This window comes from Bacillus cereus (assembly GCF_025917685.1).
Classification (GTDB): domain Bacteria; phylum Bacillota; class Bacilli; order Bacillales; family Bacillaceae_G; genus Bacillus_A; species Bacillus_A cereus_AT.
In genome coordinates, this window is sequence record NZ_CP089518.1 from 155001 (window position 1) to 212671 (window position 57671).

The following is a 57671-nucleotide window of genomic DNA, read 5'->3' on the forward strand; positions in this document are numbered from 1 at the left end:
TGATCCGGTGGTTCCGCATGGAAGGGCCATCGCTCAACGGATAAAAGCTACCCCGGGGATAACAGGCTTATCTCCCCCAAGAGTCCACATCGACGGGGAGGTTTGGCACCTCGATGTCGGCTCATCGCATCCTGGGGCTGTAGTCGGTCCCAAGGGTTGGGCTGTTCGCCCATTAAAGCGGTACGCGAGCTGGGTTCAGAACGTCGTGAGACAGTTCGGTCCCTATCCGTCGTGGGCGTAGGAAATTTGAGAGGAGCTGTCCTTAGTACGAGAGGACCGGGATGGACGCACCGCTGGTGTACCAGTTGTTCTGCCAAGGGCATAGCTGGGTAGCTATGTGCGGAAGGGATAAGTGCTGAAAGCATCTAAGCATGAAGCCCCCCTCAAGATGAGATTTCCCATAGCGTAAGCTAGTAAGATCCCTGAAAGATGATCAGGTTGATAGGTTCGAGGTGGAAGCATGGTGACATGTGGAGCTGACGAATACTAATAGATCGAGGACTTAACCATATAATATGTAGCAATGTTATCTAGTTTTGAAGGAATATATGTTTAGATTTCTTCTTGACATTCTGAAAAGAATGTGTATAATGATAAAAGTCTGGTAATGATGGCAGAGAGGTCACACCCGTTCCCATACCGAACACGGAAGTTAAGCTCTCTAGCGCCGATGGTAGTTGGGACCTTGTCCCTGTGAGAGTAGGACGTTGCCAGGCTTGTATTATTCCGCAGTAGCTCAGCGGTAGAGCTATCGGCTGTTAACCGATCGGTCGTAGGTTCGATTCCTACCTGCGGAGCCATTATGCTTCCATAGCTCAGCTGGTAGAGTACTTCCATGGTAAGGAAGAGGTCACCGGTTCAAGCCCGGTTGGAAGCTTGAGAAAAGTTTTGGATTTTTTTGGCCCGTTGGTCAAGTGGTTAAGACACCGCCCTTTCACGGCGGTAACACGGGTTCGAATCCCGTACGGGTCACCACTTTTGGAGGATTAGCTCAGCTGGGAGAGCACCTGCCTTACAAGCAGGGGGTCGGCGGTTCGATCCCGTCATCCTCCACCATATATATTTAAATGTCGGAGGGGTAGCGAAGTGGCTAAACGCGGCGGACTGTAAATCCGCTCCTTCGGGTTCGGCAGTTCGAATCTGCCCCCCTCCACCATTTTCTTTAAAATAACCTGAAAGGGTTTATTTTTTTGAGAAGATAACCATACTAGTAAATATTAATGGGCTATAGCCAAGCGGTAAGGCAACGGACTTTGACTCCGTCATGCGCTGGTTCGAATCCAGCTAGCCCAGCCATTTACGAGCCATTAGCTCAGTTGGTAGAGCATCTGACTTTTAATCAGAGGGTCGAAGGTTCGAATCCTTCATGGCTCACCATTTTCGCGGAAGTAGTTCAGTGGTAGAATACAACCTTGCCAAGGTTGGGGTCGCGGGTTCGAATCCCGTCTTCCGCTTTATTACTACGGGGCCTTAGCTCAGCTGGGAGAGCGCCTGCCTTGCACGCAGGAGGTCAGCGGTTCGATCCCGCTAGGCTCCATATAAATAGGGAAAGCTTACATCAAATGATGTAAGCTTTTTTTGTGCTTAAATTTCACATAAAAAGACAACTTGTGTATATGTTGTTTAAAATGAAAGAAGAGCATAAATAAGGAGAGATAATTATGAAAGTTGTCATTGCATCTGATTCATATAAAGAAAGTTTGAAAGCTATGGAGGCATGTGAAGCTATTGAAAGAGGTTTTGCAGCAGTTTTTCCTAAAGCAGAGTACGTTAAAGTACCAATTGGAGATGGAGGTGAAGGAACGGTCGAATCTCTTGTTGGTGCTACAATGGGAGAAATTATATCACTTAATGTGACAGGGCCGCTTGGAGAGAGCGTGCAAGCCTTTTATGGTATGTCTAAGGATAAGGAGACAGCATTTATTGAAATGGCAGCAGCATCAGGATTACAACACGTTCCAATTGAAAAGAGAAACCCACTTATTACAACAACAAAAGGGACAGGTGAACTTATATTACATGCATTAGATCAAGGAGTGAAACACATTATTTTAGGACTTGGAGGAAGTGCTACAAATGATGGTGGGGCTGGTATGCTATCCGCTTTAGGTACAAGGTTTATAAACAGGAAAGGTGAAGTAATAGAACCCTCTGGAGGGACATTAAATTTGATTACTACTGTTGATCTTTCTAGGATTGATTCACGCCTAAAGGATTTAAAGTTAGAAGCAGCGTGTGATGTAGATAACCCTTTAGTTGGAGCTAGCGGGGCATCTTTTGTATTTGCGAGACAAAAGGGCGCAAATGTAGAGATGATGAAAGAGCTAGATGAGAATTTAAAACATTATGCTAATATACTTAAACAACATGTATCTTTAGATGTATCTGAAATACCGGGGGCGGGGGCAGCTGGAGGAATGGGAGCAGCTGTCGTTGCGGTGCTAAAGGGGCAGTTAAGAAAAGGAATTGAAATTGTATTAGATTATACAAATTTTGATAAGTGTATAGAGGGCGCCGATCTGATTGTAACTGGTGAGGGAAGAATAGATGAACAAACAGCGTATGGAAAAGCTCCTGTTGGTGTCGCGAAGCGGGCGAAATATCGTCATATTCCTGTAATTGCTATTGGTGGATCTGTATCCTCGAATTATACGACTGTTTACGAAAAGGGAATTGATGCAGTGTTTAGTATTACAGCGAGTCCAATGACATTAGAAGAAGCATATAAAAGGGCAGAAGAGAATATCGAAATGACAGCAAGAAATATTGCAACAGTGTGGAAATTAGCATCAGAAAAACGCTTCTAAATGTAGAAGTGTTTTTTAATCCATTTATTTGATGATATTTTGCATAATCCTGAGTGATGATGGAGAAAAGTGCGGATAAAAATATTAGCTGATAGAAAAGTCAGTTGTTTCACTAAGTTAACTTTATACATAGAATAGTCTTAAAATTTAGGTTTCAATGAGTGTACAAGTGAATATATTGTATATCCATGCAGAAAAATGTCGAGTTGAGTCAGACTATATAAAAGATTTAAAATATTTAGGAAGGCATAAAAGGGGGATACTATCTATGAAAAAAGAAATCTCAGTTATTGGAGTTCCAATGGATTTAGGACAGATGCGTCGCGGGGTTGATATGGGACCAAGCGCGATCCGTTATGCAGGGGTAATTGAAAGAATTGAACAAATTGGATATGACGTTAAAGATTTGGGAGATATATGTATTGAGAGAGAAAAAGAAGTAGATGAAAATACAAAATTAAGAAACCTTACACAAGTTGCAACTGTATGTAATGAATTAGCAAGTAAGGTTGATCATATTATAGAAGAAGGTCGTTTTCCACTTGTATTAGGCGGTGACCATAGTATTGCTATCGGTACGCTAGCTGGTGTAGCGAAACATTATAAAAATTTAGGTGTTATTTGGTATGATGCACATGGTGATTTAAATACAGAAGAGACTTCACCATCTGGAAATATTCACGGTATGTCACTTGCTGCAAGTTTAGGCTATGGACATCCGACGCTTGTAGACTTATATGAAGCATATCCAAAGGTGAAAAAAGAGAACGTTGTAATTATCGGTGCACGTGCATTGGATGAAGGAGAAAAAGACTTTATTCGCGATGAAGGCATTAAAGTATTCTCAATGCATGAAATCGATCGTATGGGTATGACGGCTGTTATGGAAGAAACAATTGCGTATTTATCTCATACGGATGGTGTCCATTTATCATTAGATCTAGATGGGCTTGATCCTCATGACGCACCAGGAGTTGGAACACCTGTAATTGGCGGTCTATCTTATCGTGAAAGCCACTTAGCGATGGAGATGTTAGCAGAAGCTGATATTGTTACATCTGCTGAGTTTGTTGAAGTAAATACAATTTTAGATGAGAGAAACAGAACAGCAACAACAGCGGTTGCTTTAATGGGTTCTTTATTCGGTGAAAAACTGAAATAAATGTAAGAAAAGCAACTGTGAAGTTGCTTTTTTTATTGGGAAATAGGCGTATAATTATGATTGATATTATACTGTAGGGTAAGAAAGGTTGACATCTTACCAATTTAAGCTAAAGGGGGCGTTTGTAATTGTCGTTTGTTTCATGTATGGTATAATTAACTAGTTGTTGGAAATACATACAGATAGAGCATAAAATAATATTTCAATATATGGATAGAATTGCTCGTAAGTAGGAGGAAGGGTTAGCATGCCTTTTGAAGATACGACCATTTTGAAATATCTTAGTACGGCATTAGATATTGCTGTTGTATGGTTTATTATATATAAGCTAATTCTTATAATCCGGGGCACGAAGGCTGTTCAACTTTTAAAAGGTATTACAGTTATTATTGTCGTCCGGATGATCAGTATTTTACTTGAATTGCATACGCTATATTGGCTAACGGAACAAGTATTAACGTGGGGATTCCTAGCTGTTATTATTATCTTCCAGCCAGAATTGCGAAGAGCACTTGAGCAGCTAGGACGAGGTAGTCTGTTTTCGCGTGTGGGAACTCACGAGGAAGATGAACCTGAAATTGTTGCAACAGCGATAGCGAAAGCTACGGAATATATGGGAAAACGTAGAATAGGTGCATTAATTACGTTGTCAAAAGAGACTGGGATGGGTGACTATGTGGAAACGGGTATTCCGCTGAACGCAAATGTGTCATCAGAACTACTCATTAATATTTTTATCCCTAATACCCCTCTTCATGATGGAGCAGTAATTATGCAGGGAAGTACAATTAAAGCAGCAGCATGTTATCTTCCGCTATCAGAAAGTCCGTTTATTTCTAAGGAGTTAGGAACAAGGCATCGCGCTGCAATGGGAGTTAGTGAAGTTACTGATAGTATTACAGTAGTTGTGTCGGAAGAAACGGGTCAAATTTCTTTAACGAAAAACGGTGAGTTACATCGTGATTTGAAGACAGAGCAGCTGAAGGATATGTTGTTAGCAGAATTTAGTGGGAACGAAAAAACGACTTCTTCGTCTTTATGGAATTGGAGGAGAAAGCGTCATGGATAAGCTAATGGAGAATCATTGGTTTTTAAAAGGAATCTCATTACTATTGGCGTGTATGCTTTTTATGTCAGCAACTTTAACCGAAAAAAATACGACAGCGAGTATATTACCTTTCGTAAATGAAACGAAAGAAACATTAACTGATTATCCCATTACTATTAAGTATGATGAAGAGAAGTATATTGTAAGTGGTATTCCACCAGGTGGAGTCAAGGTGAAGTTAGAAGGCCCAAAAGCATCGGTCGCTGCAACAAAAGCAAAAAGCCAATTTAATATACCAGTTGATTTGCGAGACAGTCGAGTAGGAACCTATGAAGTTTCTTTAAAAGCGAACGGGCTTCCAGATGATGTGAAAGGGACAGTTCAACCATCAACAATTAAAGTCACTCTTCATGAAAAAGCGAAAAAGTATGTTCATGTGGATTTGAAATTATCAAATGAAGATCAGATGCCAGCAGGTTCTACTATTGAGAAATCGAGTATTAAGCCCGACACTGTTGAAGTAGTTGGAACAAAAGAAGAAATAGAAAGTATTTCATCTGCTAAGGCATATATCGACTTAAAAGGCGTGAATAAAACTGTTACAAAAACAGCAGACGTTACATTGTACAATAAAGAAGGGAAACGTTTAAATGTAAAAACGAGTCCATCTAAAATAAGTGTAACCGTGAATGTAGTGACACAACCTACAGCAAATAACGTCGAAAAAACAGTACCTCTAACATATTCGAAAAAAGGGAATTTGCCAGAGGGTTTAGCTGTTACAAATATTAATGTTGAACCAAAAGAGGTAACGATAGCAGGTCCAAAAGACATTTTGGATAATATACAATCTATAGAGGGGGTCGAGGTAGATCTTAGTCAATTGACGGATTCTACAACATTCGATGCCTCTGTTTTATTGCCAAAAGGTGTGACAAGTGCAAAACCAAATCAAGTGAAGGTTTCTGTAGGGGTACAAAAGGTAAAACAAACGAAAAGTAAAACTATAGAGGGTATCCCGATTCAAAAAAATGGAATTCCGAATGATGTTACTGCTCAGCTACTTTCGCCACAGGATGGAAAGATAAGCGTTGATATTTCAGGAGAAGCAAGTATAGTAGATAAAATAACAGCTGCTCAAATAACAGCTGCGATTAATCTGCAAAATGTATCTCCGGGGACGAAGGATGTTTCTATTCAAGTGAGCGGTCCTGGTAATATTTCGATAGAACCAAAACAAAAAGGTGCTAAAGTCACAATTGTGAAGAAAGAAAAACCAGATAAAGAAGTACAGGGTAATATTGAACAACCAGATCCAGCAAACAATAAAGAAAATCAAACTGAAAAACCAAAAAATCCGGAACCGGATCCAGAAAAGGATCAGGGAAAAGATAAAGAAAAAGATAAAGAAAATGGCCAAGAAACGAGCCAAGAACCAACAGTAGATAATCACAAAGAGCATGAAAAAGGAGCGAATAATAATGGGTAAATATTTTGGTACAGACGGAGTACGCGGGGTTGCAAATAAGGAATTAACACCTGAATTAGCATTCAAAATTGGACGTTTTGGCGGCTATGTATTAACAAAAGATACAGATCGTCCAAAAGTAATTATTGGCCGTGATACACGTGTATCTGGACATATGTTAGAAGGAGCTTTAGTAGCAGGCCTATTATCAACTGGAGCAGAAGTAATGCGTCTTGGTGTTATTTCTACACCAGGTGTGGCTTATTTAACAAAAGCTTTAGATGCACAAGCGGGTGTTATGATTTCTGCATCTCATAATCCAGTACAAGATAATGGAATTAAGTTCTTCGGTTCAGATGGTTTTAAATTAACAGATGAGCAAGAAGCTGAAATTGAAGCATTATTAGACAAAGAAGTTGACGAGTTACCACGTCCAACAGGTACTAACCTTGGCCAAGTGAGTGATTATTTTGAAGGTGGACAAAAGTATTTACAATACATTAAACAAACTGTAGAGGAAGATTTCTCTGGTTTACATATTGCTTTAGATTGCGCACACGGTGCGACTTCTTCTTTAGCTCCATACTTATTTGCAGACTTAGAAGCTGATATTTCAACGATGGGAACTTCTCCAAACGGTATGAATATTAACGAAGGTGTAGGATCTACACATCCAGAAGTCTTAGCTGAATTAGTAAAAGAAAAAGGTGCTGATATCGGACTTGCTTTTGATGGTGATGGCGACCGTTTAATCGCGGTAGATGAAAAAGGAAACATCGTTGACGGCGATCAAATTATGTTTATTTGTGCGAAGTATATGAAAGAAACTGGTCAATTGAAACATAATACAGTTGTTTCAACAGTTATGAGTAACTTAGGCTTCTATAAAGCACTTGAAGCAAACAATATTACAAGTGATAAAACAGCAGTTGGTGACCGCTACGTAATGGAAGAAATGAAACGTGGTGGATATAATCTGGGCGGAGAACAATCAGGTCACATTATCTTACTTGATTACATTACAACTGGTGATGGAATGTTAAGTGCACTTCAACTTGTAAACATCATGAAAATGACGAAAAAGCCATTATCTGAGCTTGCAGGCGAGATGACAAAATTCCCACAATTACTAGTAAACGTTCGTGTAACAGATAAAAAACTAGCATTAGAAAATGAGAAAATTAAAGAAATTATTTGTGTTGTAGAGGAAGAAATGAACGGAGACGGTCGTATTCTTGTTCGTCCATCTGGAACAGAACCACTTATTCGTGTAATGGCAGAAGCACCGACACAAGAAATTTGTGATGGATATGTACATCGTATTGTAGAAGTTGTGAAAGCTGAAGTTGGCGTTGAATAATTCGCCGATTCTATGAAAAAGGAGCACAAAAAGTGCTCCTTTTTCATATGTTTTATAGACAATGAAAAAAATTTCATTGACGATTTATATTGTTTGTTATACGATGGTCTTGTTCTTTTTCTCAAAGGAAATATTGTAAATTATAAAAGCGCCAGAACTACAAGTAGTGTAGTTGACGAGGTGGAGTTTATCGAGATTTCGGCGGATGACTCCCGGTTGTTCATCACAACCGCAAACTTTTACTTAAAACATTAAGGTGACTTAGTGGACAAAGGTGAAAGTGTGATGAGAGAAAAGGAACGGATGAATACTAGCTGTATAAGTATATACGGACTTTAACCCAATCGAGAGGAAGGTGAAAGCCGTTACAAGCTTACAGGGCTAGCAATATGTAATCCGTTTTTTTAATATAAATAAATGGTATCGGACTATGTCGTTACATGTTCGCAAAGCAGTGTAAGCATTTGTAACGGCGACTAAACATGTGTGGAATTGTAGGATTTATTGGAGAGCAAGATGCAAAGGAAATTTTATTAAAAGGTTTAGAAAAACTAGAATATCGTGGATATGATTCAGCAGGTATTGCAGTACAAGCAGAGAACGGTGTTGTTGTATACAAAGAAAAAGGCCGTATTGCAAAGCTTCGCGAAATCGTAGATGAGAACGTAGCAGCAAGCGTAGGGATTGGACATACACGCTGGGCTACACATGGTGTTCCAAGTAAGTTAAACGCGCATCCGCATCAAAGTACATCAAAACGCTTTACACTAGTTCATAACGGTGTAATTGAAAACTATGAATTAGTGAAAAAGGAATATTTACAAGATGTAACGTTCGTAAGTGAAACAGATACAGAAATTATCGTACAGCTTATGGAACAACAAGTGAGCACAGGATTAAGTGTAGAAGAAGCGTTCCGTAATACGCTATCTCTTTTACATGGCTCTTATGCAATCGGATTACTTGATGCTGAAAATCCAAACATGATTTATGTTGCTAAAAACAAAAGCCCGCTATTAGTAGGTGTTGGTGACAACTTTAATGTTGTGGCGAGCGACGCTATGGCGATGTTACAAGTTACAGATCAATTTATCGAGTTAATGGATAAAGAAATCGTAATTGTAACGAAAGAAAGCATTACAATTAAAAACTTACAAGGTGAAACGATTGAACGTGCACCTTATACAGCGGAATTAGACGCAAGTGATATTGAAAAAGGAACGTATCCTCATTTCATGCTTAAAGAAATCGATGAGCAACCACTTGTAATCCGTAATATAATTCAAAAGTATCAAGATGAAAATGGCGAGATTGAACTGGATGCAGATATCCGTAACGCAATTTTAGATAGCGATCGCATTTACATCATTGCATGTGGAACAAGTTATCATGCAGGTCTTGTTGGAAAGCAATTCATCGAGAAATTTGCGAAAGTACCAGTTGAAGTACACGTAGCAAGTGAATTCTCTTACAATATGCCATTATTAACAGAAAGACCATTCTTCATTTACATTTCACAAAGTGGTGAAACAGCTGATAGCCGTGCAGTACTTGTGCAAACAAATGAAATGGGTCATAAAGCATTAACGATTACAAATGTACCTGGTTCTACGCTTTCTCGTGAAGCTGATTATACACTTCCGTTATATGCGGGACCAGAAATTGCAGTTGCATCAACGAAAGCTTACACAGCACAACTTGCAGTACTTTCAATCTTAGCAGCTGACATTGCAAAAGCTAAAGGTGAAATTCTTGATTTTGATTTAACTCACGAACTAGGACTTGTAGCAAATGCAATGGTAGTACTTTGTGATCAAAAAGAAGAGATGGACGCATTAGCAAAACAATTTTTAGCAACAACGCGTAACTGCTTCTTCATCGGACGTAGCGTAGACTTCTTCGTAGGTTTAGAAGGTGCGTTAAAACTAAAAGAAATCTCTTACATCCAAGCAGAAGGATTTGCTGGAGGAGAATTAAAACACGGTACAATTGCCTTAATCGAAAACGGTACACCAGTTATCGCACTTGCTACACAAGAGCACGTAAACCTTGGAATTCGTGGTAACGTGAAAGAAGTAGTAGCGCGCGGGGCTAACCCATGTATCATCTCAATGAAAGGCTTAGAAATGGAAGGTGACAGCTTCGTATTACCAGCTGTACACGAAGCACTAGCACCGCTAGTAGCAGTTATTCCATTACAACTTATCTCATACTACGCAGCACTTCACCGCGAATGTGACGTTGATAAGCCACGTAACTTAGCTAAGTCTGTTACTGTTGAGTAGAGGTTGGTAGATTTGAAATAAATTTGTGAAGCTTCACCCCTTTGGATATTTTTATCTAAAGGGGTGTTTTTGTGTCCAAAAGAAAAAGAACATCTAAAATTGATAAGTGGATTAAAGAGGGGCGAGGAACTAGCAGTGGGGATGGACAGAATCCCCACTGATTAAAGTTTCACTTTATCGGATTTTGAAAGGAACTACTTTTATTTATCAGAATTTTCCGTTATCATTTTAAGTATTCGTGAACAATTTCCTTTATTACACAGGAAGAGACGATAGATTATTAGACATTACGAGGGGGCTTATTAATGCAAATAAATGAAGAAACATATTTAAGTATAGAAGAGATTATTTCATTACCAGCTTTATCAAGTACAAACATAAGTGATGATGGAAAAAATGTAGCATTTGTTAAGAAGACAGCTAACTGGAAAGACAATACATATAGGAATCATATATGGATATATGAAAAAGATAAGGAGCAGAGTTACCCATTAACAACTGGGGATATAGATAGTATACACCCATTATGGTCCCCAGATTCTAGGGATATCGCCTACCTTAGCCCAGTTGGTGAGGGGGATAATAAGAAAAATCAAATCTTTGTTAAGTCAATAGATGGTTATGGTGAGTTACAAATTACTGATGAGAAAGAAGGGATCAGTAATTTTAAATGGGAGCCTAGTGGTAAAGGCTTTTATTATGTGGCACAGTCAAAAGAATCAGAGCTGATAAAGAAGCGGAAGGAACTATATGGGGATTTCCAACGTATAGGTAAGGAGTACAAGAATAATTGTTTATATTACATTGAAATAGAAAAAGTGATACAAAATGATAAAGAGGAACATGAAAATAGCGGTGTTTATCAACTAACTAATGGGAAGGATTTTCATATCCACGAATTTGATATTTCAAATGATGGGAAAAAGGTTGTATTTATGGCTACACCAAGCTCAAATATGGGAGATTATATGAATGGAGATCTATACATACTAGATATTAAAGCTGGAGAGCTACAAAAGATGAATATGGATAAGTTGTTGGGAGGGAGCGTTTGCTTTTCTCCTGAAGGCAGCAAAATATGCTACTCAGCAAGCATAAGGGAGAAGGAGTACTATAAGACTCATATACAAGACAGTACATTAGAGATATATGATATGAATACTGGAGAGGTAATTCGGCCTTTAACAAACTTTGATAGTACGGTTATGCCATTACAGTGGACGGCTAAGGGGATTTTAATTAGATGGCAGGATAAAACTAACTATCGTATTGGATTGCTATGTGAGGATGGCACTGTGGAAATGTTAAGTGACAAAGTAGATGGCTTTATAATGAATGCTTCTATAACAAGGGATGGAAATCATATATCCTATAATAAGGCTATTACAAATGAAACCTTTGAAATCTATTTAGACGATAAAAAAATAACGAATGAAAATAGCTTTTTCGAAGGAAAGCTTAAAAGTAATAGGGAAATAGTCTCATGGAAAAGTAGTGATGGTCTTGAAATAGAGGGTGTTTTATCGACTCCAGTAGAGTTTGACGCAAATGAAAAATATCCCTTATTAGTAGTAATCCATGGTGGTCCGGCTTGGGCATCCTTCCCGATATTTTCAGAGTGTTTTAATGAAAAATATCCTATTGAGCAATTTATCGAAAAAGGCTTTATAGTTTTAGAGCCGAACTATAGGGGAAGTTCTGGTTATGGTAATGAATTCTTAAAAGCAAACTATCGAAAACAGGGAATTGCTGACTACGATGATGTTATATCTGGAGTGGATAAACTAGTTGATCAAGGGATTGTAGATAAGGGTAGAGTAGGGGTTATGGGATGGAGCAACGGGGGATATATATCAGCTTTCTGTTCTACATATAGTAGTAGATTTAAAGCTATTTCAGTTGGAGGTGGAATCACTAACTGGAGTACCCATTATGTAAATACAGATATCCCTTACTTTATTAGAATGCATTTAGGAAATACTCCATGGAATGATCCAGATATATATACAAAAACATCGCCAATGACATATATTAAATCAGCCTGTACTCCCACCTTAATCCAACATGGCGAAAAGGATGCAAGAATTCCAACTCTAAACGCATATGAGCTATATCAAGGATTAAGGGATATGGAAGTGGATACAGAATTAATTATATTTAAAGGAATGGCATATAGTTCTGACCAGCCAGGAATTAATGTGGCTATTATGAAGCAGAATTTGATGTGGTTTTCACACTATATTCTTGGAGAAAGTATGAAAGATTTTAGGACTTTATAATGGATATCCTCACAGGATACATAAGGATGAAACAGTCTCATAAGGAGGGCTGTTTTCATATTTATCTTGTGATTGTAGCTCTTGCTTCTGGTTCATCTGCAAGTATACGTATTATTGGATTTTCAGATAGCCTAACGTTATAAGGTAGCTTATAACGTTTAAATTACTTCTATAGATAAATTTGTATTATATCGAATTGTGAATAGTTTAGGTGATTTATTGTATATCAAAAAACCGAAATCTGATTATAGATTTCGGTTTCACTTTATGTGAGAAAATGATCGTGTTTCTTATTAGCTTATATTTAAAAGATGAACTGTTCTTATGCAGTTTTACTTAATTTATATGCTGCACGGCTATTTTTTTTGAAAAGTTTTTGGAAAACATAACCATCTAATCCGATACGTCCAGCATTCTGTCCTGCAACTAAAATGAACATAGTTAAAATAAGTAGGTTTGGGTTTACACTAACAGTTCCGCTTAATAAAAATGAAAGGTTCATTATGATTCCGAAAAATGCAGCTGTTTTTGTTAATCCACCTAAAATTAAACCGAGACCTACTAAAATTTCTCCCCATTGAACTAGAAAGCTAAATAGGTCTGCGTTTGGAAGAACAAAATGTTGAAGGAAATCTGCCCACCAACCTTGTACTGCAGGGTGACTACCTGATGCTTGAGCGATAGCTCCTTTTAGAAAACCACTTGCATCAAAAGACTGTCCAACAACTTTTCCTATTCCAGCAGCAAGCCACGCATATCCTATGTAAAATCGTAAAAATAATAATATGAAAGCAGCACGTTTATCAGTTCTTAAAAAGTTGATAACCATTGAAATCCCTCCAATGTATTGTATTTACATGTTTATTATATATCCATTGTGAAAAGATTCACAATGGATAAAGTGTGAACAAAAATTATGATTTTTCATTTGTACATAAAGTATTTGGAAATTTATTTTTTAGAGGATGAACAATAAATGAGGGATGGGAGCTCTCCACTAAAATAGATAGCTCCCATAGTAAACAGATTAATGTACATTCTTTTAACTATCTACTATTAGTGTATCTTTTCTTTTCCTTATTATTTCTCCGGTTTTATATAAGGAACAATTTGTGCAGTAACCCCTACAGAAGCACCACGAATAAAGTCTTGGTTTTCTAATGCCTTAAAGTTTTCTGTTTTTCCTGTTAGCATAACACCTAAAATTTTCACTTGATCGAATGGTTTGTTTTTGTTTGATTTTAAAAACTTCTGGATGTCTTCGTCATGTCCATCGTCATCGTATTGGTTAAGTGAATCAACGAACTCTTTATACGCTTCTTCAGGGGACTTGTCTGGATTAAATCCGTAAACGGGCATACCAGCAGGTCCCTTGCTTTCGTCTCCAATTGGTGAGGTCATATATAACCATACAATGTTTAAGTTGTCTGGAATTTTTTCTTTAATTTCTTGTAGTGTGTAGGGCTGATTGAAAGAGATAGCAACTTCGGCAACATAGTTGTTCATTTGTGAAACTTCCCCTAATTCATTTTGGACACCATCAAAATATTCCTTAATAGCGGGATTATAAAATGTTGCAAACTTTTTCTTTGTTTGTTTATCGTACTCGTAGAACTCTGTATCGGACCAATAAAAACCAGGTGTTAATTCATTGGAATCGATATTGGTACGGAGCCAACCATAGGAACTTGTTAATGTGTTCCATGGGACTACATAACCATTAATATTTTTAGAACGATTTGATATAATATTGCCGCCAAACATGGATGAGTTACTCGTTACTTGAGAATCAATTTGCACATTCGGTTCTGCAATTGCATTATGTAAAAAGAGATGTTCGTGAAGTTTCGTAGAACTTTTCGCCGCGAAGAAATTACCGATCTTATAAATTATAGGGATAAGTATTATTACGACGATAATAGAAGTAATAATGGTTTTGAGTAATTGCTTACGTTTCGCTTTTTTTAACGCATCTTTTAAAGAAGTGTCCATTAAGTTTTTCCTCCTACTGTAGAATGAATTGTTTTACGTGCGCGATGTAATTTTTGTTTGACACTGTTCACTTGAATATCTAATATTAGAGCGATTTCTTCATATGAAAAGTTGTAATAGTACTTTAAAAAGAAGGCCTCTTTATATTCTAATTTTATATCTTTTAATAGATAGAAAATCTCATCTTTATTTAAAACAGCGTCTAATTCTTGGTCTGTATATTGTAGTTTTGAATAAATCTCTTCAGTTAAATAAATGTTTTGCTGTTCTTTTTTTCTCTTTAAGTCAATGTATTCGTTTAGTGCGACTCTGAAAAACCATGGACGTATGTTACTCTCGGTTAGATCATCTAGCAATGTGTATACTTTATAGAAAGTATTTTGGATGATGTCTTCTGCATCTTCTTTTATAGCTCCTTTCGCTAGTAATAGCTTGAACACTTCCTCTCCTAAATTGATAAGATAGGAGGTCAATATTTTTTCTTTTCCCATCATTTTTCCTCCTTACACTTATACAACGAATAGGTAATGGTAAATGTATACACTTAAATTCAAATTAGTTATTAACTACGGTTTATAGTACATGATACTTCATGAATAGGAGTAATTATTTCGTTTTTTGAAATATTAAATCTTTAATGTTAAAATAAAATTTGGAGATATATGGAGAGGGGACAAAGACTCAATATGTGGATGAACTTGTAATGATTAGAAATTAGATAGATGAATTTTTCTCTCATAAGCGAGGGGTTATTTAGCTATCTGTAAATCATTCAAGGACTGCATATTTAGCTTGTACATCCCTTTTGTAAGGATAGATGCCTATGTGGGGAAATTTATATCTCTTATATAAAATATGCGTCCTTTAAACTTGGAGGAGTATAGTGTGAATCAATTAAAAAATAAAGTAGCTGTTGTTACAGGAGTTAGTCGTCTAGATGGTATTGGAGCAGCTATTTGTAAAGAATTAGCTGAAGCAGGATACGATATATTTTTTACGTACTGGACGAATTACGATAAAGAGATGCCTTGGGGCGTTGATCAAAATGAACAAATACAATTAAAAGAAGAGCTGTTACAAAACGGTGTGAAAGTATCAAGTATGGAGTTAGATTTAACTCGGAATGATGCATCAAATCAGCTTATAAATAAAGTTACTGAACAACTAGGGTACCCTCATATATTAATTAACAATGCAGCGTATTCTACGAATAATGATTTCTCCAATTTGACTGCTGAAGATTTGGATAAACATTACATGGTAAATGTTCGCGGCACTACATTGTTAAGTAGTGAGTTTGCACGTGGATTTAATAAGAAATCAGGTGGTAGAATCGTTAATATTACTTCGGGACAGTTTAAAGGACCTATGGCTGGCGAGTTAGCCTATGCAACAACGAAGGGAGCTATTGATGCTCTCACTAGTACTTTGTCAGCAGAGGTAGCCCATTTAGGTATAACTGTTAATGCAATTAATCCAGGGCCAACTGATACGGGATGGATGACAGAAGAGATAAAAAGAGGATTAAAACCGATGTTTCCTTTCGGCAGAATTGGTGAACCGAAAGATGCAGCGAGGCTTATTAAGTTTTTAGTAAGTGAAGAAGCGGAGTGGATTACAGGACAAGTTATTCATTCAGAAGGTGGATTTAAGAGATAATTTTATAATTAAAAAGAAGGTATCTCATTTCAGTGAGATACCTTCTTTTTAATCTTTCTTCAATCTTCGCGCTATACCATTCCCTAATGACTGTAATCCTTGAACGAGAATGATTAAAATAAAGACTGTTGCATACATCACTTCAGGTTCGTAGCGTAAATGTCCGAATCGATATGCTAAATCACCGAGGCCTCCAGCACCTACAAGTCCAGCCATTGCTGTTGCACCGATTAAGCCAATTGTTGCGATTGTTAATCCAAGTACGAGAGACGGACGGGCTTCTTTAACCATAACGTGCCAAATGATTTTTATAGTAGAGACTCCCATTGCTTGATATGCTTCAATGACACCACGATCCACTTCTAATAAAGCAGTTTCCATTAAACGTGCAATATAAGGGGCTGTAAATACGACAAGTGGTACGATAACACCTTGTACGCCAATTGATGTTCCCATTAGAAACTTTGTGAAAGGTAAAATAAAGAATAATAGAATGATAAATGGAAGAGAGCGAATGACATTAATAACTGTATTAAGAATAGGATAGATAATTTTATTTTCTCGCTGTCCACCAGGTCTCGTTAAAACAAGTGTGACACCAAGTGGTAATGCAATAAGGATAGAGATAAGTAATGAAATAGATGTCATTTGAAATGTTTGAATTGTTGCTTCCCATATTACGTTACCCCACTCATCCAAAAAGGGCTTGTTTCCCATAATCTGTTCTACCTCCTTCTACGATAATTCCTTGTTCTTGTAAAAATGATAAAGCACGGTTTACTTCATTTTTGTCACCTTGCATATGAACGACCAGTTTCCCATATGCCTCATGTTTTAACTGCGTAATATTGCCTGATAAAATATTAGGATATACCTGAAAACGTTTTGTAGCGACAGCTAACGCTGGTTCTCCTGAAGCGGTTCCTATAAATGAAAGTGTTACGATTTCTCCAGTGCTTTGTAGCTCTTTCTGTACCTCTTCTGGAATTTTAGCTGCAAATGCGCTATTTACAAATTTCTTCGTTGTTACATGTTGTGGGTTTGTAAAAATATCTTTTACGGTTCCACTTTCGACTACCGCCCCATGTTCCATAACGGCAACGTGGTCACAAATACGCTGGATGACATTCATTTCGTGTGTAATTAGTAAAATCGTGATTCCAATTTCTTCATTGATTTTTAATAACAAATCAAGAATAGAATCGGTCGTTTCCGGATCTAATGCGCTCGTTGCTTCATCACTTAATAAAACTTCAGGCTCATGAGATAGTGCACGAGCGATCGCTACACGTTGTTTTTGGCCACCAGATAATTCACTTGGATAGGCGTCTTTTTTATTAAAGAGATCAACAATGCGTAAATACTTTTCTACCCTTTTTTCAATTTCATTTTTGGGAAGACCAGATAGACGTAAGGGTAGTGCGATGTTTTCATAAACGGTAACGGTTTTAAGTAAATTGAATCCTTGAAAAATCATGCCGATCTTTTGTCTCGCTTTTGCGAGTTCTTTTGTCGATAAGGTTGTTAAATCTTGTTCGTTTATAATGATATTTCCTGTCGTTGGTTTTTCTAATAAATTTACACAGCGAATTAATGTACTTTTACCAGCGCCGCTATATCCAATGATTCCAAATACCTCGCCCTTTTTTACTTTAAGGGAAGTTGATTTAAGGGCCTCAACATTCCCTTTTTTTGTTGTAAATACTTTGGAGACGTTTTTTAATTCAATCATTATAGTCAGCTCCTACCAAGACGGTAAAACAGAACCATCAAATTTTTTCTCAATGAAATCTTTTACTTCTTTAGATTGATAAGCTTTCTTCAATTTATTTACAACTGCATCATCTTTATTTTCAGTACGAACAACGACCCAATTCACATATGGTGAATCCTTTCCTTCGCGGAAAATAGAATCTTTCGCTGGGCTTAATTTTGCACCTAATGCAAAGTTTGTATTAATTGCAGCGGCTTTCACTTCACTTAGCTGCGTTGGTAATTGAGATGCCTCTAATTCAACAATCTTTAATTTTTTTGGATTTTCAATTACATCTTTTGCAGTTGCCTTTTCTGTAGCTTTTGGATCGACTTTTAAAACCCCTGCTTTTTCAAATAGTTTTAAAGCTCGAAGTTCATTTGTTGGATCGTTTGGTACAGCAATTGCGTCACCCTCTTTTAATTCTTTTACATCTTTTAAACTTTTAGAATATACGCCCATAGGGAATGTTACTGTTGAAAATACTTCAGTTAATTTCATGTTGCGTTCGGCTTTAAATACATCTAAATAAGATTTAGTTTGATAGCTATTTACATCGAGGCTTTTTTCATCTAAAGATACGTTTGGCGCTACATAATCATTAAATACCTTTACATCAATTTCGAGACCATCTTTTGCTGCAACTTCCTTCACCTTTTCAAAAATTTGTTCATGCGGTCCACCTGTTACACCAACGGTAATCTTTTTCTCATCTAATGCTTTTACCTCTTTATCAGAATTAGCACCACATGCACCTAACAATAATACAGCTCCACTTACAATACTTAATAATACCTTTTTCATCTATAATTCCCCCTTAATATACGTTCCAAAATAAAAAGCACCTCTCAAAAATAAGAGAGGTGCCGAATAGACGAAATAGGTTCCTCTCTTATCTTCCAAAACGAAAATCGTTCTGCAGGAATTAGCACCTTAGCTTATACGTTATAAGCTCGGTTGCCGGGCATCATCGGGCCAGTCCCTCCGCCACTCTTGATAAGAGTATGTGTATGTAGTTTTTAAATATGGTATTAATAGTAAATCTTACAAAAAGAATTGTCAATATTATTTTCTGAATATATTTTATTTTAAGGTAATGGAAACATTCCCTTTTTTATGTCCGGTCTCTACGTACGTATGAGCCTCTGAAATTTCTTCTAGCGGGTAAGTTTTATCAATAACTGGTTTTAATTTTTCTTCTTCCGTTAGCATTTTTAGTAGAAGCATATCTTCTTTGCTTACTTTTGCCATCGTTCCGTTGACTGACACGTATTTACCGTTAGCTGTTAATGCACTCTTGCAATGGGATTTTTTAATTTTTCCAACTGCATCGAATATAATATCGTAGCGTTCATCTCGCTTTGTAAAATCTTCTTTCGTATAATCAATTACGTGATTAGCTCCTAAAGATTGTACTAACTCAAAATTTGAATTGCTACAAACAGCTGTAACAGTCGCACCGAAATATTTAGCAAGTTGCACAGCAGCGGTACCTACTGATCCGGAAGCGCCATATATAAGTACTTGCTGTCCTTTTTTTATGTGTCCTTTTCTCAAAAAATGTAATGCTGAAGTGCCACCAAAAGGAATAACAGCAGCTTCTTCATATGTTAAATTGAGGGGCTTTAATGCTATCAATCCGCTTTCATGCACACATGTGTATTCAGCATAACCACCAACGTTCAGTCCTGTTAATGCAAAGACTGGGTCTCCTTTTTTAAATTGAGTTACATCCGTTCCTATTTCTTCAATTTCACCAGATAATTCTACACCGAGTATAGGCCTTCTCGGTGTTCTGAAACCTAATATAATTCGCATAGGAATCCAAAATAATAGGGGGCTAGAAAAGCTCCGCATTCTACAATCTCCAGTAGTTACACTTGTTGCGTGAATCTTAACTAATACTTCATTCTTTTTAGGAGTAGGTTTCTTTACGTCTTGAAGCTTGAGAACGTTAGGTGGCCCGTATTTTGTGCAAATAATTGCTTTCATAGCAACCTCCTGAATAAAGTTATTTTCCTCTACATCATATTTAAATTTTTTTAAAATCATGCTTATGGTTTCACTTCATAGTAAGTAAAAGAAGGATAGTTCTTTTTTACAGTGTAGTATTTTCCTTTTAAAAAAGTAGGTACAATAAAAATAGAGAGAAGTACTAGTGAGATTAGAATTTCAAACGAGGAGAGTGCCATTTGAAAAAAAGAAAGATAGCAGTTGTTATTGTAGCGTATACAGTGTTGCTCGCGACATCTATATATACATACAAAGAGCAACTGGATCATCCTATTATGAGTGATGTAGGAAAGTTACTTCCAACGAAAATTAAACGTGTTGAAAATGCTGAGGATGAAAATTCATTTAAAAAATTAGTGCAAGATGCAAATGCTTCTGGAGAGAAGATTTCTATTGCAGGTATGCAACATAGCCAAGGCGGACAGACGTATTATCCGAACGGCACGATGCTTGATATGAAGGGCTATAATGAAATATTAGAGTTTGATCCGGAGAAAAAGAGGATTAGGGTACAAAGCGGTGTCACATGGAATGACATTCAAAAGAAAATCAATCCATATGGTCTTGCAGTTCAAGTGATGCAATCTCAAAATATTTTTACTGTTGGTGGTTCATTAAGTGTAAATGTACATGGGCGTGATATTCGTCATGAAGCATTGATTGATACAGTAGAGTCGTTCAGATTGTTAATGGCAGATGGTACGGTACGTAATGTAAGTAGAGAAGAAAATGTGGACTTGCTTCCGTATGTAATTGGGGGATACGGATTGTTTGGTGTAATTTTAGATGTGACGCTAAAGTTAACTAATGATGAATTATATGAAACGCATACGAGGGTACTAGACTATAAGGAATATTCTTCGTATTTTAAGGAGAAGGTGAAGAAGGCTGAGAATATACGTATGCATTTAGCGCGTATTTCTGTTGCACCAAAGTCGTTCTTGAAAGAAATGTATGTGACGGATTATGTATTGGCAGAAGATCAGCAGAAGCTGGGAGAATACAGCGAATTAAAGGAAGAAAATATTATAGCCGCACCGAAGTTTTTGCTTGGATTATCGCGTTATAGTGATTGGGGAAAGAATGCATTTTGGGATATACAAAGAAGTTATTTTGAACGTACAGATGGTAAGTATGAAACTCGAAATAATGTAATGAGATCTGATAGTGCTTTTATGGAATATGATAATCCGAACTTGACCGAAGTTTTACAAGAGTACTTTGTACCAATAGATAGTTTTGCAGAGTATATAGATGATTTACGAAGTGTTTTAAATGAAGAGGAATTAAATCTTCTTAACATTACAATCCGCTATGTAGAAAAGAATGAGAATGCGGTGCTATCTTATGCGAAAGATGATATGTTTGCGCTTGTATTTTTAATTAATCAAGGGCGTTCTGAGGATGAAATAAAGAAAACAAAAGTGGTCATTCAGAAGATGATTGATGTTACTTTAAAGCATAATGGAAGTTATTATTTACCGTATTATTCTTATCCGGAAAAGGAGCAACTAAAGGAAGCATATCCTCGTATAGAAGAATTCCTTCAGAAGAAGAAGGAAGTAGACCCAGAGGAACGATTTGTGAATTTATTTTATAAGGAGTATAGCAAATGACATATAGAAGATTTGTAGCGTCACAAAGCATAATCATGATGGCGGGAAGTATGGTATTTCCTTTTTACATTCTATTGCTTCGAAATGTTGGGAATAGCTTCTCGCAATTTGGCTGGGCGTACGGTTTATTTGCCTTAACTTCAGCTCTAGTATATCCGTTAGTTGGAAGAATCTCTGATAGAGTAGGTGATAGAAAGTTATTAATTATATACGCTTGGTCCATGGCTATATTAATGCTTTGTTTTCCTATTGCAACAGAGGTTTGGCACGTATACATTCTCCAAATTTTAATGGGTATTTTAGGTGCTGTGCAGCGCAATACGGAGAAGACATCATTAGCACGAAAGGTAGCGCATAAGGAAGCTGGTTACGAAATTGGGAAATACCATGTATGGACATCGATTGGTGGCGGGGTAGCTATAATTGCAACTGGTTACTTAGTGGATTTCTTTACGATAGGGACTATCTTTTATATTGCTTCAGTTTTATATGTAGTGAGTGGATTTGTACTAAGTCGCAGTGATAAGTAATTAAAAGTATTTCTATTCCCATTTTTACCTGATTAACCTTTATTTGTTATACTGAAAGGGAAGACAAAAGAAAAGGGGACATTGCCTTTGATGAAATTTATAGTTTTAGCTATTCTCACTTTGTTTTTGATTCCATGGACTAGAAGCGGTAATAAAATTCGCGCGGTGGATAAAGGAGGAAATGAGAAAGTTGTAAAGGGTAAGAAATCATCTATTTTAGTTATTCCTGTTTTATTTTGGATAGGTATTGCAATCTATGAATATTTCTGGCTAATTGATGATCGAGCAGATTCTATTCTTACTCATTATTCTGTTGCAGTAGCGATTTTAATTGGGCTTGTTTTATTTTCACAAGAGCAGGTAGGGAAATTAGAAGGTATGTTAAAAGGACTTCTAATGTTTGTTTTACTCGCAAGTTACGGCTATTTTGGTTATTTGCACGATATAGTAATCTCGCAAAAGAAATATGATTCGGTCGTGAAGGTAGAGAAAGATATTTCAGAGCCATTTACTGAAAATGACCAACCGTTTACAGTTCCGCCTAAAACAGCGGAAAATAAAATGAAAAAGGTATTTGGTGATATTCCAAAAGTAGCTTATTTTGAGCTAGGGGAATTAACGCCACAAATGGTAAATGGTGAAGCCTTGTATGTAGCACCGATAGAAGTTTCGGGATTTTTTAAAGCACGTAAAGCGGAAACAATTCCAGGTTACGTAACAATGTCAGGTACAAATCCTGATGCGGAAGCGAAATTACATCTTGGATATAAAATGAAGTATGTACCAAGCATGTTTTTCGGTAATAAATTAGAACGTGTCGTTCGAAAAGCGGAGCCAAATTTAATTTTTAAAGGGAAACCAAAATTTGAAGTTGATGACAAAGGAAAACCGTATTATACAATGACATACGGTGAGTTTATTTCAGGAAGATCCGGGTTTGAAGTAGAAGGCGTTGTCGTTGTTGATGCACAATCAGGTGATGTGAAACGATATGATAAAGGGAATGCCCCTAAATTCGTTGATGGTGTATTAAATCATGAAACAGCATCTACGTTAAATACGTACTTCGGAAAATATATTCACGGATTTTGGAATACGAAATTCTCACAAACTGACATGAAGATTCCGACTGAGTGGGGGACGAAGGAAGGCGTTACGCCAATCTTCGGAAAGGATGGTAAACTGTATTACTTTACAGACTTTACCTCTCCGAAAGAAGGAGTAGATTCTGCTCTCGGTTACTCATTAGTTGATGCACGTACAGGAAAGTTGTATTACTATAACGGAAAAGAAGTGAAGGGAATTATGGACGGTTCGGCTGCTACAGAAGTAGTAGATAATTCCTTTAAGAGAGAGAAATGGCATGGAACAATGCCAGTTATTTATAACGTATACGGTAAACCTTCTTGGATTGTACCAGTTATTGATGACGGCGGATTAGTACGTGCTCATACTGTTATATATGCTTCTAATGCAAAAGTGTTTGCGTCAGGTTCGACGCAAAAAGAAGCACTTGAGAACTATAAAAATGCGCTAAGCGGAAGTGGTGATTCATTTAGACCGACTTCAAATGGGAAAGAAGCGCAAAAAGAAGGTACTGTACAACGTGTGTATAAAGAAAAATCAGGTGAAAATACGATTGTGTACGTACTATTAGAAAACGAGCAAAAAGTATTTATGGTACCGGCGAAGAAATTCCCATATGCAATGTTTACAGAAGTAGGAGATCCAATTCAAATCACATATTTAGACACAGGAGAAATGATGGCATCTGTATCTAAATTTACAAATAGTAATTTGAAAAAGTAAAGCGATAGAGATTCTATCGCTTTTTTTACATTATTAAACAGGAAAATACGGTATACTTGACGTATATTTATGTTGTAACTATAATTGTTACGATTCGATATTTATATGAAAGGGTGAATAGAAAAAGTGAATGGAGTTAATCACGAAGTATATAAACCTGTAAAGACAAACAGGTTATGGATGATTCTTGTATTAGGGACACTTACGGCAATTGGGCCATTATCGATTGATATGTATTTGCCTTCTTTACCAAAATTAACGGATGATTTACAAACTGGAGCATCCCTCGCACAGCTTACATTGACAGCTTGTTTACTTGGGCTTTCAGTGGGACAATTATTTGTTGGTTCAATTAGTGATATTTACGGAAGACGCAAACCTCTTATTATCGCTCTTATTATTTATGTTGCTTCTTCTTTACTTTGTGCTGTTGCACCATCGATTTGGAGTTTAGTGCTTTTACGTTTCTTACAAGGTGCTTCAGGATCTGCTGGTATCGTTATATCACGTGCAATGGTACGTGATATGTATTCTGGTTCTGAAATGACAAAGTTTTTCTCACTGCTTATGTTAGTAAACGGAGCAGCGCCTATTTTGGCACCGATTATCGGGGGACAATTATTACAGTTCACATCATGGCGCGGCGTTTTTATCGTTCTTGGAGCAATTAGTGTATTCATGCTAATATCAGCTACTTTCGTATTACGTGAAACATTGCCCCCTGAAGAAAGAGAGACGGGTGGATTATCAGGAACGCTTGCAACATACGGAAAGCTTCTGAAAGATCGTTTATTTATGGGGTATGCATTGTCGCAAGGATTAGTAACAGCTGCAATGTTTGCTTATATTTCTGGTTCACCGTTCGTGTTGCAAAATATATACGGGGCATCACCACAACAGTTTAGTTTGTTCTTTGCAATTAACGGTATCGGTATTATTATTGCTAGCCAAGTTACTGGCCGATTAGCGGGGAAAGTTAATGAGAAGACTTTATTTGTTTCCGGTATTATTATTGCGGCTGTTGGCGGCCTATCGTTACTACTTACAATTGTATTAGGAATAGGGTTAATCGGTGTTTTATGTTCGCTATTCCTTGTTGTATCAAGTGTTGGGGTTGTATCAACAACTGGCTTCTCATTAGCGATGAGAAATCAAAAACAGGCTGCAGGAACAGCATCAGCTTTACTAGGATTATTACAGTTCATCTCAGGAGCACTTGTAGCGCCGCTAGTAGGTATTGGTGGAAGCAATACCGCACTTCCTATGGGTGTTGTTATAGCTCTTTGTGAAATTGGTGCTGTGTTATGTTATTTATTCATGGCAAAAAGAAGTGAAAAGCAGTTTGAACTGCAACAAAAACAAAATTTAGAGGCTTAACAAAAAAGAGCTGATTCAAACATTTCTTTGAATCAGCTCTTTTTTTCATTTCTTTGAAATAACCCATGCAAAAGTTACTTGCATAAAGTGACGATACTGTGACAAAAATGTGGGTATATATATTAAGGAATCATCTTAAGTACAAAATTTAGGATGTTCTCGGTATAATAAAACAAGTGGAGATAAAAGAAACTATAATTAGAAGTAGCTGTAGATAAAAGGAGAATTAAAGATGAAGAAGGTTTTGGGTATTGCTGTAATGGGAGGTATGCTCCTTCTAGCAGGATGTAATGGGAATAAAGAAGCGAAAGAACCGAAAGAAAAGGTGGAGCAATCTACTGAACAGACAGAAGATATGAAAGTGTATCAAGAGGTACATGAAAAGTATGATGCAAAAATGAACAAAGAAATTAATAAAGCGTTACAGTTATTTGAAGTGGCAAAAGAAAAGGGCGGTAAGGAAATAACTAATGCTAAATATAAGGAAGACGTGAAACAGGTAACAACGGGCATGTTAGAAGATATTGATCATATGCGTAAAGAAATTCGTGTTCCGAAGTCGAAAGAACAGGAACATGAATTATATGTTGGTTTCTTAAATGAATCAGAACAATCAATGAAAAAATTGCAGAAGTTAGCAGAAGAAGAAGACTCCTCGTTGATTCGTGATATAGAAATTAATTTTGCAACAGCATCGACATACTATAAACGTTTTCAAACAGAGGCCCAAAAATAACCTTGCGCATGCGCAAGGTTATTTTTTCTTCTTACCATCTCCATCTTCATCCTCGGATACTAATACTTTCTGTTCTTCGTGAAATTCTGAAATTGTTTGTCCAGTAATATTATCGAATGGAGTATAAAAAGAAGTGATACGTTTTTTCTTAATGAAGAGTTTGTAGAAGCCGATGATGACGAGTATGACGATTGTTAATGGCAATCCTATGCTGGCTAGAAGTAAGGGATCCATCGTATAACTCCTTTAAAGTAATTAATTTTATTATAAGTTAAAATAGTGATTTTAAGAAATAACGCCATTAAAAACTGATTTTTCTAAATATATCCAATTTGATTGACTTTTCTTTTTTTCAGAATTATAATTCGAAATATACAATTTGAACCAAATAATAATATAGCAATTTACTTATCCAGAGAGGTAGAGGGACTGGCCCTATGACACCTCAGCAGCGGGTTCTGTAAGATGAACACCGTGCTAATTCCAGCAAGCAAGTCTTGAAAGATAAGTGATGGGCCTTTGTTTATTAAGCCTTGATCTTATTTTTTAAGATCAAGGCTTTTTGTATTTTAAGAAGAGAAAAGGGAGTAATGGGAAAGATACGTCAATAAAACAAAGTAAATTTATGAGTTTAGGGGGTTATCAGAGTGTATGTTGTTAAAAAACTATCAGTTATGGTTTTCACATTATGGGTTATTACGACAGTGACATTTTTAATTATGCATATTATTCCGGGAGATCCATTTTCATCAGATGCGAAAATCTTTCCTGAAGAAGTGATACAAAATATGAGGGCGAAGTATCATCTTGATGAACCGTTATGGAATCAATATGTTGCTTATTTAGACGGTGTAGTTCATTTTGACTTTGGTGAATCCGTTCAATCGACGGGGCAAGGCGTATCAGAGATTATAACGACAGGATTTGGTCCATCAGCAATTATTGGTCTACAAGCACTTGTTATTTCATTGTTAGTCGGGATTGCCGCAGGCACATTTGCCGCGCTATATCATGGGAAAGTGATTGATTATAGTGTGAGCTTGCTTGCGATTCTCGGTATTTCTATTCCTAGTTTTATTTTAGCGCCACTATTTATACAAGTATTCGCCATCCAATTTGAATTACTACCAGTGGCGTCCTGGGGAACCTTCGAGCATACTGTATTACCTTCCTTCGCATTAGCGCTCGGGCCAATCGCGGTTATTACAAGATTTGTTCGCTCTAATATGATTGAAGTGTTGCAGAGTGATTATATTAAGCTAGCGAGAGCGAAAGGTATACCAATTAAGAAAATCATTATAAGACATGCTCTTAGAAATGCAATTGTTCCGGTACTTACATTTGTTGGCCCATTAATGGCTGGACTTTTAACAGGAACTTTCGTGATTGAAAAAATCTTTTCAATTCCTGGTCTAGGAAAATATTTTGTAGATAGTATTTTTAACCGAGATTATCCGGTAATTATGGGAACAACCATCTTCTATAGTGCGCTATTAATTATGTGTATCTTTATTACAGATATCATTCATCGTATTGTTGATCCACGTATTCGTTCTATTACGTAAGGAGGGGAATATTTAAATGGGGGCTTATGAAATTAATGACCAGTTATTAACGAATGAAGAGAAAAAAGAATTAACGATAAATAAAGATCAGCAAACAATTAGCCGAAAAAAGGAAGTGTTTCGCAAGTTTATATCAAATCCTATAGCAGTTTTAGGGGCTGTGACGTTATTACTAATTATTATTTTCTCGCTTATTGGCGAAAGTTTAACGTCATTTACTGCAAGTGAACAAGTAAAAGAAGCAACTAATTTACCGCCTAGTAGCGAGCATTGGTTCGGAACGGACGATTTAGGGAGAGATATTTGGGCGCGTACTTGGGCTGGTGGGAAAATTTCACTAACAGTTGGATTGGTAGCAGCAGCTCTTGATATAGGGCTCGGTGTACTTATCGGAGGGTTTAGTGGATATGTGAGAGGGCGTAATCGTCTTGGAACGTTAATTGATGAGTGGATTATAAGAGGAATTGAAGTGTTATACGGTATCCCATACTTATTAATTGTTATTTTACTATTAATCGTTATGAAACCAGGACTTTTTACAATTATAATTGCCCTTGCGTTAACGGGATGGATTGGCATGGCACGTCTCATTAGAGCGCAAGTCTTGTCTTTAAAACAAAGAGAATTTGTTATCGCAGCAGAGCGATTAGGTACACCTCATATGAAAATTATATATGGGCATTTAATTCCAAACTTAACAGGGATTATTATCGTAAATTTATCATTTACCATTCCAGCAGCTATTTTCTCAGAATCATTTTTAAGCTTTATCGGACTTGGAGTACAATCACCAGCGGCAAGCTGGGGCACGATGACCAACGATGCACTTGGGACGTTACTAAGCGGAGAATGGTGGCAACTATTCTTCCCGGCAATCATGATTGCACTCATCATGTTCGCATTTAATGCAATTGGTGATGGTTTACAAGATGCGATTGATCCGAAAATCGTAAAACGTAATCGAAAGGAGAAAAAACATGGCGCAAATCTTATCTTTAGAAAACGTAACGTTGGCCGTTGAAAAAGAGAATAGTAGGCAAGCAATTGTGAAGCATGTTTCCTTTTCTATTAACGAAGGTGAAATAGTTGCACTTGTAGGAGAAAGTGGCTCAGGAAAAAGTGTTACAGCACAATCAATTATCGGGTTAAATCAAGAATCAATTCATATTGATGATGGAAATGTATCTTTCCAATCAAAGGAATTAACTAATTTACAGGAATCAGAATGGAATCAAATTCGCGGGAAAGATATTTCTTTTATCTTTCAAGATCCGCTTTCATCTTTAAATCCGACGATGAAGGTCGGAAGGCAAATTACAGAAGTAATTTTGCAGCATGAAAAGAAATCGAAGAAAGAAGCAAAAGAAATTGCAATTAACTTACTAAATGATTTAGGCATACATGAAGCAGAGAAACGCTTTGAACAATACCCGTATCAATTAAGTGGTGGTATGAGGCAACGTATTTGTTTGGCCATTGCGTTTGCTTGCCATCCGAAACTTGTAATTGCAGATGAACCTACAACAGCGTTAGATGTAACGATTCAGAAACAAATTATGGGGCTATTAAAAGAGCGAAAAGAAAAACAAAATACGAGCATTTTACTCATTACACATGACTTAGCACTTGTACGTGAAGTAGCTGATCGAGTAGTTGTGATGTACGGGGGACGTGTTGTTGAAAAAGGAATGATACAGGAGGTAATAGGTTCTCCTAAACATCCATATACGAAAAGCTTATTACAAGCAATTCCGAATATGGATGATTCCGAAAAAGTATTACGTGCTATAGAAGGAACGACACCTTCCATTGAAACATTAAATAGCTTTGGCTGTCCTTTTGTAAATCGTTGCCCAGTAGCGATAAAAGAATGTATTCATCGTTTCCCGGAGAGAACGACATATTCTGGGGAGCATAGTTCACATTGTTGGCAACACATTCTAGAGCACAATAAAGCGAAATCAAAAGAGAAGGTGAATGCCTCATGACGACAGATTTAATTACTGTAAAGCAAGTAATGAAAACGTATGGAAGTAAAAATAAAGAAATCGCAGCGTTAAAAGATATAACACTCTCTATCCCAAAAGGAACAACGCTTGGCATTATTGGAGAAAGTGGTTCTGGAAAGACGACACTTGGTAAGCTCATAGCTGGGATCGAGCGTCCAACGTCTGGTGAAATTGATTATAACGGTCAAGTTGTTCACAAGCTGAAGTCAGCTCATAAGCGGGATTTCTTGCAGAAAGTACAGTTCATTTTTCAAGATTCCACAGCTGCATTAAATCCGCGCTGGAAAGTACGCGATATTGTAACAGAAGGCTATATTTCATTCGGTTTAGGCGATAAAGGACTGAAAGATAAGGTCGCAGGTGATGCACTAGAGCGTGTTGGATTAGATAGACGATATATTGATCGCTATCCACACGAATTTAGCGGAGGACAACGTCAACGTATTGCTATTGCAAGAGCACTATTATGTGAGCCAGAAGTTTTAATCCTTGATGAACCAATTTCAGCATTAGATGTTTCACTGCAAATACAAATTGTACATCTGCTGCAAAAGATTCAAAAGGAGCAAGGCTATACATATTTATTTATCGCACATGATTTACCGATGGTTCACTATTTATGTGAAAAAGTGGCTGTCCTATATAAAGGAGAACTTGTTGAATTTGGAAATACGGATGAAGTATTCCGTGATCCACGACATTCTTATACAAAAACATTATTAGCATCAACACCAAAAATTTCAGGTTAAAGGAGAATGTAGGATGAAGAAGTTTTTACTGTTTGTCATTATGACTGTTTTAGCAATTACTTCTGTTGCTTGCGGTAAGAAAGAGACGCAAAAAGCGAGTGCTGGTAAAGGTGAAGGAGATCGATTAGTAACGAATATTAGTAGTGATCCGTATACGCTTGATTCCGCTATTGCGACAGATACTACTTCGAGATATGTAATTGGGAATTTATTTTCAAGTCTATATACTGAGGATAACAATGGGAAAATCCATAATGAGTTAGCGGATAAAGAAGAAGTAAATGCTGATGGGACTGAATATACAATTCATTTAAAGAAAGATATTAAATGGTCAGATGGTTCTCCTGTTACAGCAAATGATTTTGAGTTTGCATGGAAGCGATTATTAAATCCGAAAACGGGTTCTATGAATGCGACAGAAATGTATTTTATTAAAGGTGCAGAGGCATATAATACTGGAAAAGGTGAAGAGGGACAAGTTGGTATTCAAGTGGTTAATCCTCAAACATTAAAAGTAACACTTGAATACCCAGTTGCTTCTTTCAAACAAAAACTAGCAAGTTCATTATTTATTCCACTATCTAAAAAATCAATTGATGATAATAATAAATTAAAAACAGATCCAAAAGAGTTAATTACGAACGGACCATTCACGTTAAAAGAATGGAAGCATAACCAAGCAATTACAGTACAAAAAAATAAAGAATACTATGATAAAAAGGTAACATTAAAAGAAATTGAGTTTCGTATTATTCCAGACTCTAAAACAGCGTATCAATTATTTAAATCAAAAGAATTAGATTTACTAAGTGGTTTACCACAAGAGATGATTGAGAAAGAAAAAGAAAATAAAGAATATAAACGCGTTGCAGGATTTTCATCTTATATTTATTCCTTTAACGTAGAAAAAGAGCCATTTACAAATGCGAAAGTACGTAAAGCATTTTCATTAGCAGTTGATCGTAAATTTATCGTTGAAAAATTGTATAAAAATAATGCACAAGCAGCATATGCATTCGTTCCAGAAGGGGCAAAAACACAAGGTGGTCGTGATTTCCGTAAAGAAAAAGGCGATTATGTAAAATTTGATCCAGTGGAAGCGAAAAAACTATTAGAAGAAGGTATGAAAGAGCAAGGATGGTCTACATTACCTGAAGTAACATTAAAATTCACTACAGATACACAGCATAAAAAAGTAGCAGAAGCAATGCAAGAAATGTTTAAGAAAAACCTTGGTGTAGATATTAAATTAGAAAATAAAGAGTGGAAGAGTTACATCGACACATACAAGCAAAGTGATTTCCAATTAGCTTATATGGGATGGGGAGGTTCTAACTTAGACCCTAGTGCCCGTTTAGAATTATATGCAGGTGATGGTCCAAGTAACTATGCGAAATGGTACAATAAAGAATTTGATAATTTAATTAATCAAGCAAAAACAGAACAAGATGAAAATAAACGTTTTGATATATTGCATAAAGCAGAAGACATTATGTTTGATGAAACACCATTAATCCCAATTATTTTCCCAAGTGCTTCATATTTACAAAAACCATCAGTATCTGGCGTCCAATTCATTATCGGTTCTAGTCCAGAACTAAGATACGTAAAAATTAAAAAATAAAGAAGTAGGCATCTGCCTACTTCTTTATTTTATTTCTCTTTTATATTCTTTTTTCGTTCCATCAGAGAAGACAACTTCTAAAGCGAATTTTTGATAGTCTTTATCAAGCTTGAATACATTTACTACTTGATCAATTACTTCTTGATCTGGTGTGTTTTTATCAAATTTTAATTCTTGTAGAAGAGGGCTTAATTTTGTAATAGCCTCGTCGCCTGTGAACTTTACATCTGTTTTATGGTCTTCAAGTTTTGCTTCCATTTTCTTATCCGCGGCTACATTTTTATAATCAGCTTCGTAGTCTTTCTTCGTATCTTGATAGTCTGCTTTTAAATCAAATTCATTAAAGTTTAGTTTTAAATCTGCAGGAGCTTCATTTTTTGCTTCTTCAGTTGTCTTTTTATTAGAAGTTGTATCTTCTTTTGCAGGAGCTTTACATCCTGTTAATGCAGGTACTAGCATAAGAGCTAATAAAGCTGATAGTAAAATTCTCATTATAAATTCCTCCTTATGTAACTTCTTTCTATACAAGTTTTTCCCAAAATCATGTAATTATGTATAAGTACAATAAATTATTTCTTTGAGGGGATTATGTTTTCAGTTGTTTATTTTTGTATAAAAATGGTAATTTCGTTGTTGACAATTATTAAAAAAGTTATATAATCTAAATGTAAGTGATCACTTGCATGAGGAAGAGGGGATTTTATGGCGCGCTCAAAGACAGCAGAAAAAATCATTCAAGCAGCAATTGAATTAGTGAAAGAAAAAGGATATACAGCAGCAACAACGAAAGAAATTGCAATGCGTGCTGGCGTTAATGAAGTAACGATATTCCGCAATTTTAAAAGTAAGAAGGGTGTTATTGAAGCTGCAGTTGCTGAATTTTCATATATACCGCATTTAAAGCAATTTTTGCAAACAGAAATTGTGTGGGAATTAGAAACAGATTTGAAGAACTTAGCAAGGCATTATCATAAATTTTTAAATAGCATAAAAGATATTATTTCTATCGGTATACGTGAGGCGAGAGAATTTCCAGAATTAGATGAGGAAATCTCTAAAATTCCAAAAGGATTAAAAGAGGAATTAATAATTTATTTTGCCAAGATGCAGGAACAAAACAAGATTATTCATACAAATATTGAGGCACAAGTAATGAATTTTATATGGATTAATTTTGGTTACTTCCTGTCTAAATTGCGTTTTGAAAGTCGACTTATGGAAATCGATGATGAGAAATTTATTGAGAATAATATAGTTTTATATGCTAGGGCTTTAAGACCCTAGTATTTATTTAAAATAAAATGCAAGTAAGTACTTGCTTGCTAAATAGGAGAGCGGGAAGATGGATACATTAAAACAGTTTTTAAAGCGACCAGGTACGTATGTAGGAATGGTAGTAGCGCTATCGTTCCAACTTATTTTCTTTTGTGTTTGGTTAACGGCGTATGATGGAGTGAATGAAAGAGCAGATCAAATGCGTATCGCTATTGTGAATGAGGATGGAAATATAGGTAGTAAAATAGCAGAAGGCTTACAGAGAAATTTACCATTTCAGGTGAAAGTAGAACGGTCTGTGGAAAAAGCAAACAAAGAAATGAATGACCATGTGTACGATATGATTATTGAAATTCCTGCTTCTTTTTCAAAGAATATAAATGAAACAGGAAAATCAAATTTAAACTTCCACATTAATCAAGCGAATGCCATGATGGCAAAGCAAATGATGGAAGGAGCTGCAAAACAAATTCGAGACAATGTAAATAAAGAGATAACAAGTTATAAGAAACAAGCGATTGTTGGGAAATTACAAGCTGTAGGGTCTGAGAATGTAGAAGTGATAAAAGGTTTAACAGAAGATTCAATTGGTTTTACAGTTCATAAAGTAAATGATGCAAAAGGATTTTCGGCTAATATGGTACCACTAATGATGGTATTAGCTTCATTTGTAGGAGCAATGATCATGAGTATGGAACTATCAAAAGTTGCAAAGGAAATAAAGAACGATTGGAGTAATTTCGTATCAAGACAAATCATTAACGGTACAGTATCAATTTTACTTGCATGTATTACAATTGGCTTGATGAAAGGATTCCAAATTGAAATGCATGAAACAGTATGGAGTATATTGATGTTTCAAGCAATAGTCTTCTTCGCATTTCTTTCATTAACACAAATGTTCATAACTGTTTTCGGAAATGCAGGTATGATTTTTAATATTATCTCGCTATCGTTACAACTTGTAAGTTCAGGTGTAATCGTACCACATGCAATGCTTTCTAAAACATATCAAACGATCGGTGAATTATTTCCCGCAACATATGCAGCGAATGGTTATTATACAATAATATTTGGCGGAGTTAGTTTAGAGGGGAATATTATTTCATTATTACTTATTATACTAGTTACACAATTGGTAACAGGAATCACTATAGGTATAAAAGGAATGGCAAAGGGAAGAGGTTCTATAGTTAGAGAAGTATAAAATAAAAAAGGTATCCTTCATGGGATACCTTTTTTATTTTATTATTTTGCAACTTCTGTCCACTTGTAGTTAAACTCACCGCCGAAGTCAGTTGTTACAAGTCCTTTAATGAAAGAACGTTGTAAGTAAGAACGACCTTGTTGGTATAAAGGAGCGACAGCACCATCTTGTAATAAGATTTTTTCAGCTTGCTTCATTGCTTCAAAGCGAGCTTTTTCATCGCCAGCTAAATCGGTTTTCACTTTATGAATTAGCTCATCGTACTCTTTATTAGAGTATTTATCGAAGTTATAAGCACTATCTGTTGTAAATAAGTCTAAGAATGTAATTGGGTCAGCGAAGTCAGGGCCCCAGCCATCAATTCCGATTTCATAATCACCACTTAATAGTAGTTTCAACTGTTGTTTACGTGGTTGTGGTTTTAAATTCACTGTTAATCCATCTAGATTTTTTTCTAATTCACCTTTTAAATATTCACCAGTCTTTTTAGCTAAAGCATTATCACTTGTTAATAGTTCAATTGTTACTTTGTCAGTACCAAGTTCTTGCTTCGCCTTTTTCCAGTTTTCTTTCGCTGTTTTCACATCATCTTTGACTAGATTTCCATTCTCTTTACGGAAGTCATTACCGTCTGGACTTTTTGCGAATTTCGCAGGAACCATTCCTTCAGCTGGAATAGCACCGTTATTTAAAATTGTTTCTACGTACGCTTTTTTATTCATTGCTCCGTTAATAGCAAGGCGTGCATGTTGATTTTTTAATACTGCATTTTTCTGATTTAGTCGTAAGAATTGAATGCCGACTTCAGCGCGTTCCTTGAAGTTTGGATCGCCCTTATATTTATCAACAAACTCCGCAGTTAAAGCAACACGGTCAATTTGTCCTGAATCATATAAGTTAACTTCTGTAGACTTATCTTTAACGACATTGAAGTTGATTTCTTCTAATTTTACAGTTTTAGCATCCCAATAGTTAGGGTTCTTCTTCAATTGAAAGCTTTGTTCGTGTTTCCAGTTATCTAATGTGAAAGCACCATTGTAAATTAAATGATTTGTTTCTAAACCGTATTTGTCACCTTGAGATTTTAAATAGTCTTCATTAATTGGTAAGAATGTTGAAAATGTCGTTAAGCTTAAGAAGTAGGGAACAGGGCGATCTAGTTGTACTTCTAAAGTTTTGTCATCAAGAGCTTTGATGCCTAATTGATCAACTGGTAATTGTTTTTGGTTTATTTGTTTTGCATTCTGTACATCGAAGAATAAGAATGCATATTCAGCTGCTGTATCAGGGTTTACGGCACGTTGCCAAGCGAAGACAAAGTCCTTTGCTGTAACAGGAGTACCATTTGACCATTTTGAATCGCGCAGGTGGAATGTATATTTTGTTTTATCGGGACTAACGTCAACCGACTCAGCAACACCAGGAATCGGTTTATTATCTTCTCCCATTGCATATAAACCTTCAAAAACATTTCGCATTACGTTCATGGATTCCGTATCCGTTGCTTTTGCAACATCCATTGTTGGAATTTCTGAAGCGAATGATAAGTTAATTGCCTGTTTATCAGGTGCTTTATCGTTCGCTTTCGCTCCGCTTGCATTATCTTTATTTCCCCCACAAGCAGTTAGTAGTAGACTTGCCCCTAAAACAGATGCAACAACAGGTACAACTTTTTTCTTCATTGTTCTTTCCTCCCTAAATGTGTTGTTCGTAACGTCATAATGTCCATGTCTTGAAGTAGCTATAGAAGGAGATAAAACCTATTATAGATATTTGTTTATAGGTAATCAGGTGTTCTATATGTATATACATGCTGAACTGTAATCTATCGTTATATGTTTCAACGTAGTAGACATTATGTTTTGATGGTGAAATATTTCGTCTCTTTGATTATTTAGAATATTAACACTGAAAAGAACTATATGTCAATAATAAAAATAGAGTGTTAATTTCTTGAAATAATATATTAAAAAAGTAGATTCACTCATATTAAGGAATCTACTTTTAATATATTTTGCCAAAAAAACAATGGGAGTTGGTGGAAACACGATGATTAAAGTCGCATTTTATTTTTCAATTTTTGCCCATTTGAAGTTTAATTGACCTGCAAAGTCTACTTGTACAATTCCTTTTACATAAGAACGCTCTAGATAAGATTCTCCTTTTTGGTAAAGAGGAGCGATAACAGAGTCCTTAAATAAGATTTTTTCTGATGCTAGTAACGCTTCCCAGCGAGCTTTTTCATCACCAGCCAAGGTAGTTTTAACTTTTTCAATTGTGTCATCAAACTCTTTATTAGAGTAATGATCTAAGTTGTAAGGGTTATTCGTCGTAAATAGTTCAAGGAATGTAATTGGATCAGCAAAGTCAGGGCTCCAACCGTCAATTCCAATCTCGTAGTCACCTTTTAATAAGAGTGAAACTTGTTGTTTACGTGGTTGCGGTTTTATATTTACTGTTAAGCCATCTAAATTCTTTTCTAGTTGCCCTTTTAGGAACTCACCAGTTTTCTTCTCAAGGTCACCATCACTTGTTAATAATTCTAATGTTATCTTTTCAGAACCAAGTTCTTTTTTTGCTTTCTTCCATAATTCTTGTGCAGATGTTGTATCAACTTTTGTTAAATCGCCGTTTGCAGTACGGAAGTCTTTTCCATCAGGCCCTTTTGCAAAGTTTTTCGGCACGAGACTAAAGGTTGGTGTAGAGCCATCATTTAATAACGTATTTACAAAGGATTTTCGATCAATTGTTTGATCGATTGCTTGGCGTGCAGAAACGTTTTGAAGTACTTTGTTTTGTTGATTCATACGTAAAAACTGTACCCCTACATTCGGACGTTCTTTGAAGTTAGTATCCTTTTTATATTTATCAACGAAATCAGATGTTAGTTTTATACGGTCTAATTGTTTGGATTCGAATAAATTTACTTCTGTTGATTTCTCTTTCACAACGTTGAAATTGATTTCTTCGAGTTTGACATTATCTTTATCCCAATAGGTAGGGTTTTTCTTAAATTTAAAGCTTTGTTCATGCTTCCAATCGCTTAGTGTAAAAGCTCCGTTGTACAAGATTTTGTTATCTTCTAAAGCGTACTTATCACCTTGTGATTTAAAGAATTCCTCGTTAATTGGTAGAAATGTTGGGAACGCTGTTAAGCTAATAAAGTACGGAACAGGGCGTTCTAATTCTACCTCAAACGTATGGTCATCAATTGCTTTTACACCAAGTTGATCGGCTGGAAGTTCTTTGTTGTTAATTTTTGTTGCATTTTTAATATCAAAGAATAGAAATGCATATTCAGAGGCTGTTGCTGGATCGACAGCTCTTTGCCAAGCGAAGACAAAATCTTTCGCTGTAACAGGAGTGCCGTTTGACCATTTTGAATCTCGTAAATGGAATGTGTATTTCGTTTTATCGCCATTTACTTCATGAGATTTTGCAACGCCAGGGACAGGTTTGTTACCTTCACCAAGATTATACAAACCTTCAAATACGTTTCTCATTACTTGACCAGAATCAGTATCTGTAGCACGAGCTGTATCCATTGTTCGTATTTCAGTAGGTGAAGATAAGTTTAAAACCTGTTTACTAGGTGCCTCGTCTTTTGCATTTGCTCCGCTTGCTTCGTTTTTATAACTGCCGCAACCAGTTAATAAAATACTTACTCCTACAACTGATGCAATACCGGGTACAAACTTCTTTTTCATTTGATTTTCCTCCTAAATGGTTAATAAGATTGGATGATGATGAGGGAATGAAAAACAAAAAATCCCTCTTTTCATATTGAGAAAGAGGGATTTTTACGTACAAGTTATGCACCCGTATATAAACGAAGTCCCTCATTCTATCTTTCAAGCACAAAGCTTGCAGGAAGTGGCACAGTATTCAAAATGAACCTGTTGCCGAGGTTTCAAAGGGCCAGTCCCTCCACCTCTCTTGATACAATGAGTAAACGAATAAATTTTATTAATTTTTGTGTTTCTTTGATAATTCAAAATCTTACACCTTAGATAATGAAGTGTCAATCAAATGGAATATAGTTTAAATTTTCAGTTTTATTAAAGATAAAAAAACCACTGCATATGGCAGTGGTTTCCCTATTAGAAGTTAAAGTTATCCGGATCTGGACCAACGCGATGATCTTCATTTAGAGCTTGAATTGCTTTCATGTCATCAGCACTTAATTCAAAATCGAATATATTTGCATTTTCAATAATGCGATGTTCTTTAATAGATTTAGGGATTGTTACAACTTCGTTTTGTAGATCCCAGCGTAAAATAACTTGTGCAGTCGATTTATTATATTTTGTCGCAATGTCTTGTAATGTTGGGTTATCCAGTAGCTGTCCTTGCATTAATGGTGACCAAGCTTCAAGCTGGATATTATGTTCTTTACAGAAAGTGTGTAACTCTTCTTGTGCTAAACGTGGGTGGTATTCCACTTGATTGACCATTGGCTTAATTTCAGCAATTTCAAATACGTCTTGTAAGTGATGAATGTGGAAATTGCTCACACCAATAGCGCGAACACGGCCATCTTTATAAAGCTTTTCTAATGCTTTCCATGATTCAGTATATTTCCCTTTTACAGGCCAATGTACTAAATATAAATCTAAATAATCTAGACCTAATTTCTCTAATGTAGTTTCAAATGCTTGAAGTGTTGTTTCATATCCTTGATCGCTATTCCATACTTTTGATGTGATAAATAATTCTTCACGTGCAACACCTGATTCACGGATCGCTTGTCCAACGCCTTCTTCGTTTTGATAAATTGCTGCAGTATCGATACTACGGTAGCCATTTTTAATTGCTGCTTTTACAGATTCAATTACTTCTGAACCATCTTCTACTTTAAAAACACCTAAACCGAACCAAGGCATTTTTACGCCGTTATGTAATGTTGTATAGTCTTTTAAACTTGTTAAATTCATATTATTTCCCCCTAGCTTTTTTGTTTGTTGCTTCTACTGCTTTTTGAATTGCCTCTGAAAAATTATATTCATATAAAGCTTTGAGACCCTCAGCTGTGGAACCACCTGGTGTTGTTACTTGTTCGCGGAGGTTAGCTGGATCTTGCGTTTGTTCAAGCATAGAAGTAGAGCCGGAAATCATTTGAATGACAAGGTGTTTTGCGGTTGCTTCATCGACTCCATAACTTTTTGTTGCTTCAATTAAGCTTTCAGCAAAGTAATAAAGGAAAGCAGGTGCACTTCCAGTAACTGCGGTAAGCTGATGAACTTCCTCTTCAGTGCAAAGTTGCGAAGTACCAATGCCTCTTAAAAGCAGTTGCAGGGTTTCTTGATGCATCTCGTTTACTGATCGTCCCATTGTATATAAGGAGATAGACTTTCCGATTTCGGCAGCTGTATTTGGCATAATCCAAGCAACAGGTGTCCCCCCGGGAAGTCTTTCTTCTAAATAAGATGGGCCAATGCCAGCGGCTACCGTTACGACAAGTTGATTCGATAGTAACGGAGATAATTCTGCTAATAATTCTTCATGTGCAGAAGGTGGCATTGCTAAAACAATCGTATCAACAGATGTAACATGCTGCTTCCAATCTGTTGTAGTAGACACATTATATCGTGCTCGTAATTGTTCTAGCTTTTCTACGTTGCTTCGGTTAGAAACGATAATTTCTTCGATGTATTCTTTACTTGTTGTAAGTAGTCCAGCAAATATAGCTTCTGCCATACGACCGGCACCAATAAATAAAATTCGATGTTTATTAGGCATATCCTTTATTCCTTTCTGATGAGAATATGTTATAAAAAACGATACCATTTTTAAGAGAATTTTGTAAAAAGAAACGGCTTGTAGTGGAGAGAATACAATTGGAGGGAAGGAAGGCTATATAAAAAGGACTATGAAGATTATTATATTTGAAAAATAATTATAATCAAAAATCCCTGAAGCATTTATGCTTCAGGGATTGATAAATTATAAGCTTATGCTTTCGTCATACCAAGCAATACAGCGCCACCGATAATTAAAACACTACCTAGTGCAATAAAGATCAATTGACGTTTTGTTTTCTTTTCACCTAAGAATACGATTGCACCGAATGTTGAGATAACGATTCCAGTTTGAGATAATGGGAAGCTTGTTGCTACTCCGACACGTGGTAATGAAAGAAGTAAGAATAAGTTTCCAGTTCCCCATAGTAAACCAGATAAAGCATTACGGATTGCATATTTGTTAAATGGTTTATGTTTAGATGTCAGTACAACCGCACCAACAAACATACCAACTGCTTGTGGTAAAATAGCAGACCAACCATCGATATTATACCAACGAATAATAATTACATATACAAGGTAGCCGAAAGTAGAAACAATTAAAGTAAGAAGTCCTTTTTTCAATTGTCCTGGTGGCTGTGCATTTTCTTTGTCATCTAGTGATGTGAATACAACACCAACTACGATTAATAGGATTGCAATCGTTCCCAGAACAATCGTTGTTGTAGTAGTCCACTCACGGAAAGCGATAACCCCAAAGATAGAAGTTGCAACAAGTTGCATACCAGTAGAAATCGTTACAGTAGTTGAAACACCTAGTTTTTCAACTGTTTTTAATTGGTTTACTTGTCCTAAAGCCCAGAATAAACCTGAAATAAAACCAACAATCAAGACTGTCATTGTTAAAGCTGGTTGAGTAAATACATACATAATTGTTGCGAAGAATAGAGCACCGATTGTCATACCTACCGTTTGGCTGTATGCACCACCGCCCATTTTTACGCTTACTAATAAGATGTTTCCCCATGCGATTGCAGGAAGAAGCGCTAATAAAATGTCCATTACAAGACTCCCTTCGGTTTTCTATACCAATATAATTACATATCGTTCTAACGATCGGTAATGCCCCACTAATAGAGTAGAAGATTACCGATCGCTAAAACAGGATGAAGAACTTACGATATAAATGCGTTTTCATTTCTTCATTTTTTGAAACACCTCCATATAATAACAGGAAATTGCCTATTTTAGAAAGTGAATTCAAATAAAATGTATATTTTAATAAAAGGTAAAATTCAGTTATTTCCCATCGGTATATTTTATTTCCTAAGAAATAAAGAAGCAGCTTCGAAAAAAGCTGCTTTAAGAGTTAGTAATTCTTTTATTAATAAGCTGAATACATAGCAGAAATAGAAGTGACATACTAATAGTGATAACTACAAGTGTCCAGGCGAGTTGCATATTACTTGCATCAATCGCCATATAAATTGCAGTTGGGATAGTCTGTGTTTTACCAGGAATGTTCCCAGCAAACATGAGTGTAGCACCAAACTCACCGAGCGCACGAACAAAGCTCAAAATCATTCCGCTTAGTAAGGAAGGAAATGCAAGCGGGAGTGTCACGTGTAGAAAAACTTGATATTCACTGGCACCAAGGTCACGAGCACTTTCTTCAATTTGTACATTCGCAATAGAAAATCCTGTTTTTGCTGATTGGTACATAAGCGGAAATGCAACGACTGTAGAAGCAATGATCGCAGCAGTAGATGTGAACATAATGGACTGCTGAAACAATGATTCTATCCACATTCCAATGGGACTATTATTTCCAAAAATGATAATGAGAAAAAAGCCAATTACAGTTGGCGGAAGTACCATTGGTAATAAGAAAATAGTTTCTAATATTACTTTATATCTCCATGAGGAGCGTGCTAGCGCTCGCCCGATAATCGTCCCTAAAATTGTAACGATAATGGTGGCGTATGCAGCTACTCGTAAAGATAGAAAGATCGGTGACACAATAGCATCAAAGCTCATGGCAATTATGATAGGACTGTAAATCCATATTTTTTAAAGATAGATTGTGCATCTTTTGACTGCAAATACTCATAAAATGAAGTCGCCTCTTTCTTGTGCTTAGATTCTTTTATAACACCTAAAGGATAGTGAATTGGCTCATGAGAAGTAGCTGCTGCTGTCTCACCAATCTTTACTTTGTCTGAAATAAGAGCATCTGTTTTGTATACGATACCGGCATCGACATTGCCTGTCTCTACATATGTTAACACTTGGCGAACGTCTTTTGTAAACACGACTTTATTTTGAATGTCATTCCAAAGATTTTCATGTGTGAGAGAAGCCTTTGCATATTTTCCCGCAGGTACGGATTCAGGTGTACCAAGTGCGATTTTCTTTATTTTTTCATCTTTTAAATCTTGGAATTTTGCAAGAGAACTATCTTTTGGGACAACTAGAACTAGTTCATTTCCAAGAAGATTTTTCCCTTCTTTTTCATCAATGAATCCTTTTTTAACAAGAGTTTGGAATTTATCTTCTGCTGCAGAGAAGAATAAATCAGCAGGCGCGCCTTGTTCAATTTGTTGTTGAAGTGCACCAGAAGCACCGAAGTTAAAAGAAAGTTGAATAGTTGGTTCTTTCTCTTTATATTGCTTTTCAATTTCTTTTAATGCATCTTGTAAGCTAGCGGCAGCTGATACAGTCAGTTCGACTGTTTTTCCCTCTTTAGCAGCTGACTTTTCTTTCTTTTCCACGCTTGTACAAGCAGCACTAAATATAAGAAGGAAAGAAAGTATAAGTGCCCCAATAGATCGGAATGTGAATTTGTTCATAAAAAAATCCCCTTTCGTTTTGACATATTCAATTATAACTAATTATAACTAAATATAACTAGTTATAATTAAATGTAATTTGAACGATATGGTTGTTTTTAAAAAATAGGAGAAATATTCTTTTCTTTGTTACAATGAAGGAAGAAAGTGAGGAATCGTCTATGGATCATCATTCCTACACAACGGAAGAAGTAGCGAAGCGATTAAAAGTATCAAAATTAACTGTATACGACTTAATTAAAAAAGGAGAACTTCCTTCTTATAGAGTTGGTAGACAGATGCGCATTGATGCAGCGGATTTAGAACAATATATAAAGCAAATGAAAACAGGAAAGATACAAGTTACTTCTGTAAAGAATGACGATAGTAGTATCTTGAATACATGCATTATTAGCGGGCAAGAACTAACGTTAGATATGCTGGCAAAACGTATAGAAAATCGATTGCCAAATTCTAATGTATTAAGAGCGTATCAAGGTAGTTTAACGAGTTTAGTGAAGATGTATCAAGGAGAAGGAAGTGTAGTTAGTTTACACTTATTTGATGGTGAAACGGGTACATATAATGTTCCTTACGTAAAACGTATTTTAGTCGGACAACCATGTATTATGATTAATTTATTATCAAGGAATGTTGGGTTTTATGTGCAAAAAGAGAATCCAAAAAATATAAAAACATGGGCTGATTTATCTCAGTCATCTATACGATTTATAAATCGAGAAAAGGGTTCTGGTATTAGGGTATTAGTGGATGAGCAATTGCGAATTCAAAAAATAAATAAAGAAGATATTAGCGGGTATGAATGGGAAGAATCGAATCACCTTGGTGTTGCCTCGCAAGTTGCGAATGGAAAAGCTGATGTTGGGGTAGGATCAGAAAAGTTTTCACAAATTGTGAACGTAGACTTTATTCCAATCATGAAAGAGCAGTATGATTTAGTGATTTTGAAGAATAAAGAAAATGAAGAGCTGATCGAGGTCATGAAAGACATTCTGCGATCGGAAGAATTTCATGATGAATTAAAAGCGATTGGCGGATACGATATGACGAAAACAGGTCAAATTATATATGAAACAAACTAAAAAGCTGCTTGTCTATAAGACGAGCAGCCTTTTCTATATATAAAGGGGTTTGGGGAAACGAATTGTTAAACAAGACTTTGAGCAAGTATGTAAATGAAAGCTGTAAGAAGAGCTGCTCCACTTGCAAGTCCGATAAAGTCTGATTTGTTAAATGTAATGATGTTCATAATAATCTCTCCTTATTTGTTTAATGTAGTTGCAACTGCTTTTGCATCGATAAGTGCGGATAGCACCATGCTCATTGTATTTAAAAATTTGTTTGATTTCATTTTGTTCATCATGCGTATCCGCTCCTTTTCGAATTGTTGTTGCCCTGCTTTATGTCTTAATTATATGAAATATGGACGCCTGCAACTATCGAATTAGCTTACGGGAGGATTACACTTTTGTAAGAAAAAAAGACATTCGTGTAAGAATGTCCTTTAAAGCATATTGATATGATGATGCTCTTCAATTGTTTTTAAAAAGCTACGCATTGAATTCGTCATATAGCTATCTTTACGGCGTATGAAAACCGTTGAAATACTACCATATTTTTCAGGGATTGCATGACAATGTACCTTACCAGCTTTAGAAAGGTGGTGGACAGCAGACTGTGGTACGAGTGTAATTCCAAGGCCAAGTGCAACACTGTTTAATATTGTCTCTAATATATTAAATTCCATAATTCTCTTTGGCAGCAAACCTTCATCTTTCAGCCAACGTTCTAGCTTGGAACGGTATCCACATCCTTGATTAAAAACGAGTAGGGGCGTCGTAGTGAATTCTTCTATATGAAAAGCTTTATTTTGTGTAACAAGCATTAATTTTTCGGTACTAACATCGTATTGTTCAATTAATGGATGTTTAATAGGACCTGATATAAATGCACCATCTAATTGGTGATCGATTACTTCTCTAATAAGTTCTTCTGTTAGACCAGCTTGTAGTGATAGATCGACATTTGGATAGCTCTTATAGTAAGAAGACAAAATGGTAGGTAATGTGCTTACTGTTTCGACTGTACCAATTTTTAATATACCAGATGGTGTTTCGCTATCTAAAAACACTTGTTTTAGCTCTTCAACATCTTGCAAAATTTTATGAACATAAACGAGCATTTTTCTACCTTCAGCTGTTAAAGTCATGCCTCGTTTATGACGGTAAAAGAGCGGTGTTTTCAGCTCGTTTTCTAATTGTTTAATACGTGCGGTTACATTTGATTGTACGTAATTTAATTCCTTTGCTGCGCCGCTTACACTACCACGGTCGGCAACGCTTTGGAAGATTTGTAAGTCTCGTAATTCCATTTTATGCTCCTCCTTGATGTTAACTATCATTATAAATGATAGTTAACATCATTTTGAATCATTTTACGTGATATATTTTTTCTTTTACAATTCTCTTTGTGCAAATAGAAAGAAGTGGGGGATTACGGTGAGAAGAAGTCAAATGATAATAGGTGCGTTCGCATGTTTAATTGCAAGTATGTCATGGGGAGCAATGTTTCCTGTTGCTGATCATGCACTAGAATACATAGATCCATTTTATTTTTCACTTATTCGCTATGGGGCGGTAGCAATAGTGCTGATGGTATTATTGTTAATGAAAGAAGGACAGAAAGCATTTCGTTTAGAAGGAAGAGGAAAGTTACTCGTCTTTTTTGGAACGATGGCGTTTACCGTATATAATGTATTAATTTTTCTAGGGCAAATGTTAATGGGGAAATCAGGTGTAATGGTAGCTTCTATTATGGAGGCACTGATGCCGATGATTTCCATTTGTATTCTATGGGGATATAAACATATAAAACCGAAAAAGTATATGATAACGAGCATGATTATCGCTTTTGTAGGAGCTATATTTGTTATTACAAAAGGTGACATGAGTTTCTTTTTAACATTGAAAGATAACATGTTTTCACTAGCATTTATATTTGTTGGTGTTGTAGGCTGGGTTATTTATACGATGGGTGGTCAAACATGTAGCGATTGGTCAACATTACGTTATTCTACGTTGACATGTGTATTTGGTACAACTGTCACGGGGATTATAACGGTAATCATTACGGCGCTTGGATATGTATCAATTCCGAGTATGGAAACGATCTCTATTGTGAAGTATGACTTGTTATTTATGATGACATTACCAGGTATCGTAGCACTACTTGCTTGGAACTACGGCGTGAAAATCTTATCATCAATTAATGGTATTTTATTTATTAACTTTGTGCCAATTACTACTTTAGTTATTATGATGATGCAAGGGTATAAAATAACAATATTTGATATTGTAGGAACATTATTTGTTATTGCAGCGCTTATTCGTAATAATGTTTGTCAGAGAAAAGAAGAAAATATAAATAAACAAGTTTTACAAGAAAAGCAATTGCGCCAAGCTGTTTAATAGGCAACTGGAGGATTTTATATGTTAGAAAGTTTATTGTTTTTCTTTGCTGCTGGAGTTGCCTGCGAGCTTGCAGCGATTAATCGAAATGGTCGTAAGAATATAAAACAACAAGCTGAACTGATACAGCTTTTAAAAGAATTGAAGGAAAGAAAAAATTAAAAAGACGACCGGGCATAGACGGTCGTCTTTTTCTATATAAAGGGGAAAGGGGACACAAAGTTATACAAGCGTTGCGGCGTAAATAAAAGTAGTAAGAAGAATTGAGCCGCTAGCTAGTCCTAAAAAATCTAATTTGTTAAAAGTGATGTTATTCATAATACATTCTCCTTATTTGTTTAATGTAGAAGCAACAGCTTTTGCATCGATAAGAGCGGAAAATACCATGCCCATTGTATTTAAGAAATTGTTTGATTTCATTTTGTTCATCATATAGATCCGCTCCTTTTCAAATGGTTGTTGTTTCTTTCTGACTTAATTGTATGAAAAATTATAAGAAGTAACTATCGAATTAGCTTACAAGAAAATTACACTTTTGTAAGAATTGAAATTTAACAATAAATACTTATTTTTATTACCAACTCCTAAAACTTAGTGTTATAATCGTTGTAAGAAAATCATTATACTTCGGATATTCAGAAAGGAACGAAACAAATGTATAAACCAATTACATTTTCGTTGAAATATATATTTAAAATGGCTGGGAAGGTAGAAGTGCAAGGGAGAGAAAAATTACCGGAAGATGGCCCTTACGTTGTTGCGTGTACACATACAAGTTTTATGGATGTTTTAATGTTAGCGACAGGAATGTATCCAACCCAAATTCATTACATGGCAAAAAAAGAATTGTTTGAAGGGAAATTTAAAAATTGGTTTTTTAAAAATGTAAATGCATTCCCTGTAGACCGTGCGAATCCAGGGCCAAGCACATTGAAAATTCCATCGCGTTTATTAAAAGAAGGAAAAGTAGTAGGTATTTTCCCGAGTGGAACGAGATCATCAGAAGATGTTTCATTAAAAGCTGGGGCTGTTACGATTGCAATGCGTTCTAACGTTCCATTAATACCAGCAGCTTATGTTGGTCCATCAAGTGTAAAAGAATTGATAAAAGGAAAAAAGGCACGATTGATTTTTGGAGACCCAATTCAAATTGATGCTGAAGAACAAATAGATCGAAAAACGGCTATGAAAATGATGACAGATCAATTAAATGAAAAGTTTGAAGAACTAAAGGAAGCTCTTCAATCAAATCAAAAGTAAGAAAAGACGACCGGGCATAGACGGTCGTCTTTTCTATTACTATTTATAATAAAGGGGAAAGGGGACGCAAAGTTATACAAGCGTAGCAGCGTAAATGAAAGCAGTAAGAAGAACCGAGCGGCTAGCAAGTCCTAAAAAATCTAATTTGTTAAAAGTGATGTTGTTCATAATATATTCTCCTTACTTGTTTAATGTAGAAGCAACAGCTTTTGCATCGATAAGAGCAGATAATACCATGCCCAGCGTATTTAAGAAATTGTTTGATTTCATTTTGTTCATCATATTAGATCCGCTCCTTTTCGAATGGTTGTTGCCCTGTTTCTAACTTAATTGTATGAAATATAGCGGAGAGTCACTATCGAATTAGCTTACAGGAAAATTACACTTTTGTAAGAGAAACGAGTGAAGGTGTAATGATAAGAAGATTTGACATATGTTCATGAGATTCATTAAGTTAAAGGTAGAGGTGAGTGTATGGCTAATATTAAAGATATTGCAAAGATGGCTGGGGTTTCAGTTACGACTGTTTCGAGGGTATTAAATGATCATCCGTATGTAAGTGAAGAAAAAAGGAAAATTGTTTTAGAAATAGTTGAGAAATTGAATTACTCACAAAATGCAAATGCTGTTCATTTATCAAAAGGGAAGACGAATATTGTTGGTGTGATTTTACCTTATATTAATCATCCGTGTTTTGATGCGATGGTGGGTGGAATGATGGAAATTGCGTTAGCTCACAATTATAGAGTGCTTCTTTGTCAAACGAATTACAATAAAAAAGAAGAAATGAAAAGTTTACATATGTTGAAAACAAAGCAACTAGATGGTCTAATCATTTGTTCTCGTGCGAATGATTGGGAAACGATAGAGCCGTATGCTTCCTATGGGGCAATTGTTGCTTGTGAAGATAATGATATTTCGAATATCTCAAGTGTATATACGAATCATTCGGCCGCTTTTCAATTAGGAATGGATTATTTAATCGAAAAAGGTTATAAAAAAATTGGTTATTGCACGGGAAGGAAATTAGGACCGAGTAGTCAAAAGCGTTTTGATGTTTATAAACAGCAATTGCAATCTATAGATGAAGAAGTGGATGAAGAATGGATTTTCACAGAATGTTTTACATTAGAAGATGGCGTGAGAGTGGCTCATAAATTAAAGGGGATGCAGCATCTTCCTGAAGCATTAATAGTAGCAGGAGATGAAGTAGCGATTGGGGTGATGACAGAAGCTGAAAAATTAGGTATTCAAGTTCCTAAAGATTTAGCGATTATTGGCTTTGATAATCAACCTATTTCGCAAGTGTTGCAACTTACAACCATTGATCAAAATTTAAAGGAGATAGGTAAAAAGGCCTTTGAAATGTTTTACAGGCAAATAAGTGATGAAAGTTCTAAACAAGAAAAGGTGGAAATTCCATACGAACTTGTGGAACGCTCTACAGTTTAATCTTAATCCGTTATGTGTATAATCGCATAACGGATTATTTTTTTGAAATATCTTTGACAGGAAACGCGTTTCATACTTTATAACGGAGTTAAACCGGTCTGTAATAATCCATGGATTCTTTTCAAAAATAGTATTTGGAGGGATATGCATGAATGAACTTTTATTGAGTATGAAAAAGTATATAGAGGATGATGAAAAGATTTTGGCTTTTGTAGTAGGGATATTTGAGAAGGATGATTTTACGCTATCGTATCAACATGGGATTTTTGCTGCTACTACTAGACGTCTCCTCTTTTACGGGAAATTTCTATACTATCCTGCAACATTTAAAGATTATTCATATTTGCATATAGATAGCATAGATTTTCATCCGTATTTTGAATTTACTTGTAATCATGAAACCATTCGCGCTAAGTATATTCAGAAAGGGAATGTGGAGCAATTTGTCCGTACAGTTAGAGCGAATATGAATAATTAATCACCCCTCTGTTTAAACATAATATTTCAATTTTTAAGAGGGAAAATGCGGAATAAAAACAACTTCTAAACCTCTAGGAGATAGTGATACAATGTCAAATGGGGGGAGGTATGAACTATGGTTAATCAACGTATAAAGGAAATAACACTAATTACAATTGGTTCATTATTATTCGCAATTGGTATTAATTACTTTGCAATTCCAAACCGTTTATCAGAGGGTGGAATTATTGGTGTAACGGTTGTTACGTACTATTTATTTGATTGGTCGCCGGGGATTGTGAATTTTGCTATAAATGCAATTTTACTAGCTGTTGGTTATAAATTTTTTGATAAGAAAACGATGGTTTATACAATTTTAGGGATTGTAGAAACATCCTTGTTTTTATATGTTACGGAACATATTGAGTATCATGTAAATAGTGATACGTTATTAGCGGCTCTATTCGCTGGCTTATTTGTCGGTGTCGGATTAGGCTGTATGTTCAAAGCTGGAGGTACATCAGGAGGATCGGCAATTTTAGCGCAGTTAGCCAATCAATATTTAGGGTGGAGCGTTGGTAAAGGCGTACTTATTATTGATATTGTGGTAATTGCTGGTTCTGTATTTATAATAGGGCAAGAAAAAGCAATGTACACACTTGTTGCAGTATTCATCGGAGCGAAAGTGATTGATTTCATTGTAGAAGGAATGGATACAAAAATAGCTGTTACAATCATTTCAAATCAACCGGATTTAATACGTGAAACTATTACGAAAAACATGACGCGTGGTGTCACTGTATTAGAAGGACGCGGCGGATATACTGGTAAAAATAAAGAAGTGTTATATATTGTTATTAATAAACAAGAGCTTGTTAAGTTAAAGCAAGTTATTAGCCGAGTAGATGAAGATGCTTTCGTTGTTATTCACGATGTACGTGATGTACTTGGTGGTGGCTTTAAAGCGAGCTAAAAGGTGAACGAGTAAATTCGTTCGCCTTTTTTAATTCTTACAAAAATGTAAGTGTAATGTAAGGAGATTCAATAGTAGATTTTATTCCTTCTTTTTAAAATGGATGTATATATATCCTACAGAGGAGGGATGTTTATTATGAAGAAAAAAATGATCACTACTATAATAGCGATGATAGTGATAGTAGTAATGTTACTGCCTACGAAACTTGGACCAGTTATCGATAAATATAATCCACTTTATAAGACGAAAGAATATTATACGGTTGTGAATACAATTGGTCAGCATATTGGTGATGAGTGGTATGAATATGAGTTTATTGCATTTGACGAACGTGGAAGAGAGCAAAAAATAAAGAAGACTGTTAAGTATATGTTAAAGAAAGATGAAGCATTAAAGGTGTACGCAAAAGGACGCTACGGCGAGGCGATTGAAGAAATTGAAGCTGTAAATATTCCTATTAATGCAAAGAGTAAACTTTTAACGATGAGATAGCGAATTATACCCCCGCCTATTTTTTGTCGAAAATAAAAATACTAGGTAGAGGTATTTTGGGGTGCATGAAAGAGCCTTAGTCCATACGGACTAAGGCTCTTTTTATTATATAAAGGGGAAGGGGGTACATTGTAGTAGCATGAGTGAAAGGTATAAGAAGAGTAGGCTACTAGCAATGTAATTTGGTTATGTGAGTGTTCTTCTTATTTGGCTTACTTTCTAACTTTATTGTACGAAATATAGGTAAGGGGAACTATCGAATTACATTACACATAGCTTACAAACATGTAAGTCTTCTGTAATGTAATTCGATGGTTAAAAGCTAGTGAATTTCATATAGTGTAATTAGAAAGTCTCACTGTATTACTTTCTGTTTGTAATGTTAATGAAGAATGAAAAACCAACTACTTTTTAATAGCCCTCATCTGTATTTAGATGAGGCTCTTTTTTGAACCTTACAACATTGTAAGGTTCACGTAAGTTAATTCGATAGTAAATTTGTCATATTTTTTGCATAATAGATACAAATAGATAAAAATAATTAGGGATATAGTAAGAAGGGAGAAAACTGGGATGCATAAAGAAGAAGTAGTGAAGTTTCCAATTAAAGATTACTGTAGCTACTTTACTGTTGCCGTAGTATGTATTGGATTATTTGATATAATAACAAATTTAATTGTTAAATAATATAGATGATAAAACAAGAAGGGAGATCCTTTCTTGTTTTTTTTATGGGGGAATAAAGATGAAATGGATTGATAGTCATATACATGTTGACCAATATAAAGGTGAAGAGAAAAATAGATTACTTAAAGATGTGGAAAATAGTAAAGAGGTAAAGGGGCTTATTGCAGTATCTATGAATTATCAATCATGTAAAGACACTTTATCTTTAGCGAAGCGATATCCTTTTGTACATCCAGCAATAGGTTTTCATCCGGAGCAACTGATTCATAGAGAAGAATGTGAGCGCATATTTAAATTAATTGAAGCTCATGTAGAGGACATTGTTGCGATTGGTGAAGTGGGACTCCCGTATTATTTAAGGAAAGAAGATGAAAATATTGCTATCGATCCATACATAGCGGTGTTAAAAAAGTTTGTTGAACTAGCTAGTAAACATGATTTACCAATTGTATTGCATGCGGTTTATGAAGATGCTGACACTGTATGTGATTTTCTTGAAGAATATAAAGTTTCACGTGCACACTTTCATTGGTTTAAAGGAAGTGAAGAGACAATGAAACGGATGATGAGGAATGGTTATTATATTTCTATCACACCGGATGTTTTACATAAGGAGAAAATTAGGAAAATCGTTTCGTATTATCCGCTTGAATATATGATGGTAGAAACAGATGGCCCATGGGAATTTCGAGAGGATACTATGACGCACCCTAAAATGATTCGAGAAGTACTAAAAGAAATCAGTGTCATAAAAAACGTATCTGTTGATGAGGTTACAGAAACAATATACGAAAATACAATTCAATTTTATTTGAAAGGATAGGAGATGCACTCTTATCCTTTTTATTATGGATATTTTTTTTAATATTTTCTGTAATTTATCATGTGTTTAATTTGATGAAGGAAGTAGGGGGAGAAAATGGGGGAAGCATATAAAAAGATAGCTATTACGATTATGACCGGAGCGCTTTCGCTTGCGATGTTTGGGTGCGAATCAGAAAAAAAGGCGACAAATACAAACGTAGCACAAGAAAGTAAGGAAGAACAAATAGATCCATTAGTTGAAAAACAGATGAAAGAAAATGAGAAAAATGGGAATGCAGTTGGAAATAGTTCTAACAAAGGAAAAATGGCAGAGAGTAATGGATGGATTTACTATGCGGTAAATGGTGATAAAAACACCAAGCATCTCGCTTGGTGTTTTTTTATGACTCTAATTTTTTCGCACGTCTTAATAATAAAAGAAAGACAATTACAATGAACCCAATTATAAGGAAGAACCCATATTGTTTTATATAATCAATCATGTCATTCGCACTTGTTGGTTTTTCAACGTGAATGCCGTCTTTATTAGTAGTAATATGAATATCTTTCATTTTTACTTCATTCGTTTCTTTTTGTAAATCAATCCACGCTACGTTTGGAATACTTTCTAGTTCCTTTAATACTTCTTTTAATGGTTGAACACCTAAGTAAGGATGATAAAAAGCGCCGATAATTCCATCAGATAGTTTAGTGATAGATAAAGCACGTTCTTTCATTTTGGCAATATCTTGTGGCGTGCCTTCTTCGATAAATCCAACCGTTTCAGGCATTAATTTCATCCCATGTAAAAACGATGGTGTACTCGTATAAGCTGGTGAATGCATAGATTTCCAAGTTGTATCGTTTAGTTGTAGTTGTCCTACATAAGTAGAGAAATATTGAGAAAGTATCTCGTATCCTTTTTGAGACATTGTATAGTGCGGAGCTTCAAAGGCAACTGGATACAATTTAGCTTCTACAAGCTCTGTAATCCCTTTTTCAATATGCTCTTTAATATACTTTTCTTCAAAGGTTTTTCCGTTTTCCACGTATTTATTATAGTCCTCTGTAGATTGGAAATCGTCTTTTGTTTTTGGTTTTTCATGGTTCGGTTGACGAATTGGTTGATCAGTTTTTACATCCCAAAATTCAAAACCTTCGCCAGTTTCACTATCATAAAATTGATGAGTGTAACCATGCATGACGATAGAGCCACCGTTATCTTGCATAAAGCGTAAAACATCAATTAATTCAGAGTTATCCTTTAAATGTACTGTTTTTCCTGTGTTTGGATCTTTGTAGACAGGGATAACGGTAATCATATAAGGAAGCTTTTTCTTTTTTAGTAATTCAGCAATTTCTTTTAATTGCTTTACATTTACAGCTGGGTGAACGTCTTCAAGGCGTAAATAAGCTGAAGTTTTATTTGTCATAGGCTTTTGTTCGAAGTAAGAAAATAGCATTTCACCGACGTAATGAGACATCCAATCAAAAAGGTTTGGAGTCGCGACATAATATGATGTTCCTTGGTGAACGATTAACGGATGGGTTCCATCGGCACTCAAGGCGTAAGCAAGAGTTGTTCCTTTTGCTTCAATTTTCTTCATTAAGCGTTCTTCTTGTAATTCATTTTTTAATTTGTGTGTCGGATATTCTATAGTATGAGTTCGTATATCAGTTTCATCCGAGGTAATGAAAGAAAAACGATTAGATAATTGTTCAACATTTTGCCCTAAAACTAATACTGGACCTGAGAAGTTTTCTAGAAATTGTTTTGCTGCAATAGAAAAACCTTCTTTTTTTTCTCCGATATAAACAATATTTGTATAAGAAGATGAGTTAGTAGTTTCATTCATTTCTTTTAAACTTTTTACTGTTATATCATTTGTAAAGTGTCCTAACTGAGTATTAAGGATTTGTACATTGTTTGTAATTTTGTTGTCTTCTGTACTATACAAAATAAGTACTTTTGGCTTGTATGATGTTTGCGCAGATGTGTGTATAGGAATGAGTAGTAAAATGCTAAAAAAGAGTAGTAGGACTTTTTTCATTTATATATGCTCCTAGTCTATATGGAATTCAATTTACAATTATATACAAGAAAAAAGTTATAGTCCATGTAAGTTACATTTTTTCATGTATTTACCAATTGCTTTTTCACAAAATCGGTCTAAAGCATGATGATAATATGTATAGTAATTTGCTATGATGGAAGAGTAAGAGAACGATAGAATGTAGGTAATTGTAAAGGGAAGGCTGAAAGGGGACAAATTTCAGCGGAGAAAGAGGTAGAGGTAGTGAAGAAATTCTTTGTAGGATTTTTAGTTGTTCTTGGAGTGTATTTATATTTCCAAGAGAAGTCTGAAGGAATGGATAAGCTAATGAATGAGACAAGCTATGTTGATTCAGAGGAAGCAAAACAGATGAAACAAATTATTATAGAGGAAGCAAAGAAAGTAAACCTTCCAGAATGGATACCTCTTACAATTGCCGAACATGAAAGTAGGTTAAATCCAAGAAGTGTTGGAGATAACGGAACTTCATTCGGATTGTTTCAATTGCACCGCGGTGGTGGGCTTGCACCAGGTAATTTAACTGATGAAGAGTTGAAAGATCCGCGTACAAATGCGCAAATAGCAATGCCGCATTTAATGAAGGGATATCAGCGCGGGGTGCAAAAAGGTTTGACTGATTTTGCATTACTGAAATATGTAGCGAATACATCAGGTTGGCCAGGAAATTTAGGGCCAGAGTGGACGGATAACAACATGAAGTATAACGTTGGATTAGAGGACGTATACTATCGAAATAAAGGTGTAATAAAGTAAATCTTTAATCAGTGAGAAGTTTTACTACCCTAAAATAGTGGGAAAACAGAGTAGGCTTTCGATACCTACTCTGTTTTCTTATGGAGAATTTCATCTTCTCGTCTCGTGAAATACTGCGCTAGTTGTATTTTTACATCCTCTAGTTTTGTAGAAACTTGGGGTATTTTATATCCTACATACAACGGTGAAACGACAAACCTAGGAACAACTTTACAAATGATTTTTCCGTTTAGGTTATAGAAAAATAGGTTATAACTACTACACCCTTTATGGAAATCTGTCAGTATGTAACGTACAGTTTGCTGAATATAGTTTGTCATTTCATCGAGAAATGCAATATCTTCAATGATTATGTTAAATTCAGTAAAACCGATAATGGGGCGCTCTGAAATGTTGAGCTCAATGTGTCCGTTTTTTTGAACAATTACCCCTTGGAAATTTTCTTCTTCAATATTGTCGAGATAGTCTACATGCTTCATTCCGATAATTTGCATGTGTGCATGGTGCAAACTTCCACCTGAAAATGGACCGTGATTTTTGTATAAAATCACAGATGTAAATTCTTCACTTTTCTGCAAGTGTAACCAATGTTGAATAGAGAAATGAATTAATTTTCTCATATGCTCTTCTGTATATGTTCCGATATGATCCTCACAATTATCAGTTTCAATTAACACTGTTTGAAATGTATCTTTTAATGTAGGGAATTTGTTTTTCAACCAAATAATAGAGCCCTCAGTTGCTAAAATATCCGTTAAATTCTCTCTGTCACAAAAAGGACATGCAGCGCTTCTGTTCCGAATGCTTTCCGGCTTTTGTTTACCGATATCGTTTAAAAAATATAGTTGTTGAGTATCCATTTGTATATATGCCCCTTTAAAATATGTGTAAAAATCCCGCTTAATACATTCGGGAAAAGGAGGGGGAAATCCTTTAAAGGGAATAGGGAAAAATAAAAGACAAGATATCCTCATTATAATAGGGTACCTTGTCTTTTATTTTTTCTTTAATAATGTGTATGGATAATATAGAGTATTTTCGTTTTGTTTCTTTGTTCTATTTTTTATTGTGTATAAGGCAATTGCTGTACTTGCGATTACAATAATGGCTTTCTTCATATTCATATACCCCTTTTTATTGTTGGTTTAATTCTTGACTAACTGCTTTTGCGTCGACTAAAGCGTGTAAAATCATTTTTACCATGTTCATCATATTCCTTCACTCCTTTTTATAGTTTGTTTAGTTCTTTTACAACTGCTTGTCCGTTCACTAATACCTCGAAGATTGCTTTTACGATTTCTTTCATCACGATTGTTTCCTCCTTGTTTTTGTCTCTCTTGTTTCTATCTTTATTGTATAGGGAGGTATCTTTTCGTACTATCGCTTTCCATTACGTGAACATAACAGTTTTGTAAGATTTGATGTCACTTATTGAAATGTTTAGTCTATCTTCATTATTTTCAGAAAAATGACTATTCAAACATGGAATGGGAAAGTATAATAAAGAAGTAAGTATTAAATTCCGTACGAAAGGGGTGAATGAGATGAAACGTTCTTTAGCTGCGCGTGCCAAATTTTTAGATTATATCTATTTTTGTCGTGCGATTTTTCATGATGTAGTTGTTAACGGGATACGTATGCCCTTTTTTAACAATTGCATAGTAGCTATTGAACGATAGAAATCTCTTCACCCATTTTTGATAAACGTGTGAAAAGGGAGCTATTTGGCTTCCTTTTTCTATGCCAAAAACCATGGGGAATGTTTCTTTTCCATGGTTTTTTATATTGAAAGGAGTACGGAAAATGACAATTTGTAGTGTAAATAATGTAACGAAATCTTTTGGTGGAAACATCATATTTGAAAATATATCGCTTGAAATAAAGAATGGTGAACGTATTGGTTTAGTTGGTCGTAACGGTAGCGGGAAGACAACTATCTTGCAGCTTCTAACAGGAATGGAGAGTTTGGACGAAGGAGCCATTCATATGAAGAAAGGTACACGTATTGGTCATGTGGCGCAAATTCCAAAATTTGATGAGGATATGACTGTATATGATGTATTGAGCTCCGCTTTTAAAGAAGAAAAGGAATTAGAAAGAGAAATGCATGCTTTAGAAAAGCATATGGCGGAAGAACGGGAACCGTCTGCTCTGCAAAAATTGATGGAGAGGTATGGGTTAATTCAAGAAAAGTTTGCGTTTCTCGGTGGTTATGAGATAGAAGCGAATATCATGAAGGTAGCAAATGGTCTACAGGTGACGGAACTATTTCCCCGATCATTTATGGAGTTAAGTGGTGGAGAACAAACAAAAGTAAGTCTTGCGTACATGCT

General features: G+C 35.7%; 55 protein-coding genes, 9 tRNA genes, 2 rRNA genes, 2 pseudogenes and 3 riboswitches (2 of these 71 cut by a window edge). Of the genes and pseudogenes, 45 read left to right on the forward strand and 23 right to left on the reverse strand.

What is annotated here, in order from left to right:
• The 19 genes and pseudogenes from LUS72_RS00885 to LUS72_RS00970 form a co-directional block, all read left to right on the forward strand.
• A 23S ribosomal RNA gene (locus LUS72_RS00885) occupies positions 1 to 510 on the forward strand; it begins 2412 nt to the left of the window's first position.
• Positions 511 to 600: 90 nt separating this feature from the next.
• Positions 601 to 716 (forward strand): 5S ribosomal RNA (gene rrf / locus LUS72_RS00890).
• A gap of 9 nt (positions 717 to 725) precedes the next feature.
• Positions 726 to 800: transfer RNA gene (locus tag LUS72_RS00895), tRNA-Asn, on the forward strand.
• A gap of 4 nt (positions 801 to 804) precedes the next feature.
• Positions 805 to 877 (forward strand) — tRNA-Thr (locus LUS72_RS00900).
• A gap of 23 nt (positions 878 to 900) precedes the next feature.
• Positions 901 to 975: transfer RNA gene (locus tag LUS72_RS00905), tRNA-Glu, on the forward strand.
• Between the two features lie 5 nt (positions 976 to 980).
• A tRNA-Val gene (locus tag LUS72_RS00910) sits at positions 981 to 1056 on the forward strand.
• 16 nt (positions 1057 to 1072) lie between these two features.
• Positions 1073 to 1156 (forward strand) — tRNA-Tyr (locus tag LUS72_RS00915).
• Positions 1157 to 1221: 65 nt separating this feature from the next.
• Positions 1222 to 1296: transfer RNA gene (locus LUS72_RS00920), tRNA-Gln, on the forward strand.
• Between the two features lie 5 nt (positions 1297 to 1301).
• Positions 1302 to 1377: transfer RNA gene (locus LUS72_RS00925), tRNA-Lys, on the forward strand.
• 5 nt (positions 1378 to 1382) lie between these two features.
• A tRNA-Gly gene (locus tag LUS72_RS00930) sits at positions 1383 to 1454 on the forward strand.
• Positions 1455 to 1464: 10 nt separating this feature from the next.
• Positions 1465 to 1537 (forward strand) — tRNA-Ala (locus LUS72_RS00935).
• 124 nt (positions 1538 to 1661) lie between these two features.
• Entirely contained in the window at positions 1662 to 2807 is a 1146-nt protein-coding gene (locus LUS72_RS00940) for a glycerate kinase (protein WP_097831170.1), read from the forward strand.
• A gap of 268 nt (positions 2808 to 3075) precedes the next feature.
• Positions 3076 to 3969: an arginase gene (gene rocF / locus LUS72_RS00945; RefSeq protein WP_000711584.1), complete on the forward strand. Its 894-nt coding sequence runs from the start codon at positions 3076 to 3078 to the stop codon at positions 3967 to 3969.
• Between the two features lie 247 nt (positions 3970 to 4216).
• The gene (gene cdaA, locus LUS72_RS00950; RefSeq protein ID WP_001115704.1) at positions 4217 to 5038 is read left to right on the forward strand and encodes a diadenylate cyclase CdaA; all 822 of its coding nucleotides are present in this window, start codon (positions 4217 to 4219) and stop codon (positions 5036 to 5038) included.
• Positions 5031 to 6506: a CdaR family protein gene (locus LUS72_RS00955; protein ID WP_097831171.1), complete on the forward strand. Its 1476-nt coding sequence runs from the start codon at positions 5031 to 5033 to the stop codon at positions 6504 to 6506. The genes cdaA and LUS72_RS00955 overlap by 8 nt, the downstream gene beginning before the upstream one ends.
• Entirely contained in the window at positions 6499 to 7845 is a 1347-nt protein-coding gene (gene glmM, locus LUS72_RS00960; RefSeq protein WP_097831172.1) for a phosphoglucosamine mutase, read from the forward strand. The genes LUS72_RS00955 and glmM overlap by 8 nt, the downstream gene beginning before the upstream one ends.
• A gap of 285 nt (positions 7846 to 8130) precedes the next feature.
• Positions 8131 to 8315, forward strand: a pseudogene (locus LUS72_RS27300) (hypothetical protein).
• Between the two features lie 12 nt (positions 8316 to 8327).
• The gene (gene glmS, locus LUS72_RS00965) at positions 8328 to 10130 is read left to right on the forward strand and encodes a glutamine--fructose-6-phosphate transaminase (isomerizing) (RefSeq protein WP_097831173.1); all 1803 of its coding nucleotides are present in this window, start codon (positions 8328 to 8330) and stop codon (positions 10128 to 10130) included.
• A gap of 305 nt (positions 10131 to 10435) precedes the next feature.
• Positions 10436 to 12409 (forward strand): S9 family peptidase, encoded by a 1974-nt coding sequence (locus tag LUS72_RS00970; protein ID WP_264448503.1) that lies wholly within the window; start codon positions 10436 to 10438, stop codon positions 12407 to 12409.
• A gap of 322 nt (positions 12410 to 12731) precedes the next feature.
• On the opposite strand, the gene LUS72_RS00975 is transcribed toward LUS72_RS00970, so the two are convergent.
• The 3 genes from LUS72_RS00975 to LUS72_RS00985 all read right to left on the reverse strand — a co-directional run bounded on the left by LUS72_RS00975 (position 12732) and on the right by LUS72_RS00985 (position 14892).
• Entirely contained in the window at positions 12732 to 13238 is a 507-nt protein-coding gene (locus tag LUS72_RS00975) for a DoxX family membrane protein (RefSeq protein WP_098361708.1), read from the reverse strand.
• Between the two features lie 251 nt (positions 13239 to 13489).
• Positions 13490 to 14401 (reverse strand): sigma factor regulator N-terminal domain-containing protein, encoded by a 912-nt coding sequence (locus tag LUS72_RS00980; protein ID WP_097831175.1) that lies wholly within the window; start codon positions 14399 to 14401, stop codon positions 13490 to 13492.
• Positions 14401 to 14892: an RNA polymerase sigma factor gene (locus LUS72_RS00985; protein WP_097831176.1), complete on the reverse strand. Its 492-nt coding sequence runs from the start codon at positions 14890 to 14892 to the stop codon at positions 14401 to 14403. Before LUS72_RS00985 ends, LUS72_RS00980 begins: the two co-directional genes overlap by 1 nt.
• Positions 14893 to 15256: 364 nt before the next feature.
• Here LUS72_RS00985 and LUS72_RS00990 point away from each other — a divergent pair, with 364 nt between their 5' ends.
• Entirely contained in the window at positions 15257 to 16060 is an 804-nt protein-coding gene (locus LUS72_RS00990) for an SDR family oxidoreductase (RefSeq protein ID WP_097831177.1), read from the forward strand.
• Positions 16061 to 16108: 48 nt separating this feature from the next.
• Here the strand turns inward: LUS72_RS00990 and LUS72_RS00995 are convergent, their stop codons facing one another.
• From LUS72_RS00995 to LUS72_RS01010, 4 genes are all read right to left on the reverse strand, one after another.
• Positions 16109 to 16777 carry a methionine ABC transporter permease gene (locus tag LUS72_RS00995; RefSeq protein ID WP_097831178.1) on the reverse strand — a complete coding sequence of 223 codons (669 nt, stop codon included), beginning with the start codon at positions 16775 to 16777 and terminating at the stop codon, positions 16109 to 16111.
• On the reverse strand, positions 16752 to 17792 hold the full coding sequence (locus LUS72_RS01000; RefSeq protein ID WP_097831179.1) for a methionine ABC transporter ATP-binding protein: 1041 nt from the start codon (positions 17790 to 17792) through the stop codon (positions 16752 to 16754). Before LUS72_RS01000 ends, LUS72_RS00995 begins: the two co-directional genes overlap by 26 nt.
• Before the next feature lie 12 nt (positions 17793 to 17804).
• Positions 17805 to 18617 carry a MetQ/NlpA family ABC transporter substrate-binding protein gene (locus tag LUS72_RS01005; protein ID WP_264448504.1) on the reverse strand — a complete coding sequence of 271 codons (813 nt, stop codon included), beginning with the start codon at positions 18615 to 18617 and terminating at the stop codon, positions 17805 to 17807.
• A gap of 85 nt (positions 18618 to 18702) precedes the next feature.
• A riboswitch (SAM riboswitch) is annotated at positions 18703 to 18816 on the reverse strand.
• Between the two features lie 80 nt (positions 18817 to 18896).
• Entirely contained in the window at positions 18897 to 19805 is a 909-nt protein-coding gene (locus LUS72_RS01010) for an NAD(P)-dependent alcohol dehydrogenase (RefSeq protein ID WP_097831225.1), read from the reverse strand.
• A 200-nt stretch (positions 19806 to 20005) separates the two neighbouring features.
• Between LUS72_RS01010 and LUS72_RS01015 the strand changes: the two genes are divergently transcribed.
• The 5 genes from LUS72_RS01015 to LUS72_RS01035 all read left to right on the forward strand — a co-directional run bounded on the left by LUS72_RS01015 (position 20006) and on the right by LUS72_RS01035 (position 25894).
• Positions 20006 to 21442: an FAD-binding oxidoreductase gene (locus LUS72_RS01015; RefSeq protein WP_097831181.1), complete on the forward strand. Its 1437-nt coding sequence runs from the start codon at positions 20006 to 20008 to the stop codon at positions 21440 to 21442.
• A complete protein-coding gene (locus tag LUS72_RS01020) occupies positions 21439 to 21972 on the forward strand; it encodes an MFS transporter (protein WP_097831182.1) in 534 nt (177 codons plus the stop codon). The genes LUS72_RS01015 and LUS72_RS01020 overlap by 4 nt, the downstream gene beginning before the upstream one ends.
• Before the next feature lie 90 nt (positions 21973 to 22062).
• On the forward strand, positions 22063 to 23781 hold the full coding sequence (locus LUS72_RS01025) for a DUF3981 domain-containing protein (RefSeq protein WP_097831183.1): 1719 nt from the start codon (positions 22063 to 22065) through the stop codon (positions 23779 to 23781).
• Positions 23782 to 23898: 117 nt separating this feature from the next.
• On the forward strand, positions 23899 to 25158 hold the full coding sequence (locus LUS72_RS01030) for a multidrug effflux MFS transporter (protein ID WP_240523184.1): 1260 nt from the start codon (positions 23899 to 23901) through the stop codon (positions 25156 to 25158).
• A 232-nt stretch (positions 25159 to 25390) separates the two neighbouring features.
• Positions 25391 to 25894, forward strand: a complete 504-nt coding sequence (locus LUS72_RS01035; RefSeq protein WP_071744487.1) for a hypothetical protein — start codon at positions 25391 to 25393, stop codon at positions 25892 to 25894.
• Positions 25895 to 25912: 18 nt separating this feature from the next.
• On the opposite strand, the gene LUS72_RS01040 is transcribed toward LUS72_RS01035, so the two are convergent.
• Complete coding sequence (locus LUS72_RS01040; RefSeq protein ID WP_097831184.1) at positions 25913 to 26128, reverse strand: DUF3951 domain-containing protein; 216 nt, start codon at positions 26126 to 26128, stop codon at positions 25913 to 25915.
• A gap of 171 nt (positions 26129 to 26299) precedes the next feature.
• Positions 26300 to 26405, forward strand: a riboswitch (SAM riboswitch).
• Between the two features lie 136 nt (positions 26406 to 26541).
• On the opposite strand from LUS72_RS01040, the gene LUS72_RS01045 reads away from it, so the two are divergent.
• Genes LUS72_RS01045 through LUS72_RS01065 form a run of 5 tightly spaced genes read left to right on the forward strand, consistent with a single transcriptional unit; the run spans position 26542 to position 31841 of the window.
• Positions 26542 to 27459: an ABC transporter permease gene (locus tag LUS72_RS01045; protein ID WP_097831185.1), complete on the forward strand. Its 918-nt coding sequence runs from the start codon at positions 26542 to 26544 to the stop codon at positions 27457 to 27459.
• 16 nt (positions 27460 to 27475) lie between these two features.
• Positions 27476 to 28480 carry an ABC transporter permease gene (locus LUS72_RS01050; RefSeq protein WP_097831186.1) on the forward strand — a complete coding sequence of 335 codons (1005 nt, stop codon included), beginning with the start codon at positions 27476 to 27478 and terminating at the stop codon, positions 28478 to 28480.
• Positions 28437 to 29447, forward strand: a complete 1011-nt coding sequence (locus tag LUS72_RS01055; RefSeq protein WP_097831187.1) for an ABC transporter ATP-binding protein — start codon at positions 28437 to 28439, stop codon at positions 29445 to 29447. The genes LUS72_RS01050 and LUS72_RS01055 overlap by 44 nt, the downstream gene beginning before the upstream one ends.
• Entirely contained in the window at positions 29444 to 30217 is a 774-nt protein-coding gene (locus tag LUS72_RS01060) for an ABC transporter ATP-binding protein (protein ID WP_097831188.1), read from the forward strand. The genes LUS72_RS01055 and LUS72_RS01060 overlap by 4 nt, the downstream gene beginning before the upstream one ends.
• A 13-nt stretch (positions 30218 to 30230) precedes the next feature.
• Entirely contained in the window at positions 30231 to 31841 is a 1611-nt protein-coding gene (locus LUS72_RS01065; protein WP_097831189.1) for a peptide ABC transporter substrate-binding protein, read from the forward strand.
• 24 nt (positions 31842 to 31865) lie between these two features.
• Here the strand turns inward: LUS72_RS01065 and LUS72_RS01070 are convergent, their stop codons facing one another.
• A complete protein-coding gene (locus LUS72_RS01070; protein ID WP_097831190.1) occupies positions 31866 to 32333 on the reverse strand; it encodes a YusW family protein in 468 nt (155 codons plus the stop codon).
• A gap of 210 nt (positions 32334 to 32543) precedes the next feature.
• On the opposite strand from LUS72_RS01070, the gene LUS72_RS01075 reads away from it, so the two are divergent.
• Positions 32544 to 33125, forward strand: coding sequence for a TetR/AcrR family transcriptional regulator (locus tag LUS72_RS01075; protein WP_097831191.1), 582 nt, complete (start codon positions 32544 to 32546; stop codon positions 33123 to 33125).
• A 58-nt stretch (positions 33126 to 33183) separates the two neighbouring features.
• Positions 33184 to 34323, forward strand: coding sequence for a YhgE/Pip domain-containing protein (locus LUS72_RS01080; RefSeq protein WP_264448505.1), 1140 nt, complete (start codon positions 33184 to 33186; stop codon positions 34321 to 34323).
• Between the two features lie 41 nt (positions 34324 to 34364).
• On the opposite strand, the gene LUS72_RS01085 is transcribed toward LUS72_RS01080, so the two are convergent.
• The 7 genes from LUS72_RS01085 to modA all read right to left on the reverse strand — a co-directional run bounded on the left by LUS72_RS01085 (position 34365) and on the right by modA (position 42913).
• A complete protein-coding gene (locus LUS72_RS01085) occupies positions 34365 to 36005 on the reverse strand; it encodes a peptide ABC transporter substrate-binding protein (RefSeq protein WP_097831192.1) in 1641 nt (546 codons plus the stop codon).
• Between the two features lie 384 nt (positions 36006 to 36389).
• Positions 36390 to 38030 (reverse strand): peptide ABC transporter substrate-binding protein, encoded by a 1641-nt coding sequence (locus tag LUS72_RS01090; protein WP_097831193.1) that lies wholly within the window; start codon positions 38028 to 38030, stop codon positions 36390 to 36392.
• Between the two features lie 134 nt (positions 38031 to 38164).
• Positions 38165 to 38269: riboswitch (SAM riboswitch) on the reverse strand.
• Between the two features lie 154 nt (positions 38270 to 38423).
• Complete coding sequence (locus tag LUS72_RS01095) at positions 38424 to 39257, reverse strand: aldo/keto reductase (protein WP_097831194.1); 834 nt, start codon at positions 39255 to 39257, stop codon at positions 38424 to 38426.
• A gap of 1 nt (position 39258) precedes the next feature.
• Positions 39259 to 40062: a pyrroline-5-carboxylate reductase gene (gene proC / locus LUS72_RS01100; RefSeq protein WP_097831195.1), complete on the reverse strand. Its 804-nt coding sequence runs from the start codon at positions 40060 to 40062 to the stop codon at positions 39259 to 39261.
• Positions 40063 to 40274: 212 nt separating this feature from the next.
• Positions 40275 to 41126, reverse strand: coding sequence for a GRP family sugar transporter (locus tag LUS72_RS01105; protein WP_000353549.1), 852 nt, complete (start codon positions 41124 to 41126; stop codon positions 40275 to 40277).
• A 300-nt stretch (positions 41127 to 41426) separates the two neighbouring features.
• Positions 41427 to 42101 carry a molybdate ABC transporter permease subunit gene (gene modB / locus LUS72_RS01110; RefSeq protein ID WP_097831196.1) on the reverse strand — a complete coding sequence of 225 codons (675 nt, stop codon included), beginning with the start codon at positions 42099 to 42101 and terminating at the stop codon, positions 41427 to 41429.
• Between the two features lie 5 nt (positions 42102 to 42106).
• On the reverse strand, positions 42107 to 42913 hold the full coding sequence (gene modA, locus LUS72_RS01115; protein ID WP_097831197.1) for a molybdate ABC transporter substrate-binding protein: 807 nt from the start codon (positions 42911 to 42913) through the stop codon (positions 42107 to 42109).
• A gap of 134 nt (positions 42914 to 43047) precedes the next feature.
• On the opposite strand from modA, the gene LUS72_RS01120 reads away from it, so the two are divergent.
• Positions 43048 to 43995 carry a substrate-binding domain-containing protein gene (locus LUS72_RS01120; RefSeq protein WP_264449047.1) on the forward strand — a complete coding sequence of 316 codons (948 nt, stop codon included), beginning with the start codon at positions 43048 to 43050 and terminating at the stop codon, positions 43993 to 43995.
• Positions 43996 to 44060: 65 nt separating this feature from the next.
• Here LUS72_RS01120 and LUS72_RS01125 read toward each other — a convergent pair whose 3' ends face one another.
• Both LUS72_RS01125 and LUS72_RS01130 read right to left on the reverse strand, forming a co-directional pair.
• Positions 44061 to 44162 carry a DUF3948 family protein gene (locus tag LUS72_RS01125; protein ID WP_097831199.1) on the reverse strand — a complete coding sequence of 34 codons (102 nt, stop codon included), beginning with the start codon at positions 44160 to 44162 and terminating at the stop codon, positions 44061 to 44063.
• Between the two features lie 255 nt (positions 44163 to 44417).
• Positions 44418 to 45284 carry a LysR family transcriptional regulator gene (locus tag LUS72_RS01130; RefSeq protein ID WP_002113382.1) on the reverse strand — a complete coding sequence of 289 codons (867 nt, stop codon included), beginning with the start codon at positions 45282 to 45284 and terminating at the stop codon, positions 44418 to 44420.
• Between the two features lie 127 nt (positions 45285 to 45411).
• Here LUS72_RS01130 and LUS72_RS01135 point away from each other — a divergent pair, with 127 nt between their 5' ends.
• On the forward strand, positions 45412 to 46380 hold the full coding sequence (locus tag LUS72_RS01135; RefSeq protein WP_141536803.1) for a DMT family transporter: 969 nt from the start codon (positions 45412 to 45414) through the stop codon (positions 46378 to 46380).
• A 21-nt stretch (positions 46381 to 46401) separates the two neighbouring features.
• Positions 46402 to 46542, forward strand: coding sequence for a YrzO family protein (locus LUS72_RS01140; RefSeq protein WP_002151322.1), 141 nt, complete (start codon positions 46402 to 46404; stop codon positions 46540 to 46542).
• 60 nt (positions 46543 to 46602) lie between these two features.
• Here LUS72_RS01140 and LUS72_RS01145 read toward each other — a convergent pair whose 3' ends face one another.
• Positions 46603 to 46698 (reverse strand): DUF3948 family protein, encoded by a 96-nt coding sequence (locus LUS72_RS01145; RefSeq protein WP_073530339.1) that lies wholly within the window; start codon positions 46696 to 46698, stop codon positions 46603 to 46605.
• A gap of 336 nt (positions 46699 to 47034) precedes the next feature.
• Between LUS72_RS01145 and LUS72_RS01150 the strand changes: the two genes are divergently transcribed.
• Entirely contained in the window at positions 47035 to 47640 is a 606-nt protein-coding gene (locus LUS72_RS01150; protein WP_097831201.1) for a lysophospholipid acyltransferase family protein, read from the forward strand.
• Positions 47641 to 47712: 72 nt separating this feature from the next.
• On the opposite strand, the gene LUS72_RS01155 is transcribed toward LUS72_RS01150, so the two are convergent.
• Positions 47713 to 47808, reverse strand: a complete 96-nt coding sequence (locus tag LUS72_RS01155) for a DUF3948 family protein (protein ID WP_097819865.1) — start codon at positions 47806 to 47808, stop codon at positions 47713 to 47715.
• Between the two features lie 306 nt (positions 47809 to 48114).
• Between LUS72_RS01155 and LUS72_RS01160 the strand changes: the two genes are divergently transcribed.
• The 6 genes and pseudogenes from LUS72_RS01160 to LUS72_RS01185 form a co-directional block, all read left to right on the forward strand.
• Entirely contained in the window at positions 48115 to 49092 is a 978-nt protein-coding gene (locus tag LUS72_RS01160; protein WP_097831203.1) for a LacI family DNA-binding transcriptional regulator, read from the forward strand.
• A 148-nt stretch (positions 49093 to 49240) separates the two neighbouring features.
• Positions 49241 to 49570: a PH domain-containing protein gene (locus tag LUS72_RS01165; RefSeq protein ID WP_097831204.1), complete on the forward strand. Its 330-nt coding sequence runs from the start codon at positions 49241 to 49243 to the stop codon at positions 49568 to 49570.
• Between the two features lie 117 nt (positions 49571 to 49687).
• Positions 49688 to 50524, forward strand: coding sequence for a YitT family protein (locus LUS72_RS01170; protein WP_097831205.1), 837 nt, complete (start codon positions 49688 to 49690; stop codon positions 50522 to 50524).
• A gap of 138 nt (positions 50525 to 50662) precedes the next feature.
• Positions 50663 to 51019: a YxeA family protein gene (locus LUS72_RS01175; RefSeq protein WP_097831206.1), complete on the forward strand. Its 357-nt coding sequence runs from the start codon at positions 50663 to 50665 to the stop codon at positions 51017 to 51019.
• A 745-nt stretch (positions 51020 to 51764) separates the two neighbouring features.
• Positions 51765 to 52529: a TatD family hydrolase gene (locus tag LUS72_RS01180; RefSeq protein WP_097831208.1), complete on the forward strand. Its 765-nt coding sequence runs from the start codon at positions 51765 to 51767 to the stop codon at positions 52527 to 52529.
• 96 nt (positions 52530 to 52625) lie between these two features.
• A pseudogene (locus tag LUS72_RS01185) lies at positions 52626 to 52889 on the forward strand (hypothetical protein); the annotation flags it as partial.
• 22 nt (positions 52890 to 52911) lie between these two features.
• Here LUS72_RS01185 and LUS72_RS01190 read toward each other — a convergent pair.
• Positions 52912 to 54561, reverse strand: a complete 1650-nt coding sequence (locus tag LUS72_RS01190; RefSeq protein WP_097831209.1) for a DUF2334 domain-containing protein — start codon at positions 54559 to 54561, stop codon at positions 52912 to 52914.
• Between the two features lie 246 nt (positions 54562 to 54807).
• On the opposite strand from LUS72_RS01190, the gene LUS72_RS01195 reads away from it, so the two are divergent.
• Positions 54808 to 55338: a transglycosylase SLT domain-containing protein gene (locus LUS72_RS01195; RefSeq protein ID WP_097831210.1), complete on the forward strand. Its 531-nt coding sequence runs from the start codon at positions 54808 to 54810 to the stop codon at positions 55336 to 55338.
• A 65-nt stretch (positions 55339 to 55403) separates the two neighbouring features.
• Here the strand turns inward: LUS72_RS01195 and LUS72_RS01200 are convergent, their stop codons facing one another.
• Positions 55404 to 56312 carry a DUF4931 domain-containing protein gene (locus tag LUS72_RS01200; protein ID WP_141533378.1) on the reverse strand — a complete coding sequence of 303 codons (909 nt, stop codon included), beginning with the start codon at positions 56310 to 56312 and terminating at the stop codon, positions 55404 to 55406.
• Between the two features lie 21 nt (positions 56313 to 56333).
• Positions 56334 to 56462, reverse strand: coding sequence for a spore coat protein B (locus LUS72_RS01205; protein WP_141533377.1), 129 nt, complete (start codon positions 56460 to 56462; stop codon positions 56334 to 56336).
• 420 nt (positions 56463 to 56882) lie between these two features.
• Between LUS72_RS01205 and LUS72_RS01210 the strand changes: the two genes are divergently transcribed.
• Both LUS72_RS01210 and abc-f read left to right on the forward strand, forming a co-directional pair.
• Entirely contained in the window at positions 56883 to 57017 is a 135-nt protein-coding gene (locus LUS72_RS01210; RefSeq protein WP_079999070.1) for an RAxF-45 family protein, read from the forward strand.
• A gap of 124 nt (positions 57018 to 57141) precedes the next feature.
• Positions 57142 to 57671, forward strand: partial view of a ribosomal protection-like ABC-F family protein gene (gene abc-f, locus LUS72_RS01215; protein ID WP_097831212.1) — the beginning only. It continues 1357 nt past the right edge of the window; the window shows 530 of its 1887 coding nt (coding positions 1-530); the start codon lies at positions 57142 to 57144; its stop codon lies off the right edge, out of view.

Coding starts and splice junctions, on each gene's coding strand:
- LUS72_RS00940 (WP_097831170.1), top strand. CDS start 1,662: ATGAAAGTTGTCATTGCATCTGATTCATATAAAGAAAGTTTGAAAGCT.
- rocF (WP_000711584.1), top strand. CDS start 3,076: ATGAAAAAAGAAATCTCAGTTATTGGAGTTCCAATGGATTTAGGACAG.
- cdaA (WP_001115704.1), top strand. CDS start 4,217: ATGCCTTTTGAAGATACGACCATTTTGAAATATCTTAGTACGGCATTA.
- LUS72_RS00955 (WP_097831171.1), top strand. CDS start 5,031: ATGGATAAGCTAATGGAGAATCATTGGTTTTTAAAAGGAATCTCATTA.
- glmM (WP_097831172.1), top strand. CDS start 6,499: ATGGGTAAATATTTTGGTACAGACGGAGTACGCGGGGTTGCAAATAAG.
- glmS (WP_097831173.1), top strand. CDS start 8,328: ATGTGTGGAATTGTAGGATTTATTGGAGAGCAAGATGCAAAGGAAATT.
- LUS72_RS00970 (WP_264448503.1), top strand. CDS start 10,436: ATGCAAATAAATGAAGAAACATATTTAAGTATAGAAGAGATTATTTCA.
- LUS72_RS00975 (WP_098361708.1), bottom strand. CDS start 13,238: ATGGTTATCAACTTTTTAAGAACTGATAAACGTGCTGCTTTCATATTA.
- LUS72_RS00980 (WP_097831175.1), bottom strand. CDS start 14,401: ATGGACACTTCTTTAAAAGATGCGTTAAAAAAAGCGAAACGTAAGCAA.
- LUS72_RS00985 (WP_097831176.1), bottom strand. CDS start 14,892: ATGGGAAAAGAAAAAATATTGACCTCCTATCTTATCAATTTAGGAGAG.
- LUS72_RS00990 (WP_097831177.1), top strand. CDS start 15,257: ATGCGTCCTTTAAACTTGGAGGAGTATAGTGTGAATCAATTAAAAAAT.
- LUS72_RS00995 (WP_097831178.1), bottom strand. CDS start 16,777: ATGGGAAACAAGCCCTTTTTGGATGAGTGGGGTAACGTAATATGGGAA.
- LUS72_RS01000 (WP_097831179.1), bottom strand. CDS start 17,792: ATGATTGAATTAAAAAACGTCTCCAAAGTATTTACAACAAAAAAAGGG.
- LUS72_RS01005 (WP_264448504.1), bottom strand. CDS start 18,617: ATGAAAAAGGTATTATTAAGTATTGTAAGTGGAGCTGTATTATTGTTA.
- LUS72_RS01010 (WP_097831225.1), bottom strand. CDS start 19,805: ATGAAAGCAATTATTTGCACAAAATACGGGCCACCTAACGTTCTCAAG.
- LUS72_RS01020 (WP_097831182.1), top strand. CDS start 21,439: ATGACATATAGAAGATTTGTAGCGTCACAAAGCATAATCATGATGGCG.
- LUS72_RS01025 (WP_097831183.1), top strand. CDS start 22,063: ATGAAATTTATAGTTTTAGCTATTCTCACTTTGTTTTTGATTCCATGG.
- LUS72_RS01035 (WP_071744487.1), top strand. CDS start 25,391: ATGAAGAAGGTTTTGGGTATTGCTGTAATGGGAGGTATGCTCCTTCTA.
- LUS72_RS01040 (WP_097831184.1), bottom strand. CDS start 26,128: ATGGATCCCTTACTTCTAGCCAGCATAGGATTGCCATTAACAATCGTC.
- LUS72_RS01050 (WP_097831186.1), top strand. CDS start 27,476: ATGGGGGCTTATGAAATTAATGACCAGTTATTAACGAATGAAGAGAAA.
- LUS72_RS01055 (WP_097831187.1), top strand. CDS start 28,437: ATGGCGCAAATCTTATCTTTAGAAAACGTAACGTTGGCCGTTGAAAAA.
- LUS72_RS01060 (WP_097831188.1), top strand. CDS start 29,444: ATGACGACAGATTTAATTACTGTAAAGCAAGTAATGAAAACGTATGGA.
- LUS72_RS01065 (WP_097831189.1), top strand. CDS start 30,231: ATGAAGAAGTTTTTACTGTTTGTCATTATGACTGTTTTAGCAATTACT.
- LUS72_RS01070 (WP_097831190.1), bottom strand. CDS start 32,333: ATGAGAATTTTACTATCAGCTTTATTAGCTCTTATGCTAGTACCTGCA.
- LUS72_RS01075 (WP_097831191.1), top strand. CDS start 32,544: ATGGCGCGCTCAAAGACAGCAGAAAAAATCATTCAAGCAGCAATTGAA.
- LUS72_RS01080 (WP_264448505.1), top strand. CDS start 33,184: ATGGATACATTAAAACAGTTTTTAAAGCGACCAGGTACGTATGTAGGA.
- LUS72_RS01085 (WP_097831192.1), bottom strand. CDS start 36,005: ATGAAGAAAAAAGTTGTACCTGTTGTTGCATCTGTTTTAGGGGCAAGT.
- LUS72_RS01090 (WP_097831193.1), bottom strand. CDS start 38,030: ATGAAAAAGAAGTTTGTACCCGGTATTGCATCAGTTGTAGGAGTAAGT.
- LUS72_RS01095 (WP_097831194.1), bottom strand. CDS start 39,257: ATGAATTTAACAAGTTTAAAAGACTATACAACATTACATAACGGCGTA.
- proC (WP_097831195.1), bottom strand. CDS start 40,062: ATGCCTAATAAACATCGAATTTTATTTATTGGTGCCGGTCGTATGGCA.
- LUS72_RS01105 (WP_000353549.1), bottom strand. CDS start 41,126: ATGGACATTTTATTAGCGCTTCTTCCTGCAATCGCATGGGGAAACATC.
- modB (WP_097831196.1), bottom strand. CDS start 42,101: ATGAGCTTTGATGCTATTGTGTCACCGATCTTTCTATCTTTACGAGTA.
- modA (WP_097831197.1), bottom strand. CDS start 42,913: ATGAACAAATTCACATTCCGATCTATTGGGGCACTTATACTTTCTTTC.
- LUS72_RS01120 (WP_264449047.1), top strand. CDS start 43,048: ATGAAGGAAGAAAGTGAGGAATCGTCTATGGATCATCATTCCTACACA.
- LUS72_RS01125 (WP_097831199.1), bottom strand. CDS start 44,162: ATGAACATCATTACATTTAACAAATCAGACTTTATCGGACTTGCAAGT.
- LUS72_RS01130 (WP_002113382.1), bottom strand. CDS start 45,284: ATGGAATTACGAGACTTACAAATCTTCCAAAGCGTTGCCGACCGTGGT.
- LUS72_RS01140 (WP_002151322.1), top strand. CDS start 46,402: ATGTTAGAAAGTTTATTGTTTTTCTTTGCTGCTGGAGTTGCCTGCGAG.
- LUS72_RS01145 (WP_073530339.1), bottom strand. CDS start 46,698: ATGAATAACATCACTTTTAACAAATTAGATTTTTTAGGACTAGCTAGC.
- LUS72_RS01150 (WP_097831201.1), top strand. CDS start 47,035: ATGTATAAACCAATTACATTTTCGTTGAAATATATATTTAAAATGGCT.
- LUS72_RS01155 (WP_097819865.1), bottom strand. CDS start 47,808: ATGAACAACATCACTTTTAACAAATTAGATTTTTTAGGACTTGCTAGC.
- LUS72_RS01160 (WP_097831203.1), top strand. CDS start 48,115: ATGGCTAATATTAAAGATATTGCAAAGATGGCTGGGGTTTCAGTTACG.
- LUS72_RS01165 (WP_097831204.1), top strand. CDS start 49,241: ATGAATGAACTTTTATTGAGTATGAAAAAGTATATAGAGGATGATGAA.
- LUS72_RS01170 (WP_097831205.1), top strand. CDS start 49,688: ATGGTTAATCAACGTATAAAGGAAATAACACTAATTACAATTGGTTCA.
- LUS72_RS01175 (WP_097831206.1), top strand. CDS start 50,663: ATGAAGAAAAAAATGATCACTACTATAATAGCGATGATAGTGATAGTA.
- LUS72_RS01180 (WP_097831208.1), top strand. CDS start 51,765: ATGAAATGGATTGATAGTCATATACATGTTGACCAATATAAAGGTGAA.
- LUS72_RS01190 (WP_097831209.1), bottom strand. CDS start 54,561: ATGAAAAAAGTCCTACTACTCTTTTTTAGCATTTTACTACTCATTCCT.
- LUS72_RS01200 (WP_141533378.1), bottom strand. CDS start 56,312: ATGAGGATATCTTGTCTTTTATTTTTCCCTATTCCCTTTAAAGGATTT.
- LUS72_RS01205 (WP_141533377.1), bottom strand. CDS start 56,462: ATGAATATGAAGAAAGCCATTATTGTAATCGCAAGTACAGCAATTGCC.
- LUS72_RS01210 (WP_079999070.1), top strand. CDS start 56,883: ATGAAACGTTCTTTAGCTGCGCGTGCCAAATTTTTAGATTATATCTAT.